Below are 57,671 nucleotides of genomic sequence, written 5' to 3' on the forward strand. Positions count from 1 at the left end.
CGATCCACGGCCGTGACTCCCTCTTCCCCACGACAAACCAACGAGCAACCAGGACGACAGTCACATGATCAACAGCTTCTGTTAGGACCTCTAAGTCATCGGTGGACGCTTCGAGGTGCTCCCCGTATCGGATCTCCCGCAGGCGTCCGTGCGTGCTACTCGTACCGATAGATCCGGCTGATGTCTTCCAGTTCCTCCGGGGTGACGTCCCACGGCGGCATCCTCTCGTGCCGCGCGATGACCTGGCCTCTTTGGGCGTCTCCCGGGGCGGGCTGCTTCGCGGGGAGATAGCGGGCGTCCCGGTGCCGCCGCTGCCAGCGGGACCACACCAGGTCGACGAAGGCGTGGTGCATCCAGAAGACGGGGTCGTTGACGGAGGCGCCGCCCATCATGTGGCCGCCGACCCATCGATGGACGCGGTTGTGGTTGCGCCACGACACGGCACCGCGCCCCGACCCCCACCCCTCCAGCTTGTTGCGGAACCCTCTGGTGGACGTGGAGTTCCAGGGGGCCGTGTCGTAGACCGGATCGGCGAGGGTCTCCTTCAGATCCCCGGCTGTGGGCAGCGCGATCGGGTCCCTGGAGCGGCCCAGGTCACGCATGAGGTACTCGGCGTCGGTGATTGCCTCTTTGATGGTCCACTGGCCGTAGCGATAGGCGAAGGGGCCGGTCATGACCTGGCGGTCGGAACGCCGCCCGGTGCCGCCGAGCAGGTCGTCGGTCCACGGTACGGCCGTCGGCGTGCGGTTGCGCGTCCAGTCCCAATACGGCAGGGTCACCGACTCGTCCACGCGGCGTAGCCTGCTCTCCAGGTCCAGCAGGAACCTGCGGTGCCAGGGCAGGAAGGAAGGCGCCATGTGGGCTACGCGCAGCCCGCGCTCGCCGTCGGGGGCGTAGTACTCGATGTGCGTGCGCACGAACTCGTCGTACTCGCCCCGGCGTTTGACCTCCAGCAGCGCGTTGACGAAGCGGCGCCGTTCGGAAGGCGTGAGTGTGCTGACGTCCTTACGGGTGTACACCATGTCGATGCTCCCTCTCGGTTCCCCTCGCCCCACTCGGCGTACGACTGTCCTCCGCGCGACTGCTCCTGTCACCCGGCGCACCCAGCCGTGCGACGGGGCCGAGTTCATCGACGGCCGCACGTGCGGCGGCGAGTGGGGTCGCATACGACTGATAGTGGTCGACCATGCTCATCCAGCTGCCGTCCGCCCGGCGCATCAAATGCAGTTGCCGCCCGTCCACGGTGACGTGCCACGCGCTCGGGCCGTCCTCCACGGGCCGCTCGGCGTCATACCTGACACCGACGATGAGGTGGCCGCGATACGTCTCGTCGAACCGTTCGTCGTCTCCGGCCGGGCCCGGCGCCTTCCCCGCCGGTCCCGACGCTCTTGGGGCCGCACCCGAAGCCACCAGGCTCGGGGCGAGAGCCACTGCGGACGCCGATGCCAACAGCCCCCGCAGCACCCGGCGTCGCGCCGTGGCTCCGGGGGGGTGGGCGGTGGGCGACTTCGCTGCAGGGCGCGCGGAGCCGACCGCGGAGTCGGCAGCCGCGGGTGGGGCCGTCGTGGGTGCCGCGGGGCGCACTGGTGGTGGCTGCGGTGGTTTGCCGGTCGGCAATGCCTGTCTCCTCCTCGCCCTGAGGGGCGGTCTACGTGATACGCGCTCGACAGGCCGATTCCATGTGCGGTGGGATCGGCCCGGGGATACCGCTCAGCCCTGCGCCTACAGTTCGGGGGCCAGCATCTTCGCCTTCTTGAGAGTGCTGGCAGGAAACCCTTGTTCTCCGTGTCGAGCACCTCCGGCTGATAGTCCGCCAGCCGCTGGTCGACACGCTTCGTGACCTTGAAGTCACCTCTCCGGTGAGGCCAACGGCCTTGACCTTCGGTGCATCGAGAGCGGCGGCACCGGCCACGACCAGGCACTCGACAACGACGGCGCCATCGTGTTCCTTTCTGCGGCGACTCGAAAGTCATCAGGGGGAATCACTTCACCACCTTCAACGAGCCGCGGACTGAGCGGAAACCCCGTACGCAGAAAATCGCAGCGACTCACCCGGAGGATCACCCGAACGAAGGGCATGTCTCATCCGCCCTTCTCATCCTTGCGTGAGCAAGGCAAAGACCTGGTCCGGCCGTCGAAAAGAGAGCCGTCGTACCGGCCCGCCGCGGGGCCGTACGAGATCCAGGGCCGTGCGCCTCCCTCGCCTCAGACACACCTGCCCGTACTCAGGAAGGCAGCGGGCTCGGCAGGCCGGACACAACGGGACCCGGCAGGTCGCCCAGGTTGCGGAGACGGTGGCAACCACCCCCTGCGCCAAGGCCGCCATCGCGCGCGACGCCGGCCGGGTTGCCGGACGCGGCGGCCCTGATCAGGGCATCCACGTTCGTCGCCGGCCCAGACGTGCCGCAGGGACGCCCCCTCCACATTCGACACAAAGCCTGCATTCCCCGCCTCGTCCCGCACCCGGAGGGCGGCCCGACGAAGGAGCCGACGGCGACATCAGGGCGGACCCTTCGCGAGAAGCAGCAGGGGAAGCGTTCCCGACCGGGACCAACCACAGCCGGAAGGTGCGCCTGATGCGAGGTGATGACACCTCAACACCCATGCCCTTCTTGTCCCATATGCCCGTAATGCCAGGATAGGGTGACGTGTCAAACCAACCGACAACCTGATGTTTCCGTGAAGGAGCAATGCCGGCCATGCGTCACTCCCGAGGTTTTTCCACCACGACGCCCAGGGGGATCCTCCTGCCTGGCGGTGCGTCAGATCCTGACGGGCCCCTTCCAGGCCATCTCGCACGGTGATGACCAGCTGGTCTTCCGGACCGTCGTACGGCGCGACGCGACGCGGGGCCGCGCCGCGCGTCCTCCACGTCACCCAGCCGGTGGACGGCGGCGTCGCCCGCGTGGTCACCGACCTGGTGCGTGCGCAGCACGCGGCCGGTTTCGACGTCACGGTCGCGTGTCCCGACAGCGGCCTGGGGCAGGTACTGCGGGAGCTCGGCGCGTATGTACGGCACTGGCCCGCCACACGGTCGCCGGGTCCGTCGCTTCCCGGTGAGATCCGCCGGCTCGCGCACGTCGTCAAGGCGGTCCGGCCCGACGTTGTGCACGCGCACAGCGCCAAGGCCGGGCTCGCCGCCCGGCTGGCGGTGCGGGGGCGGATCCCGACGGTGTTCCAGCCGCACGCCTGGTCGTTCGAGGCGGTCCACGGCGTTACCGCGGCGGTCGCCACGGCGTGGGAACGGTGGGCGGCGCGCTGGACCAGCCGCGTGGTGTGCGTCAGCAGGGCCGAGCAGGCGCGAGGCCAGGGCGCTGGAGTGCGCGCCCACTGGCGGGTGATCCCCAACGGCATCGATCCGGTGCGTTTCCACCCCACCGCCGTCGCCGCCGTACGCCCGGACCTGGCCCCGCTCGCCGACCTTGATCCGGCCGCTTTGCTGGTGGTCTGCGTGGGGCGGCTGTGCCGGCAGAAAGGGCAGGACGTGCTGCTCGAGGCGTGGCCCTCGGTGTTGCGACGGGTGCCCGGAGCCCGGCTGGCGCTCGTCGGGGACGGGCCGCAGGAGCGGCCGCTACGGCACCGCGCGCCCGAGGGCGTGCTGTTCACCGGGGCCGTCACCGATGTCGTCCCCTGGTACCAAGCCGCCGACCTGGTGGTGCTGCCGTCCCGTTGGGAAGGCATGGCGCTCGCCCCTCTGGAGGCGATGGCGTGCGAGCGTCCCGTGGTGGTCACGGACGTGGCCGGTGCACGCGAGAGCCTGCCGCCCGGTCACACAACGCACTGTCTGGTGCCCCCGGGCCGACCGGGCCCGCTGGCCGACGCGCTCACCAGGATGCTGCTCGACCCGCTGCTGCGCGAGTCGATCGGAGCCCAGGGGCGCCGCCACGTATCGGCCGCGCACGACGTGCGGCGCTCGGCCGAGGCGGTCGCGGACCTCTACCGCGAACTGCTCGGCGCCCGGCGCACGGTGGCCCACCGCGCGGAACCCACCGAGTGCAGGGAGTCGATCCGCTCGTGACCGCCGAACGTACCGTCCCTCCCCCCGGTGGCCTGCCACCGGAGCAGGGATTCCCGCCCGTCTCGGTCATCCACCCGCGCGGCGCCGCCGGCGGCTTGCGGCTCCCCGCCGGGCGGCGGACCGCCAGGCGGCGCACTGTCGTGCTGCCCCTGCTCGCCGCGGACGCGGCCGCCGCGCTCACCGCCGCCCCCGCACTCCCGCATCCCCTGGTGACCGCGCCCCTGCTGCTCGCCGTCCTCTGTCTGAACGCCCGGGCGGCTTTGTACCGCCCCGCCGCCGTACCCGCCGTCCTCGACGAACTCCCCGCCGTCTGCACACGGATCGCGGTGAGCTGGTGCGCGCTCGCGGCCATGGTCGCGGCGCTCTCCCCCGCACACGCCCTGTCCGTCCGTACGCTGCTGACCGGCTGCGTCCTGCAGTCGGCGGCGAGCTGGGCGGGCCGCGGCGCGGTGCACTGGCACCGCCGCCGGACGCTGGCCCGCCGTCCCGCCGCGGCCCTCGTCGTCGGCCCGGCCGCCATCGCCCCGCGAGTGGCCGCCGCCTTCCTGCGCCACCCAGGGTGCGGCCTCAGGCCGGTCGGCGTCCTGTCCGACGGCGGGGCCGACGGCGAGGGGCTGCCGGTGCTCAGCACGGACGAGGAGGCGCAGCGGGCCGTCATCCAGAACAACGTGCGGGCCGTGCTCACCGTGGGCCCCGCAGGCGAACACGCCGCGCTGCTGCGTAAGTTGGTCGAGGCGGGCTGCGTGCTCTGGGAGGTCGACGCGGACGTACCGGCGTGCGACCGGGCCGGGGACCCGGCGTACGACGAGGTCGGACGGACGCCCCGCCGCCGGTCCCGGCACGAGCGGATCGCGGGCTTCTCCTGCCGTCGCCTGGATGTCGGGCGACGCCCCGACAGCCCCGCCAAGCGAGTCCTCGACTTCCTCGTCTCCGGGATCCTGCTCGTCCTCGCCGGCCCGGTGCTGCTGGTCTGCGCGGTCGTGCTGCGGGTCAGCGACGGGCCCGAGGTCGTCTTCCGCCAGAAGCGCGTCGGCAGGGACGGCCGCCCCTTCACGCTGCTGAAGTTCCGCACCCATCGTCCGGCCGACCCGCACGAGGCGGCGACCCGCTGGAGCGTGGCGGACGAGCGGAACATGAGCCGCTTCTGCCGCTTCCTGCGCCGCACCTCGCTCGACGAGCTGCCCCAGCTGTGGAATGTCTTCCGGGGCGATATGACCCTGGTCGGGCCGCGCCCCGAACGGCCCTACTTCGTCGCCGTGTTCAGCCGAACCTACCCCGGTTACGCCGCCCGCCACCGCATGCGGACCGGTCTCACCGGGCTCGCCCAGATCCACGGGCTGCGCGGCGACACCTCCATCGAGGACCGCGCCCGGTTCGACAACGCGTACATCGACGACTGGTCGCTGTGGCAGGACGTCTGCATCCTGCTGCGCACCGCCGCCGCGCTGGTCCGGCCGACGGGGAGCTGAACACCGGTGAGCCACGCACGCACCCTGACCGCCACGCGCGCGCTGACCCCCGTCCTGCCGGTGGTCGCGGTGATCGTCCTGCTGGCGCTGCCCGACGCGCCTGGCCACGAAGGCGGCGCGACCCTCGCCGACGCCGCCTCCGGTGCTGTCGTACTGTGTTGCGCCGTACGTCTTCTGTACCACCGGCGACGCCCCCTGTCGCCCACCGCCGCCGTGGTCCTGGGCATGCCCGTGGTGGGCATCGCGGTCGCGGCGGCGGGAGCCGAAGTGCCGGGCACGGCGGTCGCGGGCTTCTCGCGCTATCTGCAGATCTTCGTGCTCGTCCCGGCCGCCGTCCTGCTGCTCGTCCGCGACCGGCGCGATGTCCGGCTGCTGGCCTGGTCGGTGGTGGGGCTCGCGGTGTGGCAGGGGGCTGTGGGGGTGCACCAGTACGCGACCGGGACCGGCGCCTCGTACATGGGCCGGGAGATCCGCGCCGTCGGCACCTACGGCCCCGACGACATCATGGCGATGGTGACCGTGGTCGCCTTCGGGCTGGTGTGCGCGGTGGGGCTGGCGCTGGGCTCCGCACCGGTACGGCAACGGGTGTGGGCCCTGGTGTGCGCGCTGCTGCTGGTGGTGCCGCTGGCGGTGTCCTTCAGCCGGGGCGCGTGGATCGCGACGGTCCTCGCCTGTACGGCGCAACTGGTGCTGGCGGGCCTGCGACGTGCGGTCAGGGTGGGCGCGGTCGTGGCCGCCGTCACCGTGATCCTCATGGGCCAGTTCGGTGTCGGCTCCGCGCTGCTCCAGGAACGGCTCAGCAGCATCGGGCAGGTCGCCCACGCCCCGGACCAGTCGGTCGCCGACCGGTACGCCCTGTGGGCGGCGGCCGCCGACATGTGGCGCGAGCGACCTCTGACGGGCGTCGGTCTCAAGGGCTTCCCCGAGCACCGCGACGGGCACGCCTCGCTGACGCTGTCGTCGGGCAGCGACACGGAGGGCGCGGGCGCGGCGTACCGGAAGCAGCCGCTGCTGTCACCGCACAGCATGTACCTGCTGGTGCTGGGCGAGCAGGGGCTGATCGGGCTGCTGACGCTGGCGGGGAGCTGGCTGGCGCTGCTGGTGCTGGGGTTGCGCAGGCTGGCCCGGGCCCGGCGAGCGGGGGATCCCGGGCTCGACTGCGCGCTCATCGCCTGCGGCCTGCTGGTCTGGCATCTGGTCAGCTTCGCCTACGCCGACATCGGCGGACCCTCGACCGTCCTCTTCGCCGTCTGCCTCGGGCTGTCGGCGTGGTGGGCGCTGGCACGTCCCGACCCGACCTTCCCCGAGGAGGCTGCGGCACGATGACGATCATCCGACCACGGGCCGGGGACGCCACCGTTCCCCCGGCGCGTGCCGGCACCGGCCGCCCGGACACCAGTGGCGCCAGGCCCGTCTCACAGGGCTTCCTCGCCAGGGCCGCCTTCGTCACGATCGCCCTCTCCCTGGCCGGAGCCGTGCTGGGCCTGGGCCGGGACCAGGTACTGGCCCGCCTCTTCGGGGCCGGGAGCGAGACGGACGCCTTCCTGGTCGCCTGGACCGTGCCGGAGTTCGCGGCGACGCTGCTGATCGAGGACGGGCTGGCCTTCGCGCTCGTACCGGCGTTCAGTGCGGCCCTGGCCCGCCGTGCCCGGGACGGCGCGGGCGACCCGGTGCGTGCCCTGGTCCGCGCCACGCTGCCCCGCCTGTCGCTGGCGTTCGCCGCCGTTTCGGTGCTGCTCGTCTGCGCGGCGCCATACCTGGTGGAGGCTCTGGCACCGGGGCTGACGGACCCGCGATTCGCGGTGGACTGCACCCGGCTCACCGCCACATGCGTCCTGACGTTCGGCCTGGCCGGCTACTGCAGCGCGGCCCTGCGCGCGCACCGCCGGTTCGTCGCACCCGCGGCCATCTACGTCGCCTACAACACCGCCATCATCACGGCGATGTCCCTCCTCGGCGCGCGCTGGGGCGTACGGGCGGCGGCGGTCGGTGTCGCGGTGGGCGGCGCGCTCATGGTCGTCATCCAGCTTCCCTCACTGGTACGGCAGTTGAGCCGCAAGGCAACGGCCCCGGGGACCGCCGCGACAGCCGAAGAGGCGTCCCGGCGCGCCATGGGCCTCGCCCTCGTCGGCGCTGTCGTGCTCTTCGCCCTGTGCCGCCAGTCCCAGGTCCTCATCGAGCGGTTCCTGGCCTCCACACTCCCCTCCGGAGCCATCTCGCACCTGAACTACGCCCAGAAGGTGGCCCAGATGCCGATGGTGCTCGCCCTGATGCTGTGCACGGTCACCTTTCCGGTCGTGGCGCGGGCGCTGGCCGAGGGCGACACCGAACGGGCCCGCGACCGCGTTGAGCGCGATCTGAAGGTGGTCTCCCGCGTGGTGCTGCTCGGCGCCGCGGCCGTCGTCGCGTGTGGCCCGCAACTCGTCCATCTGCTGTTCGAGCGGGGCGCGTTCACGACGCAGGACACCTCGGCCACCGCCGCGGTCATGCGTGTGTACGCGCTCGGGCTGCTCGGCCATGCCCTGGTGGGCGCGCTCGTCCGGTCGTACTTCTCCGCAGGGCGGCCCACCTGGTACCCGGTGGCCGCCATGACCGCGGGAGTCGCCGTCACGTCGTGGACCGGCGCGGCGGCGGTCGGCTCGTGGGGCGTGCTGGGGATTGCGGCGGCCAACGCGGCCGGCATCACCCTCACCGCTCTGCTCCTGCTGCACGGCATGGAGACGCGCAGCGTGCCGATCCGCACTCGGCGGGTGCTGGCAGGGATGGGCAGGCCGCTGTGCGCGGCAGTGGTCGCCTGTGGCGCCGGCTGGTTGTGCACCAACCGCATCGGCTCCCCCGGCCTCGGGCTCGTGGCCGGTAGCGCGGCCGTGACCGTCGTCTTCCTTCTACTGGCCCGTGCTCCGGGCGAGCAGGGCCTCGTCTCCGTACTCCGTACCGTCTCTTGGAGGCTTCCGCATGCCCGTGTCCGCTGAGCCCGCGCTCCTCCCCGGCAGGCCCCTGTGCAGCCCCGGCCCATCTCCGTGGGTGGTGATGTACCACTCCGTGGGCGACTGTTCCCACGACCCGTACCGCATCACCGTCTCGCCCCGGCGCCTGGACCGGCAGCTCCGCTGGCTGCGCCGTCGAGGCCTGCGCGGCGTCGGCGTGCGGGAGTTGCTCACCTCGCGCGCCCGGGGTGCGGGCCAGGACCTGGTGGGCCTGACCTTCGACGACGGGTACGCCGACTTCGTCTTGCACGCTCTGCCGCTGCTACGCCGCCACGGCTGCGGCGCCACCTTGTTCGTGCTGCCAGGCAGGCTCGGCGGCGACAACGCCTGGGATCCACTGGGCCCGCGCAAGCCGCTGCTGTCGGCGGAGGGCATCCGGCACGCCGCCGCCGAGGGCATCGAGATCGGCTCGCACGGCCTCACTCACGTCGACCTGACCCGGGTCGACGACGCGCTGCTCCAGGCTGAGGTGAGGGACAGCAGAACCCTGCTCTCCGAAGTGACCGGTGCTGACGTCCACGGCTTCTGCTACCCGTACGGGAGGCTCCATCGCCGCGCGGTCGACGCCGTACGGGCAGCCGGCTACACCTACGCCTGCGCCACCGACCCCGGCCACCTGACCGGCCTCCTCGCCCTCCCCCGCGTCCATTTCGGTGAGAACGACACGGCCTGGCGGCTGTACCTCAAGCACCGGCTGCGCCGCCGCCCCGTCGAGGGGGTGTGACCCTTGGCGACGCCCGAGTTGAAGGCCCTGCACGTCATCACCGGACTCGGCGTCGGCGGGGCCGAACAGCAACTCCGGCTGCTGCTGCGCCACCTGCCCGCCGACTGCGACGTCGTGACGCTCACCAACCCGGGCCCGGTCGCCGAGGGCCTGGCGGCGGATGGTGTCCGCGTCGTCCACCTGGGCATGACCGGTAACCGCGACCTGTCCGCCCTGGCCCGCCTGGTCCGTCTGATCCGGTCCGGCCGCTACGACCTCGTACACACCCATCTCTACCGGGCCTGCGTGTACGGCAGGGTCGCCGCGCGCCTGGCGGGCGTGCGAGCCGTGGTGGCCACCGAACACTCCCTCGGCCGAACGCAGATGGAGGGCCGCTCCCTGAGCCCCGGCGTGCGCGCGCTGTACCTGGCCGGCGAGCGGCTGGGACACGTCACGGTCGCGGTTTCCGCTGCGGTGGCCGACCGGCTCAGGCGCTGGGGCGTACCCGAACCGCGTATGAGGATCGTGCCCAACGGCATCGACGTGGCCCGCTTCCGCTTCGACCCGGCCGTCCGTGAACGCACCCGCCGCCAACTCAGGTTGCCACAGGGCGCGTACGTCGTCGGCGGCATCGGCCGGCTGACCGAGGGCAAGCGGTTCGGCGTGCTGATCGGCGCCCTCGCTCAACTGCCCGTCGACTGCTGGTTGCTGCTGGTCGGCGGCGGCCCGCAGGAGAGCCTCCTGCGGGCCGCCGCCCAGCGGGCCGGAGTGGCCGACCGGGTGCTGCTCACGGGCGAGCGGCCGTACGTGCCCGACGGCTCCCCCGGTCCCGATCTGCCGGCGCTGACCTCCGCGATGGACGTACTGGCCTCACCGAGCCCCGAGGAGGCGTTCGGGCTCGCCGTCGTGGAGGGCCTGGCGGCGGGACTGCCGGTGCTGTACGCATCCTGCCCGGCCGTTGAGGACCTACCGCCCCGCCTTGCCACCGAGGCCCGCCGGGTGCGGGGCGGCGCGGACGCGTTCGCCCGCGCTCTGACCGAGACCCGCGCCCTGCCCGAGGCCGGGCGGCCTCGCCCGCAGAACCGCCCTGCCTCCGCCACCGCCCGCCACTACTGCATCACACGCACCACCGCACAGCTGATGGACGTGTACGCGGCCACCGTCTCCGCTCATCCCCGTCCCCTTGGGAAGTGACCACCTCATGACCTCCACGACCTCCACAACGGAATCCTCGCCACACCCGGCACCCGTGGCCCGGACGCGTCCGGTGTTCCCACGCCTGAGGAGGCTTCCGGCGTGGTCCCTGCTCGCGGCCGGCACCCTCGCCGGAGGTGCCACCGGCGGCGCGTACGGCGCCCTCACGGCGCCCGCATACTCGGCCACGGCCTACGTCGTCGCCGTACCGACCGAGAAGTCGGACCCGCAGGCAGCGCTCGGCTTCGCCCAGGTGTACGGCCGGGTCGCCACGCAGCTCGCTGTGCTCGGGGACGCCCAGGTGTGGGCGGGCGTACCGGTGAGGACGCTGCGCGAGAGCGTGCGGTCGGCGACCTCCCCGGACGCTCCGATGGTCGCCGTGACAGCCACCGCCCGCCGCCCCGATCTCGCCGTCGATATGGCCAACGCGGTCACCCGTGCGCTGACGCGGCACGCCAATCACGCCAAGAACGCCACGCAAGTCGAACTCCAGCAGTTCTCCCGAGCCGTCAAGCCCGCCGAACCGTCCTCGGCGCCCCCCGTGCTGACCGGCCTGGTAGGCGCGAGCGCGGGCGGCCTGCTGGGCGGCCTCGCGCTGCTGGTCCGCCCGCGCCGCCCCGCCGCCGACGGCGAACGCCCAGCCGTCGTGCCCGGTCCGGCCACCGCCGGCGACGCGCACGAGCAGCCGTGAGCGGGCTGCTGCAGGCCCGCGGTGGCACCCTGCGGGTCGAACTGTGCACCGACGACCGGCAATTCGCGGCACTGGGCCCGGCCTGGGACCGGCTGTACCGCAGGTGCGGTGCGGCGACCCCCTTCCAGAGCCACGCCTGGCTGCACTCGTGGTGGACGTCGTACGGCAGGCCCGGCCGGCTGCGGCTGGTGCTGGTGCGCGACGGCGGGGCCCCCGGTGAACAGGGGGAACTCCGTGCGGCCGCACCGCTGATGCGGGTCGGACAACCGCTGCCCCGGCTCGTCCCGCTGGGTGGCGCCATCTCCGACTTCGGGGACGTGCTGCTCGACGATGAGCACGCCGGCCCGGCGGCGGCCGCGCTCGCCGAGGCACTGTCGGTGGCCGCCCGCACCGCGCTGATCGACTTCCGTGAGGTACGGCCGGGCAGCGCGGTCGAGCGCGTCTACGAGCTCTGGCGAGGACCGCGCCGCCGGGTCCGCGACTCGGTCTGCCTGGAACTGCCCGCCGTACCGATGGAGGAGTTGGTGGCCCGGCTGTCCGGGGCGAAGGCCCGACGGGCGCGGTACCAGTTGCGCAAACTGACCGCGATGGGCGTGACACGCCGGACCGTGCCCCCCGATGAGGTGGACGCCGCGCTGCGGCGGCTCCTCACGCTGCACCGGCTGCAGTGGCAGAACCGCGGGGTGACGCCGGAGCATCTTCGGAAGCGGTTTGCCACGCACCTTGTCCGCGCGGTGGGGCCGTTGGTGCGCTCGGGCGACGCCGTGGTCACCGAGTTCCTGCTGGACGGCGAGGTGGTGGCCGTCGACCTGACGCTGCTGGCTCCGCTTCTGGCGGGCTGCTATCTGTACGGCGTCCATCCGCTGCTGCGCGAGCGGAAGGCGAACATCGCCGTGATGCTGCTGGACACGTGTGCCCGGCACACCGGCACCGGTGAGCGCCGCACACTGAGCCTGCTGCGCGGCGACGAGCCGTACAAGTACCACTGGCGCCCCGAGCCCGTGGTCAACCAGCGCTTGCTGCTGGCCCGGCGGCGCACCGCCCCGCTGCTGTCGGTGGTCGTCTGCGAGGTCGCCGCGCGCAGCCGGGCCAGGGAACTGGTGCGCGGGTGGAAGGAACGGGGCGACGGCAGGACCTGAGCCTCCCGCCGCCTCGAATCGTGGGGGTCACCGGACGCGGGACCCCCAGTCGAAGCGGATGCAGAACCGTCTGCCGAGCCAGTACTCGGCCCAGTCGCCCAGGTCCAGCGGTGAGCACTCCGGACGGGGCAGCGGCACCGGTGTGTGCTGCGGTAGCGGTACAGGGCTGGGCACGGGCATCGGCCCGGGCTCGGTACGGTCGAAGAGCTCGGACCGGTACACCTCGGCCGCCCTCGGGTTCCGCCCGCACCGCCACACGCCGTGCGGGCAGTAGTCGGTGAGCGTGTTGTACAGCGGCTTGTGTTGGTCGATCCAGGCGAGCATGCGCCGCATGTACTCCGCGTTGTCGCCGTTGCGGAACAGACCCCACTCCGGATACGAAACGGGTTTGCCGTGTTCCCTGGCGAAGTCCACGTGTTTCTGCAGCCCGTACGGCTCTGACACCTGCTCGTCGAATGACATTCCCTGTGGCTGGTCGTACGCGTCCATGCCGATGATGTCGACCGTGTCGTCCCCCGGATAGCACTCCGTCCAGGGAATGGCGTCGCGCCCGCGGCTCGGCGCGAAGTCGAACCGGAACTTCTGGCCCGCGACGGAGCGCATGGTGGTGACGATCCTGTTCCAGTACGTCTTCCAGGCCTGCGGGTCCGGCCCGCACCGATGGGAGTACGTGGTGCCGTTCATCTCCCAGCCGAGCACGAGCACGGTGTCCGGCACCCTCAACTCGACCAGCCGCTCGGCCAGGCGGCGGTAGTGCGCGTCGAACGCCCCGGCCGCGCCCCGGCCCAGCAGTTCACGCACCTCGGCATCGGAGACGTCCTCCTCATTGCGTTCCAGCATGGGCACGTTGAGGACAAGGATCCTGTCGGCCCTCTCCCGACGCCAGGCCGACCAGTAGTCCAGGAAGCGGGGGGCACCCTCGATGTTGCTCCAGCGGTCACCCGGCAGATACGTGCGCCCCACGCGCAGGTCGGCGCCGCCCAGCCACCGGCTGAGCCGCCCCATCAGGGCCACGCCCCGGGGTGAGTAGTCGAGGTAGGCACCGTAGGCAGGAAGCGGGGCGGATGGTGCCGGAGATGCGGGCAGCACGGGCGGTTCGCCAGTAACCGTCGCCGTCGGCACAGGTGTCCTGGCGGCCTCTCCCACCCCGGCGCTCAGGGCGGGTCCCGGTCCCGGCACCAGGGCGGTCGACGCGGTAATGCCGACCGCTACATACGTGGGCCATCTTCTGTGCCGTCGTTGCTGTGCGGCCATGGCTGCTCCTGTCTCCGCTCATCGGCAGCAGTCACAGCGCGTACGCTGCCGCCTGCCTTTCCGTATCCCCTCCACGCGGGGTGAGCCATGACCTAGCCGGGCGTGATCACGGCCGAGAACGAGTCCGGGTGCCGGACACGATGCGTCCGGCACCCGAGGGGGCGCTACCGAGTGGAGCCTGCCTACCGAAGGGACACGGCTCGGCCTCGTCGGTACAGGATGACGCCGCTCGTCAGCAGCAGCGCGGCGAGCCCCGAAGCCACGAGCATCTCCTGTTCACTGCCGGTCTCAGCGAGCGAGGAAGGCTGCGTCGGGAGCTTGGCGGTCGAGGTGGCCGCCTGCGGCGACGTGGGCGCCTTTGTCGCCGCTGGAACGGTGCTGGTCGATGATGCCGACGGCTCCGTGGGCAGTGTGGGCGAGTCGTCGCCGTCGCCAACGCCGTCGCCATCGCCGCTGTCGTCCCCGTAGCCGGCGCCGTCACCGCCACCGCTGTCATCGCCGTGGCCGGCGCCGTCACCACCACCGCTGTCGTCCCCGTAGCCGGCGCCGTCACCGCCACCGCTGTCATCGCCGTGGCCGGCGCCGTCACCACCACCGCTGTCATCCCCGTAGCCGGCGTCATGGCCATGCCTGACGTCGCCGAAACCACTGTTGTGGCCTTGATCGCCGTGCTGCCGGTCGGCGTCGGGGGAAGCCCCGTTCGACCCGCGCGAGTTCGGGCCGCTGGCCCAGGTGTACCGAAGGGACGGGTTGCCCTCGGCGCGCACGTTGGTGGAGCTGCCCTCGGTGTTCGCGGCGGTGTCCGCCGGAGCCTCGGCGGTGTGGCCCGACCGTGAGCTGGGCGATACCCCGGAAGTCCCCTCGGAGCGCGAGTCCGCGGACGCTGGGGTTCCGTACAGGGACAAAATACTTGTCGCGGCGGCGGCCACGACCATTCCCCTGCTCAGGTTCTGTCGCAATCTGGTCGTCTTCCTGCTCGAATAGGTGGGAAAGTCGGCCTCAGAACCCGAAGGAACAGGTCCAGGGCCTGCCCGTACCGCAGCCGTTCGGCTGGTGTTCCCTCAACGGCCCACAGTTGCCGACCATCCGGTGCTCTGCGGATCCTGTACGTGGTGTTGTGTTGATTCGGTTCCGCGCACGGAGAAACGAAAGGAATTCCCCTTTCGTCAGTTACTGCCCCTCTTCTTTCGGCTGCGCCGGGGAGCGGCTTCACGCCTGCCGTAGTTTCGTCGCCACTCGATTTTCCGACTGGTCAGATGATGGGACCCGGTGAAATGCCAGTACCGGCAGCCGGGGCAGCGATAGATCCGGTCCGGAATCTTCTGGATCAGTGGCTGCCTGATGAGCCAGGCACGAGCCTCACTCTCGGCCCGGAATGACGCCTTCCCCGTTTCCGGGCAACGCGGCAGGATGACCATGTCACTCATGTCCCCTCCGAACTGCGCTACGTTGTGCGTCGCCTACGGCGTGGCGGTTCTTCGTTGATGAGCACCCTCGGAAATGGAAAGCGCCTCTCCCTCGGTGGATGACGATGTCACCTCATCCGCCCGTCAGGGAAAGACGCTTTCAGGTCGGGCCACGACCCCCACGGGAATCGACGAGAAAGGCCCTGACCGCCGAACTGAGGTCGAACGGTCAAAACCCGGGCCCGAAAGGCCTCACATCGTTCAGAGTCCCAGGAGGTCCGTGGCGATCGTGACCGTAGCCGTGGCGGTGTTGGTGTTGGTGTTGGTGTTGCTGTTGTTGTTCTCGTTGACGATGACAATGCCGCCGTCGTTTTCGCGCCCCTCGTTCTCGTCACAGGCGCTGGCAGCCGAGGCGGAACCCGCGAGAAGAGCCACCGCCGCGAGGGTCGAGGCAGCGCCCACCTTCATGGTCTTGCGCATTTGATATCTCCGTTCTGTTTCTTCCCCGCTGGAAGAACGGAACCGATATTGCCCGGACAGGCAAGGCCACACAACTTGAAAGGCCCCCAGGCTTGGAACTTCATCCACATGGCCCTACACTGCAGCTGATATTAATTACCGAGTGCGCAGACTGCTCCGGGCCGGCCACCTGATGGAGCGATGACTGACGGGCTGGGAAACGGATCGAATCAGCGTTCACTTCGAACTCCAGCCCCAACACGTAGGCCGACAGGGCACTGCCAGCCCTCTGGACGCCGACGTCAGGCGAAGGTCTGCCGTGGAGCGGCCCGAGACGGCCGGGCGGCGACGAGCGACGAGGAGACCAGCAGCACGGCGGCCACCGGATCATACGATGAGACATCCGTCCCCCTGGATATCACTAGGGGCCGACCGCCATAGGCGATCGGCCCCTAGTTTCTGGCACCTAAATGTTTCTTAGATACCTATCGGGAAGATGTGATCAAGGGCTGCAGACCCCGCAACACGGGTGCGCTGCCCAGTTGAATCACCGACCGAGCAGCGATATGCGCGACCCGATGCAGCGCATTCGCCGTAGGTTTACGGCCGTTCGAGCGGAGCGCCTCTTCCTCGGCGGATGAGGATGTCACCTCATCCGCCCGCCAGGGAAAGACGCCTTCAGGTCGGGCCACGGTCCCCAAGAGAATCGGGTGACCGCCGAACTGGCCTCGAACGATCACAAGCCGGCTCCATAGGGCTCAGCCCAGTGTCACAGCGCCTACACCAGGCCCAGGACGGAAAGGAGGCTAACGCCACCGGACTGCTGGCCGGCAGCCGCCGCAGCCGGAGCGGGGGCGGGGGCCGCGACCGGGGCCGGGAGGGTGACCGTGGCGGTGGCGGTCGCGGTGTTCTCGTTGGTGTTGGCGTTCGTGTTCGTGTTCTCGTTGACGATGGAAATGCCCGGCTCGTCGCCCCCGAACCGGTGGTCGCCCTCGGTGGCGCTGGCGGCCGAGGCGGAACCCGCGAGGAGAGCCACCGCCGCGAGGGTCGACGCAGCCCCCACCTTCATGGTCTTGCGCATTTGATATCTCCGTTCTGTTTCTTCCCGGTTGGAAGAACGGAACCGATATTGCCTCAACGCCGAAGCAGGCACCACTTGGAAGCCCTGTGCCCCCGGAACTTCATCCACATGGCCCTCTGGGGCAGGTAATAGGAAGGATAAAACCCCCAGGTCACGCCGCATCCATCACCCAATGGAGTAATGACACACCGGCTGCTCAAACAGAGTTCAATCACCGTTCTATTTCGAACCACCGACCGAATGCGCGCCCGATGGGGGGATTCGGTCGGTCGTGGTCCCGACAGCGGGCGAGGCGCCTCGAGTTGCTACCGAATCGCCGCCGACAACGGCAACGATCTCTGGTACTCCGGCAAGGCCAAACACTCCACCGACAACGGCAGTTGGGGACCACCGAGGCTGTCATGCCGTGTTCAGCCGCATGAGGTAGCTCTCGCACATCATGCTGGTTCCTTCAGTCGAGGATCTCGAAGATCTGGCAGCAGACGTTGGGCTTCAGGCATCGCCGTAGGTTGCGGGGGCTCTTGCCCTCGCCGATACGGCGGGCGGCGTACGTCTTCATGGGCAGGACCGGAGCAGCATCCTGATCACGGTGATCGTGTGCATCGCCCGGTTCAGCCGGCCGTCGCCGCCCCGGTTCATCCGGTGTCTGTCGGTCGGGCTCGAGGAGGCCGGGATCGGCGCGCCGCCGGCGAAGCAGGGGAAGGCGGCCTCTGAACGGAACCGGGCCGGATGCGACCAACTGACCAGGATCCACGCTGCGGTGATCGGCCCAACACCGAGCAAGACCAAGAACTCAGGGGTCAGTTGGGCGATGGGTTGGAGGAGTTCGTTCTCTCACTCGAGGGCCTCGGCCTGGAGGTGCCGGATGCGCTGGGCAGTAGAACGCAGAGCGCGGATGGTCATGCGACGCTCGGCGGACAGCACGGGGCGGTCGCGGAGGCCGGCACAGGCGGGACCTGCTGCGGTCGGCTGAGGCGCCGCAGCTCGGCACGGAGGCCATCCGGCGCGGAGACGATCAGTGCCTTGAGCTGGTTGACGGTTGCGAGGGAGGCGCGCACAGCGCCCTGCCGGGTGGCCGACAGCGCGCGCCTCGCGTTCCCGGTGACTTCGGGGCCGGATGACGTGCGCGGTGGCAAGGGCCGCGCCGCGCGGATGGCTCAAACAGGTCCGTCTTACGGCCTCCACGGACCGGCGGACGCCGGGGCGACGGACCTCGACGACGGGTTCACCAGCGTCTTCCGCGGCGGCGAGACCGACGCTGTAGCTGCACTAACCGCCTTGCCCGACGCAGCAGTTCAGCGTAGCCGACGGCCGTGGCCGGGAACGATGCCGTGACCACCGGGAGGCCGACAGCGGTGACGATGGCGGCGACGTGGATGTCTTTGTTTGAACCGTGAGCGTGCCTGTCGCCAGGTTCCCATCTGGACACGTCCGCGCCGGTCCGACGGCAGCGGCCGCAGCTCCGGCCCCGTGGTCGACAGATCAAAACTCAAGGCAGCAAGGCCAGTCAGGGAATGAGTCAGGCCACCGACCGGAGCAGCGCAGCCTCATCCTCACAGTTCGGGAAGTGCCCGCGGGCTTGACCGCCCGGCGGATCGGGGCGTTCACCGAGTCGATCGCGTTCGTGGTGCAGACCATGCGGCGGCCTGCCATGCGGCCATGCTGTCGAGGACCTTGTCGGTGATGGTCGAGATGGTCTGCCGGGACACGTCGGCTGTAGAGACCGGCCAGGTGGGCCCGGCCTCACCGGTCGTCAGGCCGGTGACTGCGAGCGAGATCACCATCTTGTCGACGCCCGCAAGCCACCTCTGCCGCTTCTTGACGATCTTCGGTTCGAAGATGCCGTCGCGGTGCGAGGCGCGGCCATCCCCACAGGCCCGACGTCGGTCAGTACGGTCCGCGGCGGACGGCAGTGGGCGACCGGTTGCTCGACGAGTTGGCGACCCGAGCTCAGGCTGAGGGTTTATGGCCAGTCATGACGTGACGAAGCCCACTCGGTCCGCTGCTGACCGGCGCGGGACGAGGAGGGGACCGGTCGAGATGGTGCCGCCGAACGTGTACGACAGGGGCGTGTACGGCAGCGGAGACGGCGCCGTGCTGTCGTAGCTCTTCGGACTCGACACGCCCTACTCCGAGAAGGCGGAGCGGAAGCACAGCAGTTCGTCCCGCTGGAGAGAGGAGGGTGCTGCGGGGGGGCGCCCGGATCGACGAGTGGCCGTGCGGCTGCGTGACCGGAGGGACGACGGGCACCCGTCGTTATCAGAGTCCAGCGGGTCGCTTTGTCCCGGCAGAGCAAGACACAACACGGCGCCACGCACGCAGCGTGCTGAGCGAGACCCTGGCCGAGACGGCGCCGGGCATGCACCTGCCCGCATGCCGTGTGCACCAGTCACCGGAAGCGTGACGCCTTCGCTCGGGTCGGGTGAGCAAATTCCCGCGGCCGCCGGGGACGAGGCTATGTGCGAGGTCTTCGGCCTCAACCGCGGGGTGACGGTCCGGGGAGCCGGAGACGCTGCGGCTGGGGCGACTTCGTGGCTGATCGGCTTGTGGACCGCGGAGTCCGACTCCGCTTCCAGGTCGATGCCCATGCCGGGGCGTGCCCGACTACGTGCCGACGGCCGCCGTCCACCCAGACCTGCGGATCGCGGAATGGGCGGCGGCGGCCGTGTCCATCAGACCGGTACCGGCGAGGAAATACCGTCAGCAGTTGCCGATCTGGGTGGTCGCACCGTCGGTCTCCAGCGCAGCGCAGATCTCCCGGGTCCGGGGCAGGGTGACGGTGAAGCTCTCCTGGACACCGGCCTCAACGGTCCTCTGGGCGCTCGCGAGCACGGTGCCGTCGCCCCCGGCGATCTGCACACCGACGGTCCGCTCCTCGTCGCAGACAACGCCGACGCTGACCGTAGTGATCACGTTGTTGCTGACCGTGTTGAGGCTGACGTCGCAGGGGAAGTCCTGCTGGGGAGCGGCCTGCGCGGGCGCGGCGGCGACGAGCGGTGCGGAAGCCAGCAGCACGGTGGCCGCCGAACGGAGGATGCGATGAGGCATTGGTTCTCCAGGTGTCAATCGGGCCGACCGCCCTAGGCGGCCAGCCTCTCAATCGTGGCGCCCAAATGTTCCTTAAGCGCCTTTCGGGGAAGATGTGACCACGTTCGTACCAAGCCCCGCAACGTGGCGCGCTGCCCCGCTGACGGCTGGATCCGCCACTCGGGTGACCGACGTTCGCCGCTTCCCGTGCCTGCCTGCGCGGGAGATCAGCTTCCGCGCGGCGCATCAATTTCGGCCGCGTACGCCGCCGTTACCTCCCTGCGTCCACCATCCGGAACTCGCGGGAGGGGCTCGGCGTGGGAGACGCCAGGTTGGCGCAGTCCACGGCCACCTGGACCTCGGCACGCATGTTGTCGTAAGTCCTTTCGAAGGGGTACGGGATCGCCGCCGAGGAAGGTGAGGCCGGGACTGCTGAGGCCGGGCGAAGTTCGTCGGGTTTGACGCTCGGGGAGTACCGACCAGGATGTGGGCGAGCGGGAAGAAGAGGAGTGTGCAGGCGGTCTGGCGCGTGACCTCTTCGAAGATGGGCAGACGGTCGCGGTCGTGTCGGGGACAAGGGCCGTGACCGGTGGCGTAGGTGTGGGCGGTCCGGCCGTCGGCGGCCCCAGATCGCGACGTCGAGGACCGTCCACTCGGGAGCGGATGCGGGACATCACGCCAACACGGCCACCCGGTCAAGCCCGGCGACAATCAGACGTCTGCGATCCGCTGCATCGTCAGCTCCCACAGACAGGCGACCTGGCAGATCGCGGTCCGGAGCCACCGCCAGGGGAGGAACGACCGCCGGTCCGGGCGGGCTGGTCCACCACGAGCACGCGGTGTTCATCTGCCTGCCGGGTGCGACCGCGGTCTTTCAAGGGACGATCTCCACAGTGATCGTTCCCGGATCGGGCTTTGGGGCCAGCCCCTTGAGATGCCCTGCACAGAGTTCACCCCATTCATGGTGACTACTAGTCATACAGGGTGAAAATAACCAAGAGGGCATTTTAGTGATGAACCGTCTGGTCATCCTATGACCAGCAGCTTCAGCGAGCACGTCAGATGTCCCCCGAGGAAGGCTCTTCAGGATGCGAAGGATGTTCACCGCCCGACGGCGGATCGCCGCGGCGATCGCCGCGGCGGCCGCGGCCGCCGCCATCGGGTGCGGTACCGCCCTGCCCGCCAAAGCCAGCCCGGCCGACGGAAAGATTCTGCACGAAAATGCCGTCAACTCCGTCGGCAACAGCTACATCGTCGTACTGAAGAAGTCCGCCGGGTTCAAGGCGAAATCGCCGGAAGGTAAACGACTGGCGGCCAAGTACGGCGCCAAGGTGGGGTTGACCTACGACGCCGCACTCAATGGCTACGCCGTCCGTGTCGGCGCCTCAGGGGCGAGGAGCCTGGCGGAGGACCCGGCCGTCGCGTTCGTCGAGCAGGACCAGAAGGTCCACGTCGACGCAACCCAGATCTTGCCACCATGGGGCCTGGACCGGATCGACCAGGCCCGCCTTCCGCTCAGCCAGACGTACACCTATCCGGATTCGGCGGGCAAATCCGCGACCGTGTACGTGATCGACACGGGAGTGCGCATCACTCACACGGAGATCGCCGGGCGCGCCAGGTACGGCTACGACTTCGTCGGCCGGGATTTCGTCGCCTCCGACGGCAACGGCCACGGAACGCACGTCGCCACCACGGTCGCCGGCAGGACGTACGGCGTGGCGAAACTCACCAGGATCGTGTCGGTACGGGTGCTGAACAACAGCGGGGCCGGCACCCTCTCCAACGTCATCGCGGGCGTCGACTGGGTCACTTCGCGCCGCGTCGGGCCCGCGGTCGCCAACATGTCGCTGGGCGCCAGCGCCAGCACGGCGCTGGACACCGCGGTGAGGAACTCCATCGCCTCCGGTGTCACCTATGCGGTGGCCGCCGGCAACTCGAACGTGAACGCCGCCTACTCCTCGCCCGCCCGAGTGAGTTCTGCCCTCACCGTGGGGGCCAGCACCTTGATCGACTCCAGATCCAGTTTCTCCAACTACGGTTCTCTGCTTGACATGTTCGCCCCCGGCTCGGCGATCACCGCCGGCTGGCACACCAGCGACACGGCGACGGCCACGCTCTCCGGAACCTCCATGGCGGCCCCCCATGTCGCGGGAGCCGCGGCCGTCTACCTCACCTCGCACCCCACCGCCGGTCCGACGACCGTACGCAGCGCTCTCGTCAACGGGGCCACGACCGGAGTCCTGCGCAACATCGGTACCGGTTCACCCAACAGGCTCCTCAGACTCGTACCCTAGAAGATCACTGAAAAGGTTGCGGGTTCTGGCCCCGGCCCGGCAGGGCTGGGGCCCGTCTTGTAGGCATGCGGGGGGTGGGAGACCTGTCGGGAGTTGATCCCGGTTCGCTTTTTTGGCCGAGTACCGGGGGGCACTGTTCCCGCCGTCGATGTTCGCCGACACGTATCCCTGCGAGTGCGCCGGGCATAGCCGTAGGACGACGTGGAGGGCGAAGGTGAGATGTCGCCCTGCGTTGGCTGCCGCGAAGGGTACTTACGGTCGCGGTCGAGCCCCCTGTCTCGGATGGGGCGTGCGTGCGAGCGGCGCGCCGCGCAGCCGTCATGTCCGGTACGGCTCGTATCGCTCCATCGTCCGTGTGATCCTCCGTTCGACCTACGACACCACGTCCTTGCGGGCGAAACCCCGGAAGGCCAGGGCGAACAGCACCAGCGCGTAGGTGACCGACACGGCGGTGCCCTGGATCATGCCGGACCACTCCGGGGTGGGCTGAACGGCGTCGGCCCAGGCGAACTGCCAGTGCGCGGGCAGGAAGTCGCGCCAGTCGCCGAGGGCCGTGACGGCGTCGAGGACATTGCCGACGATGGTCAGGCCGACCGCGCCGCCGACCGCGCCGAGCGGGGCGTCCGTCTTCGTCGACAGCCAGAACGCCAGCCCGGCGGTGACCAGTTGGGAGACGAAGATGTACGCCACGACTACGACGAGCCGTTGGGCGGCGGTGCCCGAGTCGAGCGCGCCGCCGGTGGGGAGCTGGAGCGGGCCCCAGCCGTAGGCAGCGGTGCCGACGGCGAGGGCGACGACCGGCAGCAGGACCATCGCGGCCAGGCTGAGGCCGAGTCCGACGACGAGCTTGGACCACAGCAGCCGGGCCCGGGGCACGGGCGCGGCGAGGAGGTAGCGCAGGGAGGACCAGCCGGCCTCCGAGGCCACCGTGTCCCCGCAGAACAGGGCGACCGGGATCACCAGCAGGAAGCCGGCCGAGACGAACAGGTTGACCGCGGCGAAGTTGGCGCCCGAGGCGGTCGCCGTGTCCATCAGCGTCACCCGGTCGTTGCGGCCGCCCGGCTCGCCGCCGATCGCGAAGGCGACGACCAGGACGAACGGCAGGGCGGCGAGGATGCCGGCCATGACCAGGGTGCGGCGGCGCTTGAGCTGGCGGACCAGCTCGACGCGCAGCGGCAGGGTGTGGGACGGCCGGTAGCCGGAGGCGGTCTCGACGGGCTCGGCGTGCGCGGTGTGCTCGGTGCGCGTGCTCATGCGGAGCCTCCGATCAGGGTGAGGAAGGCGTCTTCCAGACGGCGGTGGGGGCCCACCGCCTGGACGGGCACGTCGAGTCGGATCAGGTCCGCGATCAGGCGTTGGGCGGTGCCGTCGGTGTCCAGGCGGACCAGGAGGCCGTCCTCGGTGCGGATCGCCGAGGCGACGCCCGGCAGCGCGGCCACCTTCTCGGCGACCGGCCCCTCCACCGGCGTGGCGGTGCCGACGAGGAGGGTGTCGCCGGAGCCGACGATCTCGCCGACCGGGCCCGCCTGCACCAGCCGGCCGCGGTCCATGACCACGAGGTGGGTGCAGGACTGCTCGACCTCCGCGAGCAGGTGGCTGGAGACGATCACCGTGCGGCCGGCGGCCGCGTACCGGATCATCACCTCGCGCATCTCGCGGATCTGGGGCGGGTCCAGGCCGTTGGTCGGCTCGTCGAGGATGAGCAGGTCCGGCAGGCCGAGCATGGCCTGGGCGATGGCGAGGCGCTGGCGCATGCCCTGCGAGTAGGTGCGCACCGCGCGGGCGAGGGCGTCGCCGAGGCCGGCGATCTCCAGCGCCTCGTCGAGGTGGGCGTCCTCGGGCGGGCGGCCGGTGGCCCGCCAGTACAGCTCCAGGTTGTCCCGGCCGGAGAGGTGCGGCAGGAAGCCGGCGCCCTCGACGAAGGCGCCGACCCGGGAGAGGACGGGTGCGCCGGGGCGGATGGCGTGGCCGAAGACGCGGATCTCGCCGCCGTCGGGCCTGATGAGGCCCATCAGCATGCGGAGGGTCGTCGTCTTGCCCGCGCCGTTCGGGCCGAGGAGGCCCAGTACCTGGCCCTTCTCCACGCGGAAGGAGAGTTCCTTGACGGCGTACCGGTCGGCGGACCCGGCGTACCGCTTGCTCAGGTCGGTGATCTGGAGCGGGACGTCGGCCAGTGCCGGGTCGGGGGCGGGCGTGGCGGTGCGGCGGCGGGCCGTGGCCAGCAGGGCCAGGGCGATCAGCGCGCCGGTGAGGGGCAGCCACCACACCCAGGACGGCAGCGGCGCGGCCGCGGTGCTCACGCCGGGGGCGGTGGGCACCGTCAGGTCGCCCTTGAGGGAGACGGTGTACGTCGCCGGGGCGGCCGGGGAGGCGTAGCCGAGGTCGGTGGAGGCGAGGACCAGTCGCAGGCGGTGGCCCTCGTCGACCTCGTGGTCGATCGCCGGGAGCGTGATCGTCACGTCCTTGCCGGCCTGGGCGCCCTCGACGCGGATCGGGGCGACGAGCTGGGAGGGCAGCACCTGCTGGGTGCCGTCCGGGCCGACGTCGTAGACCTTGCCGAAGAGGACGGCGTCGTCGCTCGTCGACTTCACGTGGACGGTGGCGGTCGGGGAGCCGGTGATCCGCAGGTCGTCGGTGACCGGCGCCGACTGGAACGCGGCGAACTGGCCGGGGAAGTCGAGGGAGACGCCGACGCCGAGGGAGGACAGCTGGGCGAGGCCGCCGGCGCCGCCGAGGCCGGGCAGGGCGGAGACGGCGGGCGGGGTGGCGCCGGGCGGGTTGGTGACGGTCTGTTCGCGGCCGGTCAGGGCGATCGAGCGGTCGCCGCTGTCCAGGCCCGGGTAGGTGTCGTCGCTCGCGCCGCGCAGTTGGGCGGCCCCGTCGGTGGAGTCGACGCCTCCGGTGCGGGTGACCCGGAAGGCCGGCCCGGTGTCGGCGGCCTTGTCGTCCTTGAGGTAGCGGTCGAACCAGGAGGTCACGCGGGCCTGGACACGGCCGGTCTCCATGTCGCCGCCGTCGTGGCCGCCCGCGATCCAGTCGACGTCGACGGGGGCGCCGTTGGCGCGGATCGCCTTCTCGGCCGCGTCGGACTGGGCGAGGGTGAAGAGGGAGTCGCTCTGGCCCTGCACGAGCAGGGTGGGCACCTTGATGCGGTCGGCGACGGCGGACGGCGAGCGCTCTTCCAGCAGCTCGCGGGCGGCGGCGTCGGGTGTGCCGGATGCGGCGACCCGCTCGTACATCGCGCACAGCGTCGGCTCGAACTTGGCGCAGCCGCCACCGGTGTTGAAGAAGATGCCGGTCCACAGCTTCTTGAAGACGCCGTCGGGGAAGAGGGCGTCCGCGAGGTTCCAGTACGTGATCGCCGGGGCGATGGCGTCGACCCGGTCGTCGTGGCCCGCGCCGAGCAGGGAGATCGCGCCGCCGTAGGAGGCGCCGGCCATGCCCACGCGCGGGTCGCCCGCCTTGTCCAGCTGGACCTGGGGCTGCTTCGCCAGCCAGTCGATGAGCTGCGAGACGTCGGCGACCTCGCCCTTCGGGTCGTTGATTCCGATCTTCCCGGTCGACCTGCCGAAGCCGCGCGCCGACCAGGTCAGCACCGCGTATCCGTCGCGGGCCAGGTCCTCGGCCTGTTGCCGGACGTCGTTCTTGGAGCCGCCGAAGCCGTGGGCCAGGAGGACGGCGGGGCGGCGGCCGTCCGAGCCGGAGGTGAAGTACGAGGTGTCCAGGCGCACCCCGTCCACGGCCATGACCCGGTCGGCGCGGTGCACCGGGGCCGGCTCGTCGGAGGCGACGGCCGTCCATGTCCCCGCGCCGGCGAGCACGGCGACGGCGGCCACGGCGGCCATGATCCGTCGCGGCCGCCGCAGTCCGGGCAGTCGAAGATCCATGCGTCAACGGTACGGGGTCAACCTGTCGTGAAGATGTCGACCGGAGACCGAGCTGTCCGACCTCCCCGGGGCGTACGGGGCCGTGGTCGTGTACCGCGGACGCGGTACGTCAGGCGCGCGCGTCCTCCGGGATCGACACCAGCCAGCGGGTGGCGCGGCGGGGGCGGAGGTAGAGCAGCCAGTAGAGGGTGGCAGCGGCGGTGATGCCGCCGGTCCACAGCAGGTGGCCGGTCTCCTGCTGGGTGAGGATGTAGGCGAGGACCGCGATCAGGAGGACGGGGAACGCGGGCCACAGCGGCATGCGCCAGGCGGGGGTGTGGCGGTGGGTGCCGCGGCGGGAGAGCAGGGCGGCGACCGCGACGAGCAGGTACATGCCGGTCACGGAGACGCCCGTCACGCCGTAGAGGGTGTCGAGGTCGACGAAGCACAGGGCCGCGCCGGGGACTCCGACGGCGAGGGTGGCGACCCAGGGGGAGCCGAAGCGGCCGAGCCTGGCGAAGGCCGCGTTGACCGGCTCGGGCCAGGCCTTGTCGCGGGCCGAGGCGAACAGGACGCGGGAGTTCTGGATGACCATGACGATGCCGGCGTTGATGATCGCGAGGGCCACGCAGAGGCTGACGAAGGTACCGACGGCGGTGTTCGACCAGGCGATGACCATGGTGCCGATGTCGCCGCCGGTCAGTTCGGCGAGGTCGGAGGCTCCGAGGGTGATGGCGATGACCGGGACCAGGATGATCACGGCGGAGATGGCGAGGGTGGTGAGGACGGTGCGGGCGACGTTGCGGCGGGGGTTCTCCATCTCCTCCGAGAGGTAGACGGCGGTGGAGAAGCCCTGGGTGACGAAGAGGGCGATGGCGAGGCCGGAGACGATCAGCAGGGCGGTGACGGTGTCCGCGTGGCCGTCGGCGCCGGCGACCTCCATCGACAGCAGGCTGCCGGGGCCGCGTTCGGCGTGTGCGAAGCCGAGCACCGCGACGACGGCCGCGGCGACGACTTCCAGGACCAGGAAGACGCCGGTGATCCAGGCGTTGGCCCGCAGGTCGAGCAGGCCGGCGAGGGTGGCCAGCAGCATGACGCCGGCGCCGGCGACCGACGGGTCGAGGTGGACGATCGGGGCCAGGTAGTCGGCCGTGCCCATCGCGATCACCGGCGGGACGATCATCACGACCAGGAGCGAGAGGACGAAGACCAGCCAGCCCGCGAGGCGTCCGGCCATCGTCGACACCATGGCGTACTCACCGCCCGCGCTGGGGATGAGGGTGCCCAGCTCGGAGTAGCAGAAGGCCACGGCGATACAGAGGAGGGAGCCGACGGCGATCGTGAGGGCGGTCGCGGTGCCGAGCGAGCCGAACAGGTCGGGGACGACCACGAAGAGCGTGGAGGCGGGGGTCACGCACGAGAGGGTGAGGAGGGTGCCGCCGACGACACCGATGGAGCGCTTCAGCTTCTGGGGGCTGTCGGGCGGCTGGGGGAGGGCGGTCTCGACAGGGCGGAGCGTGTCGGTCATGCGGCGGTTCCGATCGACTCGTGCGGCAGAGGGTGAGGTCGGGAGCGCTATCGCCTCCGGCGGTTCGCGGTACGGTCTCTTCGTCCGCTCCCGGCGCTGCATGGAACCCCGACGAAAAGCAGCACGTCAATAGGTGTTTCACTACGGAATCCGTAGGTAAGAGGCGCCCGGAGTGACGTTTACAGCAGTTTTCCGTAGGCGGTTCCGCTTCGTTGGGGCGTGCGGGAACCGCAGGGCGGGCGCAGGAAAAACGTGAGGCCGTTCGCCATGCGGACGTGTCGGTGCCGGTCGCCAGGTTCGGCCGCACCGGCGATTCACAGCAAGGGGCGGGAACGGGTGAAGCCGAGGTACACCGCTGCCTGTGTGGGGTCCACTCCCTCACCATGGACGGCACGTACTCCTGGGGGACGGCGCCCACTACAGGGTCTGGAGTACGCCGGCTCAAGGAGGCCGGCGCTCAGTGGACAGGGCGGCGCCCCGCTCTTCCCCAAGGGTGAGCGGGGCGCCGTACGGGGGGGTCGCTCAGTGGTTGCGCGGGAAGCCCAGGTCGACGCCTGCCGGGGCGTCGGCCGGGTCGGGCCAGCGGGTGGTGACGACCTTGCCGCGGGTGTAGAAGTGCGTGCCGTCGTTGCCGTAGATGTGGTGGTCGCCGAAGAGGGAGTCCTTCCAGCCGCCGAAGCTGTGGTAGCCGACGGGGACCGGGATCGGGACGTTCACGCCGACCATGCCGGCCTCGATCTCCAGCTGGAAGCGGCGGGCGGCGCCGCCGTCCCGGGTGAAGATCGCGGTGCCGTTGCCGAAGGGCGAGCTGTTGATCAGCGCCACGCCTTCGTCGTACGTGTCCACGCGGAGCACGCACAGGACCGGGCCGAAGATCTCGTCCTGGTAGGCCTTCGCCGACGTGGGCACCTTGTCGAGGAGCGAGATGCCGATCCAGTGGCCGTCCTCGAAGCCCTCCACCGTGTAGCCGGTGCCGTCCAGGACGACCTCGCAGCCCTCGGCCGCCGCGCCCTCGACGTAGGACGCCACCTTGTCGCGGTGGACCTTCGTGATCAGCGGGCCCATCTCGGACGTCGGGTCGTTGCCGGGGCCGATCTTGATCTTCTCGGCGCGCTCGCGGATCTTCTCCACCAGCTCGTCGCCGACGGCGCCGACCGCCACGACGGCCGAGATGGCCATGCAGCGCTCGCCCGCCGAGCCGTAGGCGGCGGACACCGCGGCGTCCGCGGCCGCGTCCAGGTCGGCGTCCGGCAGGACCAGCATGTGGTTCTTGGCGCCGCCCAGGGCCTGCACGCGCTTGCCGTTGGCGGAGGCGGTGGTGTGGATGTAGCGGGCGATCGGGGTCGAGCCGACGAAGGAGACGGCCTTGACGTCCGGGTGCTCCAGCAGGCGGTCGACGGCCACCTTGTCGCCGTGGACGACGTTGAAGACGCCGTCCGGCAGACCGGCCTCGGCCAGCAGCTCGGCGAGCTTCAGCGAGGCCGACGGGTCCTTCTCGGACGGCTTCAGCACGAAGGTGTTGCCGCAGGCGATGGCCATCGGGAACATCCACATCGGCACCATCGCCGGGAAGTTGAACGGCGTGATGCCGGCGACGACGCCCAGCGGCTGCCGGATCGACGACACGTCCACCCGGCTCGCGACCTGCGTCGACAGCTCGCCCTTCAGCTGCACGTTGATGCCGCAGGCCAGGTCGACGATCTCCAGGCCGCGCGCGACCTCGCCGAGCGCGTCCGAGTGCACCTTGCCGTGCTCGGCGGTGATCAGCTCGGCGATCTCGTCGCGGTGGGCGTCCAGCAGCGCGCGGAACCTGAAGAGGATCGAGGTGCGCTGGGCCAGCGAGGACTGGCCCCAGGTGGCGTAGGCGTCCTTGGCGGCGGCGACCGCGGCGTCGACCTCGTCGACCGTCGCGAACGCGACCTTCGTGGTGACCGCGCCGGTCGCCGGGTCGGTGACCGGCCCGAACGTGCCCGACGCGCCTTCGACGGCCTTGCCGCCGATCCAGTGGTTGACGATCTTCGTCATGACCGAGTGCTCCTTCACAGATGGCGGCGTCGGGTGGAGACGTGCCGTTCGTACAGCTCACGGGCCTTGACCGCCGACGGACGGGTCGCGGTCTCGGCCACGGGTACATCCCACCAGGCCTGCGCCGGAGGCGGGCCCGACACTGTGTCTGCCGTTTGGGTCTCGACGTAGACACATGTGGGAGTGTCGGCGGCCCGGGCCTCGGCGAGGGCCGCGCGCAGGTCGCGGACGGTCTTCGCGCGCAGCACGCGCATACCGAGGCTCGCCGCGTTGGCGGCCAGGTCGACGGGGAGCGGGGCGCCGGTGAACGTGCCGTCGTCGGACCGGTAGCGGTAGGCGGTGCCGTACCGCTCACCACCGGTCTCCTCCGACAGCCCGCCGATGGACGCGTACCCGTGGTTCTGCACCAGCAGGATCTTGATCGCGACGCCCTCCTGCACGGCGGTCACGATCTCCGTCGGCATCATCAGGTAGGTGCCGTCGCCGACCAGCGCCCACACGGGCCGGTCGGGCGCCGCCAGCTTCACGCCGAGCGCGGCCGGGATCTCGTAGCCCATGCAGGAGTAGCCGTACTCCAGGTGGTACTGGTCCCGCGAGCGCGCCCGCCAGAGCTTGTGCAGGTCGCCGGGGAGCGAGCCGGCCGCGTTGATGATCACGTCCGTCTCGTCGACGATCGCGTCCAGCGCGCCCAGCACCTGCGGCTGCGTGGGACGTAGGTCGGGCTCGTCGGCCTCGTAGCAGGCGTCGACGCGCTGCTCCCAGCGCTCCTTGTCCTCGGAGTACTCGGTGACGTACTGGTCCGCGACCCGGTGGCCGTGGAGTTCCAGGGCCTGGGTCAGTTCCGTCAGGCCGCTGCGGGCGTCCGCGACGAGCGGGAGGCCGGCGAGCTTGTGGCCGTCGAAGGCGGCGATGTTGAGGTTGAGGAAGCGGACGCCCTCTCCCGCGAACAGGGTGTTCGAGGCCGTCGTGAAGTCGGTGTACCGCGTCCCCACGCCGATCACCAGGTCGGCGGTGCGGGCCAGTTCGTCGGCCGTCGCCGTGCCGGTGTGGCCGACGCCGCCGACGTCCTGGGGGTGGTCGTAGCGCAGGGAGCCCTTGCCGGCCTGGGTGGAGGCGACCGGGATGCCGGTGGCCTCGGCGAACTCGGCGAGGGCCTCCTCGGCGCGGCTGTGGTGGACACCGCCGCCCGCGACGACCAGCGGGCGCCTGGCGGCCCGGATCGCGCGGACCGCCTCGGTGAGTTCGGTCGGGTCGGCGCCCGGGCGGCGTACCACCCAGGTGCGCTCGGCGAAGAACTCGTCCGGCCAGTCGTGGGCCTCGGCCTGGACGTCCTGGGGCAGGGCGAGGGTGACCGCGCCCGTCTCCACCGGGTCCGTCAGCACGCGCATCGCCTGGAGGGCGGCCGGGACGAGGGCCTCCGGGCGGGTGACGCGGTCGAAGTACCTCGACACCGGGCGCAGGCAGTCGTTGACGGACACGTCGCCCGCGTAGGGGACTTCGAGCTGCTGGAGGACCGGGTCCGCCGGGCGGGTGGCGAAGATGTCGCCGGGCAGGAGGAGGACCGGGAGGTGGTTGATCGTGGCGAGGGCCGCGCCGGTGACCAGGTTCGTCGCGCCGGGGCCGATCGACGTCGTCACCGCGTGGGTGGACAGGCGGTTGGACTGGCGGGCGTAGCCGACGGCCGCGTGGACCATCGACTGCTCGTTGCGGCCCTGGTGGTACGGCATCACGTCGGCGTACTCGACGAGCGCCTGGCCGAGGCCGGCGACGTTGCCGTGGCCGAAGATGCCCCAGGTGGCGCCGATCAGCCGCTGCCGTACGCCGTCGCGTTCGGTGTACTGGGCGGCGAGGAAGCGGACCAGCGCCTGTGCGACCGTCAGCCTCGTCGTTGAGGTCATCGGTACCCCTCCGTGTGCTCTGGGTGGAAGCAGATCCGCCATTCCCGCGTCTCGCCCGGACCGGCCATGACGTTCAGGTAGTACATGGCGTGGCCGGGCTGGGCGATCGACGGGCCGTGCCAGCCGTCGGGGACGAGCACGGCGTCGCCGGAACGGACCTCGGCGAGGACGTCGGATCCGCCCTCGCGCGAAGGGGATACGCGCTGGTACCCGAAACCGTTCGGTCCGTCGATCTCGAAGTAGTAGATCTCCTCCAGCTCCGCCTCCTCGCCGGGCCGGTGCTCGTCGTGCTTGTGCGGCGGGTACGAGGACCAGTTGCCGCCGGGGGTGATCACCTCGACGGCGATCAGCTTGTCGCAGTCGAAGGCGTCGGCGGAGGCGAAGTTGCGGACCAGGCGGGCGCAGCCGCCGCTGCCGCGTTCCTCGACGGGGACCTCCGGCGCGGGGCCGTAGCGGGCGGGGAGTCGTCGCTCGCACTTCGCTCCTGCCAGGGCGAAGCGGCCTCCCGCGCCGGAGGCGATCTGTGCCCGGGCGTCCCGGGGAACGTACGCGAAGTCGGTGACCGACGCGAAAACGCTGTCCCTGCCCAGGAGTTGGAACTCTTCATCCGCTGTTTGCACGGTACATCCGCCTTCCAGCGGAAGCACGATCCATTCGCTGTCCCCGGTGGTGAAGGCATGCGTGCCACCGGGTGCCAGCTCGACGATCCGCAGACTGCTGTGGGTCCAGCCGGCCCGCTCGGGGTCGATGGCGAGCACGTGGTCGGCGTCGGCGGTGGTACCGCGCGGGATGTACAGGTCGTTGCTCATGCGGCCCTCACAGCAGTCCTACGGCGGTGTCCACGGCGGCGGTCACGTCCCCGTCCGCCGGGTACAGCAGCGAACGGCCGACCACCAGTCCGCGCACGGTGGGCAGTTGCAGCGCGCCCCGCCACTTCTCGTACGCCCCGTCCTGGTCGTCGCCGACCTCCCCGCCGAGCAGCACGGCAGGGAGCGTGGAGGTCTCCATGACCTGGGCCATGTCGTCGGGGTTGGCGGTGACCGGCACCTTCAGCCAGGTGTAGGCCGAACTGCCGCCCAGTCCGGAGGCGATGGCGATGGACCGGGTGACGGCCTCGGCGGACAGGTCGTTGATCACCTTGCCCCCGTCCGTACGGCGGGAGATGAACGGCTCGACGAAGACGGGGAGCCGACGCGCGGCCATGTCGTCGATCGCGCGGGCGGTGGACTCCAGCGTGGTGAGGGAGCCCGGGTCGTCGTAGTCGATGCGGAGGAGCAGCTTGCCCGCGTCGAAACCGAGGCGCTCGATGTCCTGGGCGCGGTGGCCGGTGAAGCGGTCGTCGAGTTCGAAGCTGGCGCCCTGGAGGCCGCCGCGGTTCATGGAGCCCATGACGACCTTGCCGTCGAGGGCGCCGAGCAGGAGGAGGTCGTCGAGGATGTCGGCGGTCGCGAGGACACCGTCGACGCCGGGCCGGGACAGCGCCAGGCAGAGGCGTTCGAGCAGGTCGGCGCGGTTGGCCATGGCCAGTTTGCGGTCGCCGACGCCGAGCGCGCCACGGGCCGGGTGGTCGGCCGCGACGATCATCAGCCGGCCGCTCGCGCCCAGCAGGGGCCGGCGGGCGCGGCGGGCGGCGGCCTCGGCGATCGCCTCGGGGTGGTGGGTGCGGGTGTGCACGAGTTCCGCGATGTCGACGGTCACCGGACGGCTCCTGCCGTGAGTGCCGCCTCGACCTCGTCCGGGGTCGGCATGGCCGAGGAGCACTCCAGGCGGGAGGCGACGATGGCGCCGGCGGCGTTGGCGTGGCGCATGGTCCTCTCCAGGTCCCAGCCCGCGAGCAGGCCGTGGCAGAGGGAGCCGCCGAAGGCGTCTCCGGCGCCGAGGCCGTTGAGGACGGTCACCGGGAGCGGGGGGACCTCGGCCGACTCGCCGTTGGCGTGGACGGCCAGCACCCCCTTGGGGCCCTGCTTGACGACGGCGAGTTCGACCCCGGCGGCGAGGAGGGCGCGGGCGGCGGCGTGCGGCTCGCGCACTCCGGTGGCGACCTCCACCTCGTCGAGGTTGCCCACCGCGACGGTGGTGTGCTTCAGCGCCTCGGCGTAGAAGGGGCGGGCCGCGTCCGGGTCGGTCCAGAACATGGGGCGCCAGTCGAGGTCGAAGACGGTGGTGCCGGCCCTGGCGCGGTGGGCGAGGGCCGCCAGCGTCGCCGTACGGCTCGGCTCCTCGCTCAGGCCGGTGCCGGTGACCCAGAAGACGCGGGTCTCGCGGATGGCGTCGAGGTCGAGGTCGTGGGCGTCGATCTCCAGGTCGGGCGCCTTGGGCTGCCGGTAGAAGTACAGCGGGAAGTCGTCCGGCGGGAAGACCTCGCAGAAGGTGACGGGGGTCGGCAGGCCCGGGACCGGGGTCACCCAGCGGTCGTCGACGCCGAAGCCGCGCAGGGCCTCGTGCAGATAGGTGCCGAAGGGGTCGTCGCCGGTGCGGGTGATCACCGCGGTGTGCCGGCCGAGGCGGGCCGCGGCGACGGCCACGTTGGTCGCGGAGCCTCCCAGGAACTTCCCGAAGGACGTGACCTGCGGGAGCGGCACGCCCGTCTGCAGCGGATAGAGGTCCACTCCGATCCGCCCCATGGTGATCAGGTCGTACGCCATCGAGTTCCCTTCGTGTCGGCTCGTCCCGTGAACGGCCCGTGGACGTCCCCGTATCGGCTCTCCACGGCTTTGTAGTCCCGAGCGGCGGGCCCTGTCAATGTTTTGTCCAGACATTCGGACCAGCCCTTGACACGCCTCCCGGGAGCCCGCACGCTGACGCCCATGACGTCGTTGTCACCTGAGTCCTCACTCTCCCGGATCCGGATCGGCTCGGCCCCCGACAGCTGGGGCGTCTGGTTTCCGGACGACCCGCAGCAGGTGCCGTGGCAGCGCTTCCTCGACGAGGTGGCGCTCTCCGGCTACGAGTGGATCGAGCTCGGTCCCTACGGGTACCTGCCGACCGACCCGGCCGTCCTCACCGAGGAGACGGCGAAACGGGGCCTGAAGGTGTCGGCGGGCACGGTCTTCACGGGGCTGCACCACGGTGCGGCGGTCTGGGAGAAGACCTGGGCGCACGTCGCGGACAACGCGGCGCTGGCGCAGGCGATGGGCGCCCGCCATCTGGTGGTCATCCCGTCCTTCTGGCGGGACGACAAGACCGGCGAGGTGCTCGAGCCGGACACGCTCACCCCCGGGCAGTGGCGCGATCTCACCTCGCTCACCGAGCGGCTGGGGCGGGAGGTGCGCGAGCGGTACGGCCTGCGGATCGTCGTCCACCCGCATGCCGACACCCACATCGACAGCGAGGAGAACGTCGCCCGCTTCCTGGACGGCACGGACTCCGACCTGGTGTCGCTGTGCCTGGACACCGGGCACTACGCGTACTGCGGCGGCGACAGCGTCAAGCTGATCGAGACGTACGGGGAGCGGATCGGGTACCTGCACCTCAAGCAGGTGGACCCTGAGATCCTCGCGGACGTGCGGGCGAACGGGACCCCGTTCGGGCCGGCGGTCGCCCAGGGCGTGATGTGCGAGCCGCCGTCCGGGGTGCCGGAGCTGGGGCCCGTGCTGGAGGCCGCGCAGAAGCTGGACGTCGACCTGTTCGCGATCGTGGAGCAGGACATGTACCCGTGCGAGCCGGACAAGCCGCTGCCGATCGCTCGGCGGACCCGGGCGTTCCTGCGGTCCTGCGGGGCGTAGCCCCGCGGGGGTGGGGCGGGACGCCTGCGGAACCGCCGGGTACCTGATCTTTCAACGGGTGTGGCGAGTGGGCGGCTGACGGCCTCTGTCAACTCGCCCCACCCACCGGCCCGCGGTCGTCTCTGCGTCACCTCTGTCACAAACGATCCCCTCCTGTCACCCATGTCGCGGGAACCCGGTTCCCGCGTCACACCCGTTCCACAGCCGCTGTCGCATGGCCACCTCGCGACGTTGACGGGGCACTGCTGGGTGATCACCAGCGCTGCGCCGGGTCCCCGGGCGGCTTCCCGGCCGCCGCCCGCGCGCACAGGGAGGCGGACTCATGACCGACCGAAGGCTGTGGTCCTACAACGAGATCGCGGCACACATCAAGGTGCAGCCGGACACCGTGCGGTCCTACCGCAAGCACGGGCTGCTGCCTCCACCCGACCGCGTCGAGGGCGGCAGACGCTTCTGGTACGCCGACACCGTCCGCGCCTGGGTGGCGTGCCGGCCGGGCAACCGCGGCCGCAGACCCGACTGACCCCCGGGTGGGCCGCCCTCACGCCCACGGCTCGATGACCGTCACCCCCGTCCCCGGCGCCGTCCCCATCGCCGCCAGCGCGTCCGGTACCGCGTCGAGCCCGATCGTCGACGTCACCAGCAGGTCGGGGCGCAGCACGCCCGCCCGGACCAGCTCCAGCATCTCGGGGTAGGTGTGGGCCGCCATGCCGTGGCTGCCGAGGAGTTCGAGTTCCAGGGCGATGGCGCGGGCCAGCGGGACGGGGGTGGTGCCGTCCGCCGAGGGCAGCAGGCCGACCTGGACGTGCCGGCCGCGGCGACGCAGGCCGTTCACCGAGGCGGCGCAGGTGGCGGGCGAGCCGAGGGCGTCGAGGGAGAGGTGGGCGCCGCCGCCGGTCAGGTCGCGGACCGCCGCCGCGGTGTCGGGGGTGTTCCGCGCGTCCACGCCCTCCGCGGCGCCGAACGTCCGCGCCAGCTCCAGGGCGCGCGGCGACACGTCGACGGCGACGACCCGCGCTCCCGAGGCGGCCGCGATCATCACCGCCGACAGGCCCACCCCGCCGCAGCCGTGCACCGCCACCCACTCCCCCGCCGCGACCCGGCCCTGCTGCACGACCGCCCGGAACGCCGTGGCGAACCGGCAGCCGAGGGAGGCGGCGGTGGCGCCGGAGAGGTCGTCGGGGATCGCGACCAGGTTCACGTCGGCGTGGTCCAGCGCCACGTACTGGGCGAAGGAACCCCAGTGCGTGAAGCCGGGCTGGGTCTGCCGCTCGCACACCTGGTGGTGGCCGGCCGCGCAGGACGGGCAGCTGCCGCAGCCGCACACGAAGGGCACGGTGACCCGGTCGCCCTGCTTCCAGCGGGTGACCCGGCCGCCCGTCTCCTCCACCACTCCGGCGAGTTCGTGGCCGGGGACGTGCGGCAGGGTGATGTCCGGGTCGTGGCCCATCCAGCCGTGCCAGTCGCTGCGGCACAGGCCGGTGGCCTCGACGCGCACCACCACCCCGTGCTCCGCGGGCCGCGGGTCCGCCACCTCCCGCACCTCGGCCGGCTCCCCGTACCGCTCGAACACCACAGCACGCATGTGCCTTCGCCCTCCCCTTCGTCCACCGCGGATCACAGGTCATCGGCGATCGCGGATGTCACCGGCGATGCCCAGGACCACCGCGAACGCTAGCTCCGCGCCCCCACCGTGTCGCGCTCGCGTCCCGGTTCGCCGGCCGGGGCCGGCCGCTCCGCCTCGCTGAGGCCGAAGCGGGCGTGGAACCTGCGCAGGGGCGCCGGCGCCCACCAGGTGGCCCTCCCGGTGAGCCGCATGATCGCCGGGACCAGGAGGCTGCGGACCACCATCGCGTCCATCAGGACCGCCAGCGCGATGCCCAGGCCGAGCATCTTGGTGTTGGTCACGCGGGAGGTGCCTATCGCGACCATCACCACGGCCAGGATGACGGCCGCCGCGGTGATCAGACCGCCCGTGCGCTGCAGGCCGAGGCGCACCGCCCGTTCGTGGTCGTCGTCCCCCACCGCCTCGAGGGCGTGGGAAGCACTCCCGCGGTCGTACTCCTCCTTGATGCGGGAGAGCAGGAACACGCCGTAGTCCATGGAGAGGCCGAAGGCCACGCAGAACATCAGGACCGGCAGGGTCGTCTCGATGGAGCCGGTGCTGGTGAAGCCGAGCAGGCCGGAGAGGTGGCCGTCCTGGAAGACCCAGACGACCGCGCCGAACATCGCCGTCAGACTGAGCGCGTTGAGCAGCACCGCCTGGATCGGTATCAGCACGCTCCCGGTCAGGAGGAAGACCAGGAACAGCGTGACGATCGCGATGAAGGCGGCCGCCCACGGGAGTTGTGCGGCGATCGCGTCCTTGGAGTCGACCAGGACGGCCGCCGCGCCGGTCACCTTGGTGTCGAAGGGTGCCTCGGTGGCACGCAGGTCGCCGACCAGGCGCTGGGCGGCGTCGTCGACGGGCTCGCCCTTGGGCAGCACCGTGAAGTACGCCGCGTCGCCCTTCACCAGCGGGCCGTCGACCCGGACCACTTCGGGCAGGGCGGCGACGCGCTCCTTGTAGGCGGCGTACTGCGCCGGGGTCGCCCTCCCCTCGGCGAGGACCTCGAGGCCGCCGCCCAGGCTGCCCGGGAAGCCGTCCCTGATGTGCTGCTGCACGACGTGGGACTCGGCCGAGGAGGGCAGCTGACGGTCGTCGGCGGTGCCGAACCTCACGCCCAGGAAGGGCAGTCCGAGGAGGACGAGGACGGCCGTCGTCCCGAGGGCGAAGAAGGGCGCCCGGCGCATCACCAGGGTCGCCGTGCGCGCCCAGGCGGTTCCCGCCTCCTTCGTCGGCCGGCTCCCGCGGAACAGGCGGCGCAGATCGAGGGCGTCGACCCGGTGCCCGAGCAGGATCAGGGCCGCCGGGAGCAGGATGAGCGCGGCCGCGGCGGCCAGCAGGACCACCGCTATGCCGGCGTAGGCGAAGGACCGCAGGAAGTACTGGGGGAAGAGGAGCATCGCCGCCAGGGACACCGCCACCGTCAGCGCGGAGAACAGCACCGTACGGCCCGCCGTGCGCAGGGTGGTGGCGATGGCGGTCAACGGCTCGGCTCCGCCGGTGAGTTCCTCGCGGAAGCGGCGGACGATGAACAGGGCGTAGTCGATGGCCAGACCGAGGCCCAGGGCCGTGGTGAGGTTCATCGCGAAGATGGAGACGTCGGTGAACTCGGCGAGACCGCGGAGGACCGCGTTCGTGCCCAGGATGGCGACGATGCCGATGCCGAGCGGCAGCAGGGCGGCGACCGCGCTGCCGAAGACCATCACCAGCAGCACCAGGGTGACCGGCAGGGCGATGATCTCGGCGCGGGTGAGGTCCTCCTGGATGGTCGTCTGCATCTCGTGCCGCACGGCGACGATGCCGCCGACCCTGACCTCCACCGGGCCGTGGGTGCCCCGGTAGGAGGGGGCGATGCGGTCGAGGGTCTCGCCCATCGTCTTCTCGTCGCCCGTGATGCGGGCGGCTATCAGCGCCTCGTGACCGTCCTCGGCGCGCAGGGCGGGTGCCTTGGACCGCCAGTAGGACCCGACGCCGACGACGCCCTTCTCGCCGGCCAGACGCTCGGCGAGGCGGGAGGCCTCGGCGGCGACCGCGGGGTCGTCGACCGAGGCGCGGCCGGAGCCGACGAGCAGCAGCAGATTCGGCTGGGAGTCGGGGAACTCTCGCTCCAGGGCCTTGGTCGCATAGGTGGACTGGGCGTCCGGGTCCTCCCAGCCGCCGCTGCCCAGCCGGTCGGCGACCCCGCTGCCGGCCAGCACCGCGAGCACGGTGAGCACCAGGGCCGCGAGCAGCGACAGCCGGGGGCGGGCGGTGACGAAGCGGGTCCAGCCTCGGACGCGCGGCGGGCTGCTGACCTCGGTCATGTGCGGTGTCCCCTTCACCTGATGCGCCGTGGCCCATGCCGTCGTGGACAGGCAGCATGGGTGTGCCATTGCCATAGACTGGCAAACACGAGACATCGCTCGCGTTTCACTGATCCAGAATGCGAGCGACCTCTCGCGTTTGTCAATCGCGTTCGGAGAGCTGGGGATAACGCGTGCCCGAGACCATCGAGAACCAGGAGAGGGAACAGCCGCGCCGCCGCCAGGCCCGCGGCGAGCGCCGTATCGCGCAGCTCCTCGAAGCCGCCGCGTCCGTGTTCTGCGCCACCGGCTACACCGCCGCCAGCACGAACGCCATCGCCCGCGAGGCCGGCGTCTCCCCGGGCACGCTCTACCAGTTCTTCCCGAACAAGGAAGCGATCGCGATCGAGCTGGGCGACCGCCTCATGCACGAGATGCGCGAGACCTACGGCGAGGCCCTCGCCCCGGTCGACCCCGCGACCCCGCTGAAGGAGGCGGTCGGCGCCGCCGTGGACCGGTTCATCGCCTTCAACTGCGAGCACCCGGTGTTCTTCGCCCTGATGCACGGCCCCGACATCCCCGGCCGCATCACCGAGGAGCACGACGCGCTGCACGCCACGTTGCACGCCCGGATCGAGGGTCTGCTCTCCTCGTTCCTGCCCGAGGCGCCGCCCGCCGACCTGGCCCGCACCGCGCACATGTGCCTCGGCATGTACAAGGCGGGCCTGGAACTGGTCCTCGCCCACGAGGGCACCGAGCGCGACGCGTACGTCCAGGAGCTGAAGAACGTCCTGATCCGCTACCTGGAGCCGCTGGTGGGCGACCGCCTCGGCCACGGCGGGGACGCTTGGAGAAGTACCCCCTAGGGGTATAGCCTGGGTGGAGTGGAGGCCCCTCTCGGACCCCCAGCCCCACACGCCTCGACGAGGAGTAACGACATGACCGCCCACACCGACACCCACGGCTCCGTCACCACCGTCTACAAGGTGAGCGGCATGAGCTGCGGCCACTGCGAGGGGGCCGTCTCCGGCGAGATCTCCGGGCTGCCCGGCGTCAGCTCGGTGAAGGCCGTCGCCGCCACCGGCGAGGTCACCGTCGTCTCCGCCGCGGCCCTCGACGAGGAGGCCGTGCGCGCCGCCGTCGACGAGGCCGGCTTCGAACTGGCCGGCCGCGCCTGAGCCACCCCCACCCCTCGGCACCGGGCCGCACCGACCGGGTGACACTGGTCGGACGCGGCCCGTTTCGCTCCCTGGAGTACGGACATGCCCAGCACCACCGCCACGACGCCGACAACCGCCGGGACCACCCCGACTGCCGAGGTCGAGCTGCTCATCGGCGGCATGACCTGCGCGTCCTGCGCGGCCCGGGTGGAGAAGAAGCTCAACCGCATGGACGGCGTGACCGCCACCGTCAACTACGCGACGGAGAAGGCGCGGATCACCCACCCCGCGGGGATCGAGGTCGCCGACCTGATCGCGACGGTCGTCAAGACCGGCTACACGGCCGAGGAGCCCGCGCCCCCGGCGCGGCAGGAGGCGACGCCGGCCGACGCCGACCCCGAGCTGTCGGCACTCCGGCACCGCCTGCTCGTCTCCGTCCTGCTCGCGACGCCCGTCGTGCTGCTCGCGATGGTCCCGGCCCTGCAGTTCGACAACTGGCAGTGGCTGTCGCTGACCCTCGCCGCGCCCGTCGTCGTCTGGGGCGCCCTGCCCTTCCACCGGTCGGCCTGGACGAACCTGCGGCACGGCGCCTCCACCATGGACACCCTCGTCTCGGTCGGCACGCTCGCCGCGTTCGGCTGGTCGCTGTGGGCGCTCTTCTTCGGCGACGCGGGCATGCCCGGCATGCGGCACCCCTTCGCACTGACGGTCTCGCGTACGGACGGCTCCTCCGCGATCTACCTGGAGGTCGCCGCGGGGGTCACCGCCTTCATCCTGCTCGGCCGCTACCTGGAGGCCCGTTCCAAGCGGCGCGCGGGTGCCGCGCTGCGCGCGCTGATGGAGCTGGGCGCGAAGGACGTGGCCGTCCTGCGCGACGGCCGTGAGGTGCGGATCCCGGTGGACCGGCTGGCGGTCGGGGACCGGTTCGTCGTACGGCCCGGGGAGAAGATCGCCACCGACGGGACCGTCGTCGAGGGCGTCTGCGCCGTGGACGTCTCGATGCTGACCGGCGAGTCGGTGCCGGTGGACGTCGGCCCGGGCGACTCCGTCACGGGCGCGACCGTGAACGCCGGCGGCCGGCTCGTCGTCGAGGTCACCCGGATCGGCGCGGACACCCGGCTCGCCCGTATGGCGAAGCTGGTGGAGGACGCGCAGAACGGCAAGGCCGAGGTGCAGCGACTGGCCGACCGGGTCGCGGCGGTCTTCGTCCCCGTCGTGCTGCTGATCGCGTCCGCGACCTTCGGCGCCTGGCTCGGACTCACCGGTGACACCGTCGCCGCGTTCACGGCGGCCGTCGCGGTCCTGATCATCGCCTGCCCGTGCGCCCTCGGCCTCGCCACCCCGACCGCGCTGCTGGTCGGCACGGGTCGCGGCGCGCAGCTCGGCATCCTCATCAAGGGCCCCGAGGTGCTGGAGAACACCCGCCGCGTCGACACCGTCGTCCTCGACAAGACCGGCACGGTCACCACCGGCCGCATGACCCTCCAGGAGGTGTACGTCACCGAGGGCACCGACGAGAAGCAGCTGCTGCGGCTCGCGGGCGCCCTGGAGCGCGCCTCCGAGCACCCGGTCGCCCGCGCGGTGGCCGCCGGCGCCGAGGAGCGGACCGGGGAGCTGCCGGTGGCCGAGCACTTCGAGAACGTGCCCGGGCGGGGCGTACGCGGGCGCGTGGAGGGCCGGGACGTGGCCGTCGGGCGGCTCTTCGACGTCCTCCCCGAGGAGGTGGCCCGCGCCAGGGACGAGGCCGAGCGGGGCGGTCGCACGGCTGTCGTCGTCGGGTGGGACGGGGCGGTGCGCGGGGTGCTGGCCGTCGCCGACGCGGTCAAGGAGACCAGCGCCGAGGCGGTGCGGGAGCTGCGCGCGCTGGGGCTCACCCCGGTGCTGCTGACCGGGGACAACCGGGCGGTGGCCGAGGCGGTGGCGGCGGAGGTCGGCATCGACGAGGTGGTGGCCGGGGTGCTGCCCGAGGACAAGGTCGACGCCGTCGGGCGCCTCCAGGCCGAGGGGCGGGTCGTCGCCATGGTCGGCGACGGCGTCAACGACGCGGCGGCGCTCGCCACCGCCGACCTGGGCCTGGCGATGGGGACGGGGACCGACGCGGCGATCGAGGCGGGCGACCTGACGCTCGTGCGCGGGGACCTGCGGGTCGCCGCGGACGCCATCCGGCTGTCCCGGCGGACCCTGGCCACGATCAAGGGCAACCTCGTGTGGGCCTTCGGATACAACGTGGCGGCACTGCCGTTGGCCGCCGCCGGGCTGTTGAACCCGATGCTCGCCGGGGCGGCGATGGCCTTCTCGTCGGTCTTCGTGGTGACGAACAGTCTGCGGTTGCGGACGTTCCGCTGACCGGGAGTGAAGTGCCCCGAAGTTACCGATGGTTAGGTGAGGTCGAAAACGACAACCCCCCTGGAGTCCGGCGCGCGCCTCACATAAGCTCTTCACAAGGCTCGCGCATCATCCTTACGCTTGGGCCTTGATCGCTGTATCCGGGCACTTGCGTATCTAACGGGACATATGCAAGAGACACAGATCACAGTGATGTGAACGTAACCATCGAAGGGCTTCGACGGTCTAAGTTGACGATGTCAGCGAGCGTCTTGGGGGGCGCGAACTGGCATCTGGGGATGTCTTGGGGGACTTTCCCAGAGATGCGTTGCCGGGGCACGTACACCGGGAAGCTTTGAGCGGCCCTCCCGGCGTGCGTTGTCCCGGCAGATCGCACAGGGGCGGGAGTGCGGCGAGTTCTGCTCGTTCTGCTCACCTCCCGCCGACTCGACAACCGCATATGGCATCAGCGATTCAGGCGCTGTGTCCTCACAAGCGCCCGGCCGGATCCCGTGGGGGGAATCCGCACCGGGACACGGGAAGGCGCCCTGGTCGTCGGCCCGTGGGGGGACCGGCGCACCAGGGCGCCTTCTGCTGCGCCCGTCGCCTCGGCCCGGCCGTCGCCGCGCCGCGGGGCCGCCCTCGCGGACAGCACCGTCATGGGGCCGCCCTCGCGGACAGCCCCTCGGACACCACGGCGCTCGTGGACCGCCCGCCGAAGGGGCACCCGCGAAGGGCACCCCTCACCCGCAGGTCTCAGCGCTCCTCGACCGGGACGAAGTCGCGCTCGACCACGCCGGTGTAGATCTGGCGCGGGCGGCCGATGCGGGAGCCCGGCTCCTTGATCATCTCGTGCCACTGGGCGATCCAGCCCGGCAGACGGCCGAGGGCGAACAGGACCGTGAACATCTCGGTCGGGAAGCCCATGGCCCGGTAGATCAGGCCGGTGTAGAAGTCGACGTTCGGGTAGAGGCTGCGCGAGACGAAGTAGTCGTCGGAGAGCGCGTGCTCCTCCAGCTTCAGCGCGATGTCCAGCAGCTCGTCGGACTTGCCGAGGGCGGACAGCACGTCGTGCGCGGCGGCCTTGATGATCTTGGCGCGCGGGTCGAAGTTCTTGTAGACCCGGTGGCCGAAGCCCATCAGGCGGACGCCGTCCTCCTTGTTCTTCACCTTGCGGATGAAGGAGTCGACATCGCCGCCGGCGTCGCGGATGCCCTCGAGCATCTCCAGGACGGACTGGTTGGCGCCGCCGTGCAGCGGGCCCCACAGGGCGTTGATGCCGGCGGAGATCGAGGCGAACATGTTCGCCTGCGAGGAGCCCACCAGGCGGACCGTGGAGGTCGAACAGTTCTGCTCGTGGTCGGCGTGCAGGATGAGCAGCTTGTCGAGGGCGGAGACGACGGTCGGGTCGAGCTCGTACTCCTGGGCGGGGACCGAGAAGGTCATGCGCAGGAAGTTCTCGACGTAGCCGAGGTCGTTGCGCGGGTAGACGAACGGGTGGCCGATCGACTTCTTGTACGCGTACGCCGCGATCGTCGGAAGCTTGGCGAGCAGCCGGATCGTGGAGAGGTTGCGCTGGCGCTCGTCGAACGGGTTGTGGCTGTCCTGGTAGAAGGTGGACAGCGCGGAGACGACCGAGGACAGCATGGCCATCGGGTGGGCGTCGCGCGGGAAGCCCTTGTAGAAGTTCTTGACGTCCTCGTGCAGCAGGGTGTGCTGCGTGATGTCGTTCTTGAAGGAGGACAGCTCGTCGACGGTCGGCAGCTCGCCGTTGATCAGCAGGTAGGCGACCTCCAGGAAGGTGGAGCGCTCGGCCAGCTGCTCGATCGGGTAGCCGCGGTACCGCAGGATGCCCGCTTCGCCGTCCAGGTAGGTGATGGCGGATTTATAGGCGGCGGTGTTGCCGTATCCGCTGTCCAGGGTCACGAGACCGGTCTGGGCGCGGAGCTTCCCGATGTCGAAGCCCTTGTCACCGACAGTGCTGTCGATCACCGGGTAGGTGTACTCGCCGTCGCCGTACCGCAGTACTACAGAGTTGTCGCTCACGTCATCCCTCACCGACGTTGTGCCTCTTCTTCGAGGTTGCCCTGACTGTCTCTACCATCCCCCATTTGGCGCAGGAGAGTGCACTCGGGGTCGACCATTGGGCTTATCGACGGCACTCAGTGCCGCCAACTTGCTCATCCTGCCGCCTTCGTTGCGCTTCCGGAAGTGCTCTGTGACCTTCACGACTCATTTGATCGATCATTTTTTGTGATGCCTCGGCGCCCGGGGATCGAGCCCCCAGGTCAGAAGCCGGAGAGCCGGAAGTCGAGGGCCGTGCAGCGCCGGCCGGCCGACACCGTGCGCACCGCCTGTCCGATCGCCTTGCGGGAGCCGACGAGGACGACCAGCTTCTTCGCCCGGGTCACCGCCGTGTACAGGAGATTGCGCTGGAGCATCATCCATGCCCCGGTGGTGACGGGGATCACCACGGCGGGATATTCACTTCCCTGTGAACGGTGGATGGTCACCGCGTACGCGTGGGCCAGTTCGTCCAGTTCGTCGAATTCGTAGGGCACCTCCTCGTCCTCGTCCGTGAGCACCGTGAGGCGCTGGTCGACCGGATCGAGCGAAGTGACCACGCCCACGGTGCCGTTGAAGACCCCGTTCTCCCCCTTCTCGTAATTGTTGCGGATCTGGGTGACCTTGTCGCCGACCCGGAAGACGCGACCGCCGAACCGCTTCTCGGGCAGGTCGGGGCGGCCGGGGGTGATGGCCTGCTGGAGCAGCCCGTTGAGGGTGCCGGCGCCGGCCGGGCCGCGGTGCATGGGGGCGAGGACCTGGACGTCCCGGCGTGGGTCCAGGCCGAATCGGGCCGGAACGCGCCGGGCGGCCACGTCCACGGTGAGCCGGCCGGCCGCCTCCGTGTCGTCCTCGACGAAGAGGAAGAAGTCCTTCATGCCGTCGGTGAGCGGGTGCTGCCCGGCGTTGATCCGGTGGGCGTTCGTCACCACGCCGGACTGCTGGGCCTGGCGGAAGACGCGCGTGAGGCGGACCGCGGGGACGGGACTTCCCTCGGCGAGCAGGTCGCGCAGGACCTCGCCCGCGCCGACGCTCGGCAGCTGGTCCACGTCTCCGACGAAGAGGAGATGGGCGCCCGGGGGCACGGCCTTGGCGAGCTTGTTCGCCAGCAGCAGGTCCAGCATGGACGCCTCGTCCACGACGACCAGGTCGGCGTCGAGCGGGCGGTCGCGGTCGTAGGCCGCGTCGCCGCCGGGCTTGAGCTCCAGCAGCCGGTGGACGGTGGAGGCCTCGGCGCCGGTCAGCTCGGCCAGCCGCTTGGCGGCGCGGCCGGTGGGAGCGGCCAGGACGACCCTGGCCTTCTTGGCGCGGGCCAGCTCCACGATCGAGCGGACCGTGAAGGACTTGCCGCAGCCCGGGCCTCCGGTGAGCACGGCGACCTTCTCGGTCAGCGCCAGCCTGACCGCGGCCTCCTGCTCGGGCGCCAGCTCGGCCCCGGTACGGCCCTTCAGCCAGGCCAGCGCCTTGTCCCAGGCCACGTCGCGGAAGGCGGGCATACGGTCCTGGTCGGTGCGCAGGAGGCGCGACAGCTGGGCGGACAGGGAGAGTTCGGCGCGGTGGAAGGGGACCAGGTAGACGGCCGTGACGGGTTCCCCGCCGTCGGGCCCCGGCACCTTCTCCCGTACGACGCCGGGGTCCTCCCCCTCCTCAGGGGGCGCCGCGAGGTCCGCGAGGCACTCGATGACGAGCCCGGTGTCGACCTGGAGGAGCTTGACCGCGTCGGCGATCAGCCGCTCCTCGGGCAGATAGCAGTGGCCCTGGTCGGTGGACTGGGACAGGGCGTACTGAAGGCCCGCCTTGACGCGCTCCGGGCTGTCGTGGGGGATGCCGACGGACTGGGCGATCTTGTCGGCGGTGAGGAAGCCGATGCCCCAGACGTCGGCGGCCAGCCGGTAGGGCTGGTTCTTCACCACCGAGATCGAGGCGTCCCCGTACTTCTTGTAGATGCGGACCGCGATCGACGTGGAGACCTCGACGGTCTGGAGGAAGAGCATGACCTCCTTGATCGCCTTCTGTTCCTCCCAGGCGTCGGCGATCTTCCTGGTGCGCTTGGGGCCGAGGCCGGGCACCTCGATGAGCCGCTTGGGCTCCTCCTCGATGATCCTCAGGGTGTCCAGCCCGAAGTGCTGGGTGATGCGGTCGGCGAAGACCGGGCCGATGCCCTTGACCAGGCCCGAGCCGAGGTAGCGGCGGATGCCCTGGACGGTGGCCGGCAGGACCGTCGTGTAGTTCTCCACCGTGAACTGCTTGCCGTACTGGGGGTGCGAGCCCCAGCGGCCCTCCATCCGCAGCGACTCGCCGACCTGGGCGCCGAGCAGCGCGCCGACGACCGTGAGGAGGTCGCCGCCGCCCCGGCCGGTGTCGACGCGCGCGACCGTGTAGCCGTTCTCCTCGTTGGCGTACGTGATGCGCTCCAGGACGCCTTCGAGGACGGCGAGACGCCGCTCCCCGCTCCCCGTGCTGCTCCCCGCTGGTTGGGCCATGATCCGACGGTACCGCCCGGCTCCGACAACGCCGGTGGGCTGTGGACGGACCGGATCCGTCACCCGTCCCCGTCAGCCGGCCTGCGCGACCACGTGGTCGATCACCCGCTGGAACTCCTCGGTCGGCGAGAACTCCACGAACTCGCAGTCCTCCAGGGCGACGGGGACGTGGCCGGGCGCCCAGTAGTACGCCTGCCCCGCCTCGTAGACCTGCTCGCCCTCGGCCGTGAGCATCCGTAGCCGGCCCTTCAACAGGTAGCCCCAGTGCGGGCAGGGGCAGGCGTCGTCGGGCATGCCCTTCAGGGCCGGTCCCATGTCGGTGCCCTGCGGGAGGGTGACGTAGCCGACGGACATGCCGCCGCCGATCGGCTGCACGCGCAGTTCCACTCCGCCGCCTTCGAGTGCGACGGGGACCTCGTTCCGAGTGGCGGACGTCATGGCTCCTCCGCTTCCGGTCCGTGCGGGCCTCCGAGCGACCGGTCCGTGGGACCGGCCCGTACTTCCAGCGTGAAGCCGCGCGTCCCCGGCCCGCGACCGCGCGGCGGGCCGGCGGTGAGCCCCCGCCCGAGCGACCGCATCGCCGCCGGGCGCACTTCATCACGGTTCGGTTTCGGCCACGCCGGGGGCTTGATTAACCCCCGTGTAATCGATTCCAATCCTCCCTACGCGTCGATGTAATCGATTCCAGGAGCCTTCGCGGCTCCCCGAGCCCCACAAGGAGGTGGACCGGCGATGGCGAGCATCAAGGACGTCGCCGCGGAGGCGGGCGTGTCCGTCGCCACGGTCTCGCGCGTCCTGAACGACCACCCGTCGGTCAGCGCCGACGCCCGCACGCGCGTGCTGGCCGCCGTGGAGACGCTGGGCTACCGCCCGAACGCCGTCGCCCGGTCCCTGCGCACCGACCAGACCCGCACCCTCGGCCTGGTCATCAGCGACGTGATGAACCCGTACTTCACCGAACTGGCCCGCTCCGTCGAGGAGGAGGCGCGCACGCTCGGCTACAGCGTCATCATCGGCAACGCCGACGAGCGGCCCGACCTCCAGGACCACCACGTACGGACCCTGCTGGACCGCCGTATCGACGGCCTGCTCGTCTCCCCCACCGACGGCGGCTCGCCGCTGATGCTGGACGCCGCGCGCGGTGGGACGCCGATGGTGTTCGTCGACCGGTGGATCCCGGGCGTGGACGTGCCGGTGGTCCGGGCGGACGGACGGGCGGCCGTACGGGACCTGGTGGCGCATCTGCACGGGCTGGGGCACCGCAGGCTCGCCATCATCGCGGGCCCGGCCGCCACCACCACCGGCAGCGAGCGCGTCGAGGCCTTCCGGGCCGCCATGGCCGAATACGGACTCCCGCTGCCCGACGCCTACACCGGGCAGGGCGACTTCCAGGCCGAGAGCGGGCGGCGGGTCACCGAGGGCTTCCTCGACCTGCCCGAACCACCCGAGGTCGTGTTCGCCGCCGACAACCTGATGGCGCTGGGCGCGCTGGACGCCGTACGCGCGCGTGGGCTGCGCGTTCCCGACGACATCGCGCTGGCCGCGTTCGACGACATCCGCTGGTTCGTGCACACCGATCCGCCGATCACGGCGATCGCTCAGCCGACGGGCGAGCTGGGGCGCGCGGCCGTGCGCGCGCTCGTCGACCGCATCGAGGGACGGCCCCCCGAGTCCGTCACCCTCACCGCCCGTCTCGTCGTACGCCGCTCGTGCGGCGAGCCGGCCCCTGCGCAGTCCCCCGCTGCGCAGCCCCCCGCGAGGAACAGGAGCCAGTCGTGAGCAACGCGGACGAGTTGCTGCGCATCGAAGGCATACGCAAGACCTTCCCCGGTGTGGTCGCGCTCGACGGCGTCGACTTCGATCTGCGCCGGGGCGAGGTGCACGTACTGCTCGGTGAGAACGGCGCGGGCAAGAGCACCCTCATCAAGATGCTCTCCGGCGCCTACCGCCCCGATGCCGGGCGGATCCTGGCCGGCGGTGAGGAGGTGCGCATCCAGGGTGCGCAGGACTCCGAGCGCCTCGGGATCGCCACCATCTACCAGGAGTTCAACCTGGTACCCGATCTGACGGTCGCCGAGAACATCTTCCTGGGGCGCCAGCCGCGCCGCTTCGGGATGATCGACCGGAAGCGGATGGAGGCCGAGGCCGCCGTTCTGCTGGAGCGGGTGGGCGTGCGCGTCTCGCCCCGCGCGCGGGTGCGGGAACTCGGCATCGCCCGCCTCCAGATGGTCGAGATCGCGAAGGCGCTGAGCCTGGACGCGCGCGTACTGATCATGGACGAGCCGACCGCCGTGCTCACCTCGGAGGAGGTCGAGAAGCTCTTCGCGATCGTGCGCCGGCTGCGCGAGGACGGCGTCGGGATCGTCTTCATCACGCACCACCTGGAGGAGATCGCCGCCCTCGGCGACCGCGTCACCGTCATCCGCGACGGACGCAGCGTCGGCCAGGTGCCGGCCTCGACGCCCCGGGACGAGCTGGTCCGGCTCATGGTGGGCCGCTCGATCGAGCAGCAGTACCCGCGCGAGCGCGCCGGCGCCGGGCCCGCCCTGCTCTCCGTCGAGGGGCTCACCCGGGACGGCGTCTTCCACGACGTCAGCTTCGAGGTGCACGCCGGTGAGGTCGTCGGTGTCGCCGGGCTCGTCGGCGCCGGCCGGACCGAGGTCGTCCGGGCGGTGTTCGGGGCGGACCCGTACGACCGAGGAGCGGTGCGGGTCGACGGCGCCCGGCTGCCCCGCCACGACGTCAACGCGGCCATGGCGGCCGGGATCGGGCTCGTGCCGGAGGACCGCAAGGGCCAGGGGCTGGTGCTCGACGCCTCCGTCGAGGAGAACCTCGGGCTGGTGACCATGCGGTCGGCCACCCGGGCCGGGCTCGTCGACCTCAGGGGGCAGCACGAGGCCGCCGGCCGGATCGCGGGGCAGCTGGGAGTGCGGATGGCCGGACTCGGCCAGCACGTACGGACGTTGTCCGGCGGCAACCAGCAGAAGGTCGTCATCGGCAAGTGGCTCCTCGCGAACACCAGGGTGCTGATCCTCGACGAGCCGACGCGCGGTATCGACGTCGGCGCCAAGGTCGAGATCTACCAGCTCGTCAACGAACTGACGGCCGCCGGTGCCGCCGTCCTGATGATCTCCAGCGACCTGCCCGAGGTGCTCGGCATGAGCGACCGGGTGCTGGTGATGGCCCAGGGCCGGATCGCCGGTGAGCTCCCGGCCGAGGAGGCCACCCAGGACGCCGTGATGGCGCTCGCCGTCAGTACCCCCACCACCACCGCTACTACCGATTCGGAGGCCGGCCGTGGCCGCTGACACGCTCAAGAGCACAACGGGCGCCGGTGGCGCCGCGGCGGTCCGCCGCCTGCTCCTCGACAACGGCGCGCTCACCGCGCTCATCGTCCTCGTCGTCGCCATGTCGGCGCTGTCGGGCGACTTCCTGACCACCGACAACCTGCTCAACGTGGGCGTCCAGGCCGCCGTGACCGCCATCCTCGCCTTCGGCGTGACCTTCGTGATCGTCTCGGCGGGCATCGACCTGTCGGTCGGCTCGGTGGCGGCCCTGTCGGCCACCGTGCTGGCGTGGAGCGCCACCCAGCAGGGCGTCCCGGTCGTCATGGCGGTCGCCCTGGCCGTCGTCACCGGCATCGTGTGCGGCCTGGTGAACGGTTTCCTCATCGCGTACGGCAAACTGCCGCCGTTCATCGCGACGCTGGCCATGCTGTCGGTGGGCCGCGGTCTGTCGCTGGTGATCTCCGAGGGCTCCCCGATCGCCTTCCCCGACTCCGTCTCGCACCTGGGCGACACGCTGGGCGGCTGGCTGCCCGTCCCCGTGCTGGTGATGATCGTCATGGGTCTGGTCGCGGCGTTCGTGCTCGGCCGGACGTACATCGGCCGCTCGATGTACGCCATCGGCGGCAACGAGGAGGCCGCGCGCCTGTCCGGTCTGCGCGTGAAGAGGCAGAAGCTCGCCGTCTACGCCCTGTCCGGCGTGTTCGCCGCCACCGCGGGCGTCGTCCTCGCCGCCCGGCTCTCCTCCGCGCAGCCGCAGGCCGCCGACGGCTACGAGCTGGACGCGATCGCCGCGGTCGTCATCGGCGGCGCCTCGCTCGCCGGCGGCACGGGCAAGGCGTCCGGCACGCTGATCGGCGCGCTGATCCTCGCGGTCCTGCGCAACGGCCTCAACCTGCTGTCCGTCTCCGCCTTCTGGCAGCAGGTCGTCATCGGTGTGGTCATCGCGCTGGCCGTGCTGCTGGACACCCTGCGCCGCAAGGCCGGGGCGACCCCGGTCGCGGCCGGCACCGGCGGCGGCAAGGGCAGGCAGGCGACGACGTACGCGCTGGCGGCCGTGGTCACCGTGGCGATCGTCGGCGCGACCTCCTTCCTGCACGGCGGTACCTCGTCGGCCTCGAACCCGAAGGTCGGTCTGGCGCTGTCGACGCTCAACAACCCGTTCTTCGTGCAGATCCAGTCCGGGGCGAAGGCCGAGGCGAAGAGGCTGGGCGTGGACCTGACGGTCACCGACGCGCAGAACGACGCCTCGCAACAGGCCAACCAGCTCCAGAACTTCACCAGTTCCGGCTACGACTCGATCATCGTCAACCCGGTGGACTCCGACGCGGCCGGTCCCGCCGTGCGCGCCGCCGACAAGGCGGGGATCCCGGTCATCGCCGTCGACCGCGGCGTCAACAAGGCGACGACGGACGCGCTCGTGGCCTCCGACAACGTCGCCGGCGGCGAGCTGGCGGCGAAGACCGTCGCCGAGAAGCTCGGCGGCACCGGCAAGATCGTGATCCTTCAGGGCCAGGCGGGCACGTCCGCCGCCCGTGAGCGCGCCGAGGGCTTCGCCAGGGGGCTGAAGGCCTACCCCGGTATCCAGGTCGTGGCCCAGCAGCCGGCCGACTTCGACCGCACCAAGGGCCTCGACGTGATGTCGAACCTGCTCCAGGCCCACCCGGACGTCCAGGGCGTCATCGCCGCCAACGACGAGATGGCGCTCGGCGCGATCAAGGCGCTGGGGGCGAAGGCCGGCAAGTCGGTCCAGGTCGTCGGCTTCGACGGCACCCCGGACGGCCTGAACGCGGTCAAGAACGGCACGCTGTACGCGTCCGTCGCGCAGCAGCCGTCGCAGCTGGGCAGGATCGCCGTGGACAACGCGCTGAAGGCGCTGCGGGGCGAGAAGGTCGAGCAGACGGTGAAGGTGCCGGTGAAGGTGGTCACGAAGGAGAACGTGGCCGGCTTCAGCGGCTGAGGTCCCGAACGCGGCCGGGTGGCTCACATCGAGCCGCCCGGCCGCTTCACCCGTTTCCTTGGGGAGTCAACTCATGTACGACTACGACCTCCTGGTCGTGGGGTCGGCCAACGCCGACCTGGTGATCGGCGTCGAACGACGGCCCGCGGCCGGGGAAACGGTCCTCGGCTCCGACCTGGCCGTCCACCCCGGCGGCAAGGGCGCGAACCAGGCGGTCGCGGCGGCGCGCCTCGGTGCCCGTACGGCCCTGCTGGCCAGGGTCGGTGACGACGCCCACGGCCGTCTGCTCCTCGACTCGCAGCGGGCGGCGGGAGTCGACACGGTGGGCGTGCTGGTGGGCGGGGCGCCGACCGGGGTCGCGCTGATCACGGTGGACCCGTCGGGCGACAACAGCATCGTCGTCTCACCGGGCGCGAACGCCCGGCTGACCCCCGAGGACGTACGGGCCGCCGCCTGCCTCCTCCACACCTCGCGGGTGGTGTCGGCGCAGCTGGAGATCCCGCTGGAGACGGTCGTGGAGGTCGTCCGCGGCCTGGCGCCCGGCAGCCGCTTCGTCCTCAACCCCTCGCCTCCCCGCCCGCTGCCCGCCGAGGTGCTGGCGGCCTGCGATCCGCTGATCGTCAACGAGCACGAGGCGAAGGTGATCCTCGGGGACGCGGGGGCCGGCGAGGATCCCGAGGACTGGGCGCGGATCCTGCTCGCGAGGGGTCCCGGGTCGGTGGTGGTGACCCTGGGACCGGAGGGCGCCCTGGTGGCGTCCCCGGAGGGGATCGCGCGGGTGGCGTCGGTGAGGGTGGACGCCGTGGACACGACGGGCGCGGGCGACTCCTTCACCGCGGCCCTGGCCTGGAAGCTGGGCGCGGGTTCGTCGCTCGCGGAGGCCGCGGCGTACGCGGCGCGGGTCGGTGCGGTCGCGGTCACCCGGCGGGGCGCGCAGGAGTCGTTCCCGACGGCGGAGGAGGTCGACGCGCTGTGAAGAGGGCGGGGATCCTCAATCGCCATCTGTCCGGCGCGCTCGCCGAGCTGGGGCACGGGGACGGGGTGCTGGTGTGCGACGCCGGCATGCCGATTCCCGACGGGCCGCGGGTGGTGGACCTCGCCTTCCGGGCGGGCGTGCCGTCGTTCGCGGAGGTCCTGGACGGCCTGCTCGCCGAGCTGGTGGTGGAGGGGGCGACGGCGGCGCAGGAGGTGCGGGCCGCGAACCCGCCGGCGTCGGCGCTGCTGGACGGCCACTTTCCCGAGCTGGCACTGGTCCCGCACGAGGAGCTGAAGGAGCGGTCGGCGGGCGCGCGGCTGGTCGTACGGACGGGCGAGGCGCGGCCGTACGCGAACGTGCTGCTGCGGTGCGGGGTGTTCTTCTGAGCCGCTGACCCGCGAAGACGCGTCGAGGGGCCCGGTCCGTCGACCGGGCCCCTCGGCCTGCCCCTCCGCGTATCAGAACCCCCGCGATCCCCCCGGATCCCCCTCCAGAAGTCCTGATGCCCTGTACGACACGGGGAGGGCGGGGAGGGTTGCACGGCCTCCGGGTGATTTCTGCCCGGCCTTCGCCTAGGCGGGAGACGCGGGGGTTTCCGGGGTGGGCGGAAGGGGGTCGGAGACGAACGAGCCTCGGGCGCGTACGGTCACCACCAATCCCCTGTCCCGGAGGATGTCCAGAGCGCGGCGGACGGTACCCGGGCCGACTTTGTACTCATGCGTCATGGTCAGTTCGCCCGGCAGTCGGGTGCCCGGCGGGTACTCACCGGAACGGATCTTCCGTTCGATGATCGCGGCCAGCTGTTCGTACACGTACTGCGGCGAGTCGGGGCTGATCCTGTCCACCCTTTGACCGTATGCCGCCACTCTCTACCGTGCATTACCCACTACTACTACCAACCACTACTACCCACTACTACTACCAACCACTACCCATCACTACCGCCTCCCAGGTAGAGTCCGGACACGAAAACGCCCCGGCGGGAAGATGAGAGCTTCCGCGCCGGGGCTCAGCCGACTTGCAAGGAGTCGACCTATGCGCAGCCTACTGGCCGCGATCCTGAGCCTTTTCCTGCCTCCCCGCGGAGCGCACCGCGCGATCCCCGCGCCCTCCGTGCCGGCCTCGGCTCCGCCCGCCCCCGTTCACCGGCCCGCCCACATGGACACCATCCCGGCCGACGGCCTGCCCCTGGTCCGGCCGTACCTCGCCGTGTGGGAGCGCGAGCGTGACGAACGGGACCGCGGGCATCGGCAGCGGGAGCGCCGCCGCGCGGCCGTTCTCGCGACGCTCGGCCAGGACTACGTCCCGTCGGAGGCCGCCGCATGAGCACGAGGCGTTTCCGCGGCGCCGGCGTCGATCCCGCCACCGGCGAAGAGGCGTTCGCGGGGGCTCGCCCCCGCGCCGTCCTCGACGAGGCGGCCGACGCTCACGCCCTGAAGGCCGCCGCCGTCCTGGTGACGGTCGTCGGTGCGGTACTGGAGGGAGGCAACTCGTCGGACACCGAACTCGCCGCCTTCGTACCGTCACTGCACGCGGCGCTCGAGGAATGCGTCGGCATCATGGCGGCGGACAGAGAACGATGACGTGCACGAGCCGCCGGGCGCCCCTGGGCGGCCGGTGTGCCGGGGCCCGGGGAGCGTCGGTCACAGGTTCATGTTCTGCACGAACCTCTGTGCGGTCTCCGCGAGCACCTCCCGTCCGTCCCGCGCCCACAACTCGTCGTTGAACAGCTCGACCTCGATGGCGCCGGTGTACCCGGCCGCCTCCACATGGCCCTGCCACTCGCGCATGTCGATCGCGCCGTCGCCGATCTGGCCGCGCCCGTTGAGCACGCCCTCCGGCAGCGGGGTCGTCCAGTCGGCGAGCTGGAAGGTGTGGATGCGGCCGCCCGCGCCCGCCCGGGCGATCTGGGCGGGGGCGTTGTCGTCCCACCAGACGTGGTAGGTGTCCACCGTGACGCCGACCTGGTGGGCGGGGAAGCGTTCGGCGAGGTCCAGGGCCTGGGTGAGCGTCGAGACCACGCAGCGGTCGGAGGCGTACATCGGGTGGAGCGGCTCGATGGCGAGCCGCACGCCGTGCTCCTCGGCGTACGGGCCCAGTACCGCCAGCGCGTCGGCGATGCGCTCGCGGGCGGCGCGCAGGTCCTTCGAACCGGCGGGCAGGCCGCCCGAGACCAGGACAAGGGTGTCCGTGCCGAGGGTGGCCGCCTCGTCGACGGCGCGGCGGTTGTCGGCGAGGGCGGCGGCCCGTTCCTCCGGGTCGATCGCCGTGAAGAAGCCGCCGCGGCACAGCGTGGTCACGGTCAGGCCGGCGTCACGGACCAGCTTCGCGGTCTCCTCCACGCCGTACGCGTGCACCGGCTCGCGCCACAGGCCGACGTTGCCGACGCCCAGGTCGCGGCAGGCGTCGACGAGTTCGGGCATCGACAACTGCTTCACCGTCATCTGGTTGATGGAGAAGCGGGTCAGGTCCGGGGCGCTCACTGGGTGACTCCGTACAGGGCGAGCAGGTTCTTCATCCGCTCCTCGGCCAGCTTCGGGTCGGGGAACAGGCCCAGGCCGTCGGCGAGTTCGTAGGCGCGGGCGAAGTGCGGGAGGGAGCGGGCCGACTGCAGGCCGCCGACCATCGTGAAGTGCGACTGGTGGCCCGCCAGCCAGGCCAGGAACACCACGCCCGTCTTATAGAAGCGGGTGGGGGCCCGGAAGAGGTGGCGGGACAGCTCGACGGTGGGGTCGAGGAGGGTGCGGAAACCCGCCGTGTCGCCCGTGTCCAGGACGCGGACGGCTTCGGCCGCCAGGGGACCCAGCGGGTCGAAGATGCCGAGCAGGGCGTGGCTGAAGCCCTGCTCGTCGCCCGCGATCAGCTCGGGGTAGTTGAAGTCGTCGCCCGTGTAGCAGCGGACCCCGTCGGGCAGGCGGCGGCGCAGGTCGATCTCGCGCTGGGCGTCCAGCAACGACACCTTGATGCCGTCGATCCTGTCCGGGTGCGCGGCGATGACCTCCAGGAACACGTCCGTCGCCGCGTCCAGGTCGGACGAGCCCCAGTAGCCCTCCAGCGCCGGGTCGAACATCGGGCCCAGCCAGTGCAGGACCACCGGGTCGGAGGCCTGGCGCAGGAGGTGGCCGTAGACCTCCAGGTAGTCCTCGGGGCCGGTCGCGGCGGCGGCCAGCGCGCGGGAGGCCATCAGGATGGCCTGGGCGCCGGAGGCCTCGACGAGGGCGAGCTGCTCCTCGTAGGCCGCCCGGACCTCGGCCAGGGTGCCGGAGGTGATCTGGTCGGTGCCGACGCCGCAGGCGATCCGGCCGCCCACCGCCTTCGCCTCGGCGGCACTGCGGCGGATCAGCTCCGCCGCGCCCGCCCAGTCCAGGCCCATGCCGCGCTGGGCGGTGTCCATCGCCTCGGCGACGCCCAGCCCGTGCGACCACAGGTGGCGGCGGAAGGCGAGGGTGGCGTCCCAGTCGACGGCCGCGGGCGAGTCGGGGGTGACGTCGGCGTACGGGTCGGCGACGACGTGCGCGGCCGAGAAGACCGTGCGGGAGGTGAAGGCGGCGCCGGGGGTGAGGGCGAGGGGTTCCGTGCGGGGCTCGTACGTCCGCAGGGCCCCCGTGGAGTCCGGGAGTTGGATGGTCACAGCGCGATCTCCGGTACGTCGAGGCGGCGGCCCTCCGCCGAGGACTTCAGGCCCAGCTCGGCGAGCTGGACGCCGCGGGCGCCGGCCAGCAGGTCCCAGTGGTAGGGGGCGTCGGCGTAGACGTGCCTGAGGAACAGCTCCCACTGGGCCTTGAAGCCGTTGTCGAAGTCCTGGTTGTCGGGGACCTCCTGCCACTGGTCGCGGAAGACCTCGGTGGCGGGGATGTCCGGGTTCCAGACCGGCTTGGGGGTGGCGGAGCGGTGCTGGACACGGCAGTTGCGCAGACCGGCGACGGCGGACCCCTCCGTGCCGTCGACCTGGAACTCGACCAGTTCGTCGCGGTTGACGCGGACCGTCCAGGAGGAGTTGATCTGGGCGATGGCGCCGCCCTCGAGCTCGAAGATGCCGTAGGCGGCGTCGTCGGCGGTGGCGTCGTAGGGCTTGCCGTTCTCGTCCCAGCGCTGCGGGATGTGGGTGGTGGCGATGGCCTGGACGGACTTCACGCGGCCGAACAGCTCGTGCAGCACGTACTCCCAGTGCGGGAACATGTCGACGACGATGCCGCCGCCGTCCTCGGCGCGGTAGTTCCAGGAGGGGCGCTGGGCGCCCTGCCAGTCGCCCTCGAAGACCCAGTAGCCGAACTCGCCGCGGACGGAGAGGATCCGGCCGAAGAAGCCGCCGTCGATGAGGCGCTTCAGCTTCATCAGGCCGGGGAGGAAGAGCTTGTCCTGGACGACGCCGTGCTTGACACCGGCCTCGTTGGCCAGCCGGGCCAGCTCCAGGGCGCCCTCCAGGCCGGTGGCCGTCGGCTTCTCCGTGTAGATGTGCTTGCCGGCCGCGACGGCCTTCCTGATCGCCTCCTCGCGGGCCGAGGTGACCTGGGCGTCGAAGTAGATCTCGACGGCCGGGTCGGCGAGGACCGCGTCCACGTCGGTCGAGACGTGCTCCAGGCCGTGCTGCTCGGCGAGCGCCTTCAGCACGTGCTCGCGGCGGCCGACCAGGATCGGCTCCGGCCACAGCACGGTGCCGTCGCCGAGGTCGAGGCCGCCCTGTTCGCGGATGGCCAGGATGGAGCGCACCAGGTGCTGGCGGTAGCCCATGCGCCCAGTGACGCCGTTCATGGCGATATGCAC

The 57,671-nt window shown here is 71.2% G+C and carries 47 protein-coding genes (1 of these 47 running past the window's edge); 21 read left to right on the top strand and 26 right to left on the bottom strand.

Translation table 11 applies throughout. The features are described from left to right. Window positions 1-155: 155 nt before the first annotated feature. Window positions 156-1,022 (bottom strand): tyrosinase family protein, encoded by an 867-nt coding sequence (locus tag ACF1A1_RS19005; protein WP_392001161.1) that lies wholly within the window; start codon window positions 1,020-1,022, stop codon window positions 156-158. After that, window positions 1,006-1,584, bottom strand: coding sequence for a tyrosinase family oxidase copper chaperone (locus ACF1A1_RS19010; protein WP_392001163.1), 579 nt, complete (start codon window positions 1,582-1,584; stop codon window positions 1,006-1,008). Before ACF1A1_RS19010 ends, ACF1A1_RS19005 begins: the two co-directional genes overlap by 17 nt. A gap of 1,219 nt (window positions 1,585-2,803) precedes the next feature. Between ACF1A1_RS19010 and ACF1A1_RS19015 the strand changes: the two genes are divergently transcribed. Genes ACF1A1_RS19015 through ACF1A1_RS19050 form a run of 8 tightly spaced genes read left to right on the top strand, consistent with a single transcriptional unit; the run spans window position 2,804 to window position 12,201 of the window. Then, entirely contained in the window at window positions 2,804-4,018 is a 1,215-nt protein-coding gene (locus ACF1A1_RS19015) for a glycosyltransferase (RefSeq protein WP_392001165.1), read from the top strand. After that, on the top strand, window positions 4,015-5,487 hold the full coding sequence (locus ACF1A1_RS19020; RefSeq protein ID WP_392001166.1) for a sugar transferase: 1,473 nt from the start codon (window positions 4,015-4,017) through the stop codon (window positions 5,485-5,487). Before ACF1A1_RS19015 ends, ACF1A1_RS19020 begins: the two co-directional genes overlap by 4 nt. Window positions 5,488-5,493: 6 nt before the next feature. Further along, window positions 5,494-6,813: an O-antigen ligase family protein gene (locus tag ACF1A1_RS19025; protein ID WP_392001167.1), complete on the top strand. Its 1,320-nt coding sequence runs from the start codon at window positions 5,494-5,496 to the stop codon at window positions 6,811-6,813. Further along, window positions 6,810-8,459 (top strand): murein biosynthesis integral membrane protein MurJ, encoded by a 1,650-nt coding sequence (gene murJ / locus ACF1A1_RS19030; protein WP_392001169.1) that lies wholly within the window; start codon window positions 6,810-6,812, stop codon window positions 8,457-8,459. Before ACF1A1_RS19025 ends, murJ begins: the two co-directional genes overlap by 4 nt. Then, complete coding sequence (locus ACF1A1_RS19035) at window positions 8,443-9,198, top strand: polysaccharide deacetylase family protein (RefSeq protein WP_392001170.1); 756 nt, start codon at window positions 8,443-8,445, stop codon at window positions 9,196-9,198. Before murJ ends, ACF1A1_RS19035 begins: the two co-directional genes overlap by 17 nt. An 18-nt stretch (window positions 9,199-9,216) precedes the next feature. Beyond that, window positions 9,217-10,371, top strand: coding sequence for a glycosyltransferase (locus ACF1A1_RS19040; RefSeq protein WP_392001585.1), 1,155 nt, complete (start codon window positions 9,217-9,219; stop codon window positions 10,369-10,371). A 7-nt stretch (window positions 10,372-10,378) separates the two neighbouring features. Then, entirely contained in the window at window positions 10,379-11,062 is a 684-nt protein-coding gene (locus ACF1A1_RS19045; RefSeq protein WP_392001172.1) for a lipopolysaccharide biosynthesis protein, read from the top strand. After that, complete coding sequence (locus ACF1A1_RS19050; RefSeq protein ID WP_392001174.1) at window positions 11,059-12,201, top strand: GNAT family N-acetyltransferase; 1,143 nt, start codon at window positions 11,059-11,061, stop codon at window positions 12,199-12,201. The genes ACF1A1_RS19045 and ACF1A1_RS19050 overlap by 4 nt, the downstream gene beginning before the upstream one ends. Before the next feature lie 27 nt (window positions 12,202-12,228). On the opposite strand, the gene ACF1A1_RS19055 is transcribed toward ACF1A1_RS19050, so the two are convergent. The 7 genes from ACF1A1_RS19055 to ACF1A1_RS19085 all read right to left on the bottom strand — a co-directional run bounded on the left by ACF1A1_RS19055 (window position 12,229) and on the right by ACF1A1_RS19085 (window position 19,449). After that, a complete protein-coding gene (locus tag ACF1A1_RS19055; RefSeq protein ID WP_392001175.1) occupies window positions 12,229-13,455 on the bottom strand; it encodes a glycoside hydrolase family 26 protein in 1,227 nt (408 codons plus the stop codon). A 182-nt stretch (window positions 13,456-13,637) separates the two neighbouring features. After that, window positions 13,638-14,384, bottom strand: coding sequence for an LPXTG cell wall anchor domain-containing protein (locus tag ACF1A1_RS19060; RefSeq protein ID WP_392001176.1), 747 nt, complete (start codon window positions 14,382-14,384; stop codon window positions 13,638-13,640). Window positions 14,385-15,122: 738 nt separating this feature from the next. Beyond that, a complete protein-coding gene (locus ACF1A1_RS19065; RefSeq protein WP_392001178.1) occupies window positions 15,123-15,341 on the bottom strand; it encodes a hypothetical protein in 219 nt (72 codons plus the stop codon). A 757-nt stretch (window positions 15,342-16,098) separates the two neighbouring features. Then, window positions 16,099-16,401, bottom strand: coding sequence for a hypothetical protein (locus ACF1A1_RS19070; protein ID WP_392001180.1), 303 nt, complete (start codon window positions 16,399-16,401; stop codon window positions 16,099-16,101). 555 nt (window positions 16,402-16,956) lie between these two features. Further along, window positions 16,957-17,190, bottom strand: a complete 234-nt coding sequence (locus ACF1A1_RS19075; RefSeq protein WP_392001181.1) for a transposase — start codon at window positions 17,188-17,190, stop codon at window positions 16,957-16,959. Between the two features lie 815 nt (window positions 17,191-18,005). Then, the gene (locus ACF1A1_RS19080; protein ID WP_392001586.1) at window positions 18,006-18,374 is read right to left on the bottom strand and encodes a transposase; all 369 of its coding nucleotides are present in this window, start codon (window positions 18,372-18,374) and stop codon (window positions 18,006-18,008) included. 727 nt (window positions 18,375-19,101) lie between these two features. After that, window positions 19,102-19,449: a hypothetical protein gene (locus ACF1A1_RS19085; protein WP_392001182.1), complete on the bottom strand. Its 348-nt coding sequence runs from the start codon at window positions 19,447-19,449 to the stop codon at window positions 19,102-19,104. Window positions 19,450-20,525: 1,076 nt separating this feature from the next. Between ACF1A1_RS19085 and ACF1A1_RS19090 the strand changes: the two genes are divergently transcribed. Continuing rightward, entirely contained in the window at window positions 20,526-21,725 is a 1,200-nt protein-coding gene (locus ACF1A1_RS19090) for a S8 family peptidase (RefSeq protein WP_392001183.1), read from the top strand. Between the two features lie 372 nt (window positions 21,726-22,097). Here ACF1A1_RS19090 and ACF1A1_RS19095 read toward each other — a convergent pair whose 3' ends face one another. From ACF1A1_RS19095 to iolC, 8 genes are all read right to left on the bottom strand, one after another. Next, on the bottom strand, window positions 22,098-22,979 hold the full coding sequence (locus ACF1A1_RS19095) for an ABC transporter permease (protein WP_392001184.1): 882 nt from the start codon (window positions 22,977-22,979) through the stop codon (window positions 22,098-22,100). Further along, a complete protein-coding gene (locus ACF1A1_RS19100) occupies window positions 22,976-25,612 on the bottom strand; it encodes a CocE/NonD family hydrolase (protein WP_392001186.1) in 2,637 nt (878 codons plus the stop codon). Before ACF1A1_RS19100 ends, ACF1A1_RS19095 begins: the two co-directional genes overlap by 4 nt. Before the next feature lie 109 nt (window positions 25,613-25,721). Then, entirely contained in the window at window positions 25,722-27,119 is a 1,398-nt protein-coding gene (locus ACF1A1_RS19105; protein WP_392001187.1) for an APC family permease, read from the bottom strand. Window positions 27,120-27,641: 522 nt separating this feature from the next. Then, on the bottom strand, window positions 27,642-29,144 hold the full coding sequence (mmsA, locus tag ACF1A1_RS19110) for a CoA-acylating methylmalonate-semialdehyde dehydrogenase (protein WP_392001188.1): 1,503 nt from the start codon (window positions 29,142-29,144) through the stop codon (window positions 27,642-27,644). Between the two features lie 14 nt (window positions 29,145-29,158). Next, window positions 29,159-31,042, bottom strand: a complete 1,884-nt coding sequence (gene iolD / locus ACF1A1_RS19115) for a 3D-(3,5/4)-trihydroxycyclohexane-1,2-dione acylhydrolase (decyclizing) (RefSeq protein ID WP_392001189.1) — start codon at window positions 31,040-31,042, stop codon at window positions 29,159-29,161. Then, complete coding sequence (gene iolB / locus ACF1A1_RS19120; protein ID WP_392001191.1) at window positions 31,039-31,851, bottom strand: 5-deoxy-glucuronate isomerase; 813 nt, start codon at window positions 31,849-31,851, stop codon at window positions 31,039-31,041. Before iolB ends, iolD begins: the two co-directional genes overlap by 4 nt. A 7-nt stretch (window positions 31,852-31,858) precedes the next feature. Continuing rightward, a complete protein-coding gene (locus tag ACF1A1_RS19125) occupies window positions 31,859-32,740 on the bottom strand; it encodes a deoxyribose-phosphate aldolase (protein WP_392001192.1) in 882 nt (293 codons plus the stop codon). Next, window positions 32,737-33,687, bottom strand: coding sequence for a 5-dehydro-2-deoxygluconokinase (gene iolC / locus ACF1A1_RS19130; protein ID WP_392001194.1), 951 nt, complete (start codon window positions 33,685-33,687; stop codon window positions 32,737-32,739). Before iolC ends, ACF1A1_RS19125 begins: the two co-directional genes overlap by 4 nt. 162 nt (window positions 33,688-33,849) lie before the next feature. Here iolC and ACF1A1_RS19135 point away from each other — a divergent pair, with 162 nt between their 5' ends. Together ACF1A1_RS19135 and ACF1A1_RS19140 are read left to right on the top strand one after the other, a co-directional pair. Further along, complete coding sequence (locus ACF1A1_RS19135) at window positions 33,850-34,767, top strand: sugar phosphate isomerase/epimerase family protein (RefSeq protein WP_392001196.1); 918 nt, start codon at window positions 33,850-33,852, stop codon at window positions 34,765-34,767. A gap of 322 nt (window positions 34,768-35,089) precedes the next feature. Next, the gene (locus ACF1A1_RS19140) at window positions 35,090-35,290 is read left to right on the top strand and encodes a MerR family DNA-binding transcriptional regulator (RefSeq protein ID WP_392001198.1); all 201 of its coding nucleotides are present in this window, start codon (window positions 35,090-35,092) and stop codon (window positions 35,288-35,290) included. 18 nt (window positions 35,291-35,308) lie between these two features. Here ACF1A1_RS19140 and ACF1A1_RS19145 read toward each other — a convergent pair whose 3' ends face one another. Together ACF1A1_RS19145 and ACF1A1_RS19150 are read right to left on the bottom strand one after the other, a co-directional pair. Beyond that, window positions 35,309-36,352, bottom strand: a complete 1,044-nt coding sequence (locus tag ACF1A1_RS19145; RefSeq protein WP_392001200.1) for a zinc-dependent alcohol dehydrogenase family protein — start codon at window positions 36,350-36,352, stop codon at window positions 35,309-35,311. Window positions 36,353-36,441: 89 nt separating this feature from the next. Continuing rightward, window positions 36,442-38,676, bottom strand: coding sequence for an MMPL family transporter (locus ACF1A1_RS19150; RefSeq protein WP_392001202.1), 2,235 nt, complete (start codon window positions 38,674-38,676; stop codon window positions 36,442-36,444). Window positions 38,677-38,849: 173 nt separating this feature from the next. Here ACF1A1_RS19150 and ACF1A1_RS19155 point away from each other — a divergent pair, with 173 nt between their 5' ends. The 3 genes from ACF1A1_RS19155 to ACF1A1_RS19165 all read left to right on the top strand — a co-directional run bounded on the left by ACF1A1_RS19155 (window position 38,850) and on the right by ACF1A1_RS19165 (window position 42,161). Further along, the gene (locus tag ACF1A1_RS19155; RefSeq protein ID WP_392001204.1) at window positions 38,850-39,521 is read left to right on the top strand and encodes a TetR/AcrR family transcriptional regulator; all 672 of its coding nucleotides are present in this window, start codon (window positions 38,850-38,852) and stop codon (window positions 39,519-39,521) included. 72 nt (window positions 39,522-39,593) lie between these two features. After that, window positions 39,594-39,833 carry a heavy-metal-associated domain-containing protein gene (locus ACF1A1_RS19160; protein WP_392001206.1) on the top strand — a complete coding sequence of 80 codons (240 nt, stop codon included), beginning with the start codon at window positions 39,594-39,596 and terminating at the stop codon, window positions 39,831-39,833. Window positions 39,834-39,917: 84 nt separating this feature from the next. Continuing rightward, window positions 39,918-42,161 (top strand): heavy metal translocating P-type ATPase, encoded by a 2,244-nt coding sequence (locus ACF1A1_RS19165; protein WP_392001208.1) that lies wholly within the window; start codon window positions 39,918-39,920, stop codon window positions 42,159-42,161. A gap of 735 nt (window positions 42,162-42,896) precedes the next feature. Here ACF1A1_RS19165 and ACF1A1_RS19170 read toward each other — a convergent pair. The 3 genes from ACF1A1_RS19170 to ACF1A1_RS19180 all read right to left on the bottom strand — a co-directional run bounded on the left by ACF1A1_RS19170 (window position 42,897) and on the right by ACF1A1_RS19180 (window position 47,125). Then, entirely contained in the window at window positions 42,897-44,186 is a 1,290-nt protein-coding gene (locus ACF1A1_RS19170; RefSeq protein WP_392001210.1) for a citrate synthase, read from the bottom strand. A 242-nt stretch (window positions 44,187-44,428) separates the two neighbouring features. After that, window positions 44,429-46,687 carry an ATP-dependent RecD-like DNA helicase gene (locus ACF1A1_RS19175; protein WP_392001211.1) on the bottom strand — a complete coding sequence of 753 codons (2,259 nt, stop codon included), beginning with the start codon at window positions 46,685-46,687 and terminating at the stop codon, window positions 44,429-44,431. 72 nt (window positions 46,688-46,759) lie between these two features. After that, window positions 46,760-47,125, bottom strand: a complete 366-nt coding sequence (locus ACF1A1_RS19180) for a hypothetical protein (protein WP_392001212.1) — start codon at window positions 47,123-47,125, stop codon at window positions 46,760-46,762. Between the two features lie 294 nt (window positions 47,126-47,419). Here ACF1A1_RS19180 and ACF1A1_RS19185 point away from each other — a divergent pair, with 294 nt between their 5' ends. The 5 genes from ACF1A1_RS19185 (at window position 47,420) to rbsD (ending at window position 53,293) form a co-directional block, all read left to right on the top strand. Further along, on the top strand, window positions 47,420-48,466 hold the full coding sequence (locus ACF1A1_RS19185) for a LacI family DNA-binding transcriptional regulator (protein ID WP_392001213.1): 1,047 nt from the start codon (window positions 47,420-47,422) through the stop codon (window positions 48,464-48,466). Next, window positions 48,463-49,995 carry a sugar ABC transporter ATP-binding protein gene (locus ACF1A1_RS19190; RefSeq protein WP_392001214.1) on the top strand — a complete coding sequence of 511 codons (1,533 nt, stop codon included), beginning with the start codon at window positions 48,463-48,465 and terminating at the stop codon, window positions 49,993-49,995. Before ACF1A1_RS19185 ends, ACF1A1_RS19190 begins: the two co-directional genes overlap by 4 nt. Continuing rightward, window positions 49,985-51,931, top strand: a complete 1,947-nt coding sequence (locus tag ACF1A1_RS19195; protein ID WP_392001215.1) for a substrate-binding domain-containing protein — start codon at window positions 49,985-49,987, stop codon at window positions 51,929-51,931. The genes ACF1A1_RS19190 and ACF1A1_RS19195 overlap by 11 nt, the downstream gene beginning before the upstream one ends. A 73-nt stretch (window positions 51,932-52,004) precedes the next feature. Then, window positions 52,005-52,907 (top strand): ribokinase, encoded by a 903-nt coding sequence (locus ACF1A1_RS19200; RefSeq protein WP_392001216.1) that lies wholly within the window; start codon window positions 52,005-52,007, stop codon window positions 52,905-52,907. After that, entirely contained in the window at window positions 52,904-53,293 is a 390-nt protein-coding gene (gene rbsD / locus ACF1A1_RS19205) for a D-ribose pyranase (protein ID WP_392001218.1), read from the top strand. The genes ACF1A1_RS19200 and rbsD overlap by 4 nt, the downstream gene beginning before the upstream one ends. A 186-nt stretch (window positions 53,294-53,479) precedes the next feature. Here rbsD and ACF1A1_RS19210 read toward each other — a convergent pair whose 3' ends face one another. Then, on the bottom strand, window positions 53,480-53,752 hold the full coding sequence (locus tag ACF1A1_RS19210) for a GntR family transcriptional regulator (RefSeq protein WP_392001220.1): 273 nt from the start codon (window positions 53,750-53,752) through the stop codon (window positions 53,480-53,482). 190 nt (window positions 53,753-53,942) lie between these two features. On the opposite strand from ACF1A1_RS19210, the gene ACF1A1_RS19215 reads away from it, so the two are divergent. Both ACF1A1_RS19215 and ACF1A1_RS19220 read left to right on the top strand, forming a co-directional pair. After that, window positions 53,943-54,233: a hypothetical protein gene (locus ACF1A1_RS19215; RefSeq protein WP_392001221.1), complete on the top strand. Its 291-nt coding sequence runs from the start codon at window positions 53,943-53,945 to the stop codon at window positions 54,231-54,233. Further along, complete coding sequence (locus ACF1A1_RS19220) at window positions 54,230-54,490, top strand: hypothetical protein (RefSeq protein WP_392001222.1); 261 nt, start codon at window positions 54,230-54,232, stop codon at window positions 54,488-54,490. The genes ACF1A1_RS19215 and ACF1A1_RS19220 overlap by 4 nt, the downstream gene beginning before the upstream one ends. A 60-nt stretch (window positions 54,491-54,550) precedes the next feature. Here the strand turns inward: ACF1A1_RS19220 and ACF1A1_RS19225 are convergent, their stop codons facing one another. The 3 genes in view from ACF1A1_RS19225 to ACF1A1_RS19235 are tightly spaced (at most 35 nt apart) and all read right to left on the bottom strand, a layout consistent with a single transcriptional unit that may run on beyond the window. Continuing rightward, window positions 54,551-55,351 (bottom strand): sugar phosphate isomerase/epimerase family protein, encoded by an 801-nt coding sequence (locus ACF1A1_RS19225; RefSeq protein WP_392001587.1) that lies wholly within the window; start codon window positions 55,349-55,351, stop codon window positions 54,551-54,553. Window positions 55,352-55,386: 35 nt separating this feature from the next. Further along, entirely contained in the window at window positions 55,387-56,538 is a 1,152-nt protein-coding gene (locus ACF1A1_RS19230; protein ID WP_392001223.1) for a dihydrodipicolinate synthase family protein, read from the bottom strand. After that, window positions 56,535-57,671, bottom strand: the 3' portion of a protein-coding gene (locus ACF1A1_RS19235) for a Gfo/Idh/MocA family protein (protein ID WP_392001224.1). It continues 15 nt past the right edge of the window; the window shows 1,137 of its 1,152 coding nt (coding positions 16-1,152); its start codon lies off the right edge, out of view; its stop codon occupies window positions 56,535-56,537. The genes ACF1A1_RS19230 and ACF1A1_RS19235 overlap by 4 nt, the downstream gene beginning before the upstream one ends.

It is taken from the genome of Streptomyces sp. NPDC014995, assembly GCF_043080745.1.
Classification (GTDB): Bacteria; Actinomycetota; Actinomycetes; order Streptomycetales; family Streptomycetaceae; genus Streptomyces.

What these genes read in the sequence shown, in the direction of transcription:
- ACF1A1_RS19165 (WP_392001208.1), top strand. Translation starts at nt 39,918, where the DNA reads ATGCCCAGCACCACCGCCACGACGCCGACAACCGCCGGGACCACCCCG.
- mmsA (WP_392001188.1), bottom strand. Translation starts at nt 29,144, where the DNA reads ATGACGAAGATCGTCAACCACTGGATCGGCGGCAAGGCCGTCGAAGGC.
- iolB (WP_392001191.1), bottom strand. Translation starts at nt 31,851, where the DNA reads ATGAGCAACGACCTGTACATCCCGCGCGGTACCACCGCCGACGCCGAC.
- ACF1A1_RS19215 (WP_392001221.1), top strand. Translation starts at nt 53,943, where the DNA reads ATGCGCAGCCTACTGGCCGCGATCCTGAGCCTTTTCCTGCCTCCCCGC.
- ACF1A1_RS19065 (WP_392001178.1), bottom strand. Translation starts at nt 15,341, where the DNA reads ATGCGCAAGACCATGAAGGTGGGCGCTGCCTCGACCCTCGCGGCGGTG.
- ACF1A1_RS19055 (WP_392001175.1), bottom strand. Translation starts at nt 13,455, where the DNA reads ATGGCCGCACAGCAACGACGGCACAGAAGATGGCCCACGTATGTAGCG.
- ACF1A1_RS19180 (WP_392001212.1), bottom strand. Translation starts at nt 47,125, where the DNA reads ATGACGTCCGCCACTCGGAACGAGGTCCCCGTCGCACTCGAAGGCGGC.
- ACF1A1_RS19175 (WP_392001211.1), bottom strand. Translation starts at nt 46,687, where the DNA reads ATGGCCCAACCAGCGGGGAGCAGCACGGGGAGCGGGGAGCGGCGTCTC.
- ACF1A1_RS19085 (WP_392001182.1), bottom strand. Translation starts at nt 19,449, where the DNA reads ATGCCTCATCGCATCCTCCGTTCGGCGGCCACCGTGCTGCTGGCTTCC.
- ACF1A1_RS19225 (WP_392001587.1), bottom strand. Translation starts at nt 55,351, where the DNA reads ATGACGGTGAAGCAGTTGTCGATGCCCGAACTCGTCGACGCCTGCCGC.
- ACF1A1_RS19070 (WP_392001180.1), bottom strand. Translation starts at nt 16,401, where the DNA reads ATGCGCAAGACCATGAAGGTGGGGGCTGCGTCGACCCTCGCGGCGGTG.
- ACF1A1_RS19015 (WP_392001165.1), top strand. Translation starts at nt 2,804, where the DNA reads ATGACCAGCTGGTCTTCCGGACCGTCGTACGGCGCGACGCGACGCGGG.
- iolC (WP_392001194.1), bottom strand. Translation starts at nt 33,687, where the DNA reads ATGGCGTACGACCTGATCACCATGGGGCGGATCGGAGTGGACCTCTAT.
- ACF1A1_RS19145 (WP_392001200.1), bottom strand. Translation starts at nt 36,352, where the DNA reads ATGCGTGCTGTGGTGTTCGAGCGGTACGGGGAGCCGGCCGAGGTGCGG.
- ACF1A1_RS19220 (WP_392001222.1), top strand. Translation starts at nt 54,230, where the DNA reads ATGAGCACGAGGCGTTTCCGCGGCGCCGGCGTCGATCCCGCCACCGGC.
- ACF1A1_RS19150 (WP_392001202.1), bottom strand. Translation starts at nt 38,676, where the DNA reads ATGACCGAGGTCAGCAGCCCGCCGCGCGTCCGAGGCTGGACCCGCTTC.
- ACF1A1_RS19100 (WP_392001186.1), bottom strand. Translation starts at nt 25,612, where the DNA reads ATGGATCTTCGACTGCCCGGACTGCGGCGGCCGCGACGGATCATGGCC.
- ACF1A1_RS19005 (WP_392001161.1), bottom strand. Translation starts at nt 1,022, where the DNA reads ATGGTGTACACCCGTAAGGACGTCAGCACACTCACGCCTTCCGAACGG.
- ACF1A1_RS19105 (WP_392001187.1), bottom strand. Translation starts at nt 27,119, where the DNA reads ATGACCGACACGCTCCGCCCTGTCGAGACCGCCCTCCCCCAGCCGCCC.
- ACF1A1_RS19035 (WP_392001170.1), top strand. Translation starts at nt 8,443, where the DNA reads ATGCCCGTGTCCGCTGAGCCCGCGCTCCTCCCCGGCAGGCCCCTGTGC.
- ACF1A1_RS19045 (WP_392001172.1), top strand. Translation starts at nt 10,379, where the DNA reads ATGACCTCCACGACCTCCACAACGGAATCCTCGCCACACCCGGCACCC.
- iolD (WP_392001189.1), bottom strand. Translation starts at nt 31,042, where the DNA reads ATGACCTCAACGACGAGGCTGACGGTCGCACAGGCGCTGGTCCGCTTC.
- ACF1A1_RS19095 (WP_392001184.1), bottom strand. Translation starts at nt 22,979, where the DNA reads ATGAGCACGCGCACCGAGCACACCGCGCACGCCGAGCCCGTCGAGACC.
- ACF1A1_RS19140 (WP_392001198.1), top strand. Translation starts at nt 35,090, where the DNA reads ATGACCGACCGAAGGCTGTGGTCCTACAACGAGATCGCGGCACACATC.
- ACF1A1_RS19200 (WP_392001216.1), top strand. Translation starts at nt 52,005, where the DNA reads ATGTACGACTACGACCTCCTGGTCGTGGGGTCGGCCAACGCCGACCTG.
- ACF1A1_RS19135 (WP_392001196.1), top strand. Translation starts at nt 33,850, where the DNA reads ATGACGTCGTTGTCACCTGAGTCCTCACTCTCCCGGATCCGGATCGGC.
- ACF1A1_RS19185 (WP_392001213.1), top strand. Translation starts at nt 47,420, where the DNA reads ATGGCGAGCATCAAGGACGTCGCCGCGGAGGCGGGCGTGTCCGTCGCC.
- ACF1A1_RS19160 (WP_392001206.1), top strand. Translation starts at nt 39,594, where the DNA reads ATGACCGCCCACACCGACACCCACGGCTCCGTCACCACCGTCTACAAG.
- ACF1A1_RS19090 (WP_392001183.1), top strand. Translation starts at nt 20,526, where the DNA reads ATGTTCACCGCCCGACGGCGGATCGCCGCGGCGATCGCCGCGGCGGCC.
- murJ (WP_392001169.1), top strand. Translation starts at nt 6,810, where the DNA reads ATGACGATCATCCGACCACGGGCCGGGGACGCCACCGTTCCCCCGGCG.